Source organism: Calothrix sp. CBUCES-K 9914, from assembly GCF_059640475.1.
In genome coordinates, this window is sequence record NZ_JBXXZH010000019.1 from 1 (window position 1) to 57,671 (window position 57,671).

Genomic DNA, 57,671 nt, shown 5'->3' on the forward strand with positions numbered 1-57,671 from the left:
TAAATTGTTTTCATTTTCTTTTGACCCGGAAACTGTACAGCAAGCTTGGAAAGCATTAAGCGCACGCATCATGTTGGTTAACCCCGACGAATTTGCCGACATCGCGACAAATGTACAAAACTATCCTCAAGTGGCGCCTGATTTCCGTATCATGACGCAGTTTAGCCAATTGCTGCTAGCAGAACTGCCATTTGAGAAAAATATAAAAGAGTGTACTTTTGCTAGTGATAAGGAAGATTTGCAAGTTATAAACGCAAACGCATCTGAACATCATATACCAGTTTCCTCCACCTCATATCGTTCTGATGTAGAGCTTCTCCAGGCTTTTGCCCATGAAGTCCGTACTCCTTTGGCAACTATTCGTACAACAACACGTTTATTGCTTAAGCATAAAGACTTACCAGCAAACGTCATCAAGCGACTACAGATGATTGATCACGAGTGTACAGAACAAATCGACAGGATGGAACTACTGTTTAGAGCTGCGGAACTGGAAACTTCAAATTCAGCAAATGGTACGCATCTAACACCGATGTGTTTAGAACAAGTATTGCAGCAAAGTATTCCTCGTTGGCAACAAGCAGCAAGTCGTCGTAATTTGACGTTGAATGTGGTACTACCGCAAAAGTTACCAACAGTTGTAAGCAATCCAAATATGTTAGACCGGGTTCTTACTAATTTAATTGAGAACTTTGCTCGAAATTTACCATCTGGCAGCCAGTTGCAGGTGCAAGTCATTACTGCTGGCAATCAGCTTAAGTTACAGCTATTACCTTTATTACAAGGTAATGATGCAAATCTTCACAATTCAGATTGTACACCACCAATTCGTAAAGCTATCGGTCAATTGCTAATGTTTCAACCAGAAACTGGAACAATTAGTTTAAATTTAGCAGCTACGAAGCATTTATTCCAAGCGATAGGCGGTAAGTTAATTGTGCGTCAGCGTCCGAAACATGGTGAAGTAATGACTATTTTCTTACCTTTGGAAGCTGTTGATGATTCAAAAGGTATGTGTTTGGGACATTTGCATGGGGAAACAGTTGTATAGTTCTATAACCAGTTGCCAATTAGGACAAACGGAGCCCAGTAAAAAGGATGTTGGAAACTTTTATTTTTTAGAAATATAAGTTGGGTGTTGCGTAATGCTTGAGCTTTAGTTATACCAGGAGTGCTTAGTTGTTTATAAAATTCAACCATAAACAAAGCAGTTGACTCGTCTTGCACAGCCCATAAAGTCGCAACTGTACTACTGGCGCCACTTCTTACAGCCACTCCTGCTAAACCTAATATCGCGCGGTTGTCACCTTTGGCAGTTTGACAAGCACTCAAAACAATTAAATCAACAGGCGTTGACTCTGAAGAAGAACGCGCGGACAATAGTTCATCTAACTCTTTAACTTTAATTTTTCCATTCCACGTCACAATATATGTATCATCTGATTTACTACTAAATTGACCGTGTGTGGCAAAATGTAACACCGAAAAAGGCGTAGATTTGATTAAACTTTTTAAATTCGAGTCAGTAAATTTTTCATTTAGAAGTAATTTAGTTGACAGTTGAGAAGAAATTTCTGTAACTTCCAATTTTACTCCTGGTAACGCTTTAAATCCTTGACTCGCTTTGCTTAGTCCCGCTGCTATCACTTTTAGGTGCCTGCTTTTCACTGGTTGCGAGCGCATAATTTGTAAGCCAGGAGATAGTGCAACATTATACTTTTCTATTAAATAATTTTTCCCGTCATGCAAAGCAGACATTGGTATATTACGAAACGAACCGTCAAGTACAAAAACTAAAGTTTTAATATTGCGACGCGCTAATTGTGGTTCTATGGGACGAATTAGCCAATTGTATATTTGTTGCGAAACCTGTAATCGTGAAGTTTTAGAAAATGCTGGGTTGAGCGATTGCCGCATCAACTTGATGGTATTTTCGATTTGGGTCTGCTTCTCTGTTACACGGTAACTAGAAAGTGCCTCACCACCCGACATTGATAAAATGACTTCAAGGCGGTCTTCTAGTATAATTGGATATATTACTGCCGCATCCGAGTCGATTTTATCGATTAGTTGGGGTTTTGCGTCAATACAAGCTTCGCGAAAAAAATTATCAAGCTCGGCAAGTTGCAGCGCTTCAATTAAAGAGCGTGCTTTCTTCAGGTTCGCTGGACTTGGGTTTGATGAAAGTAGCAGTGATACTAATTCACGATAAACAGGTTCAACGCTTTCTTGAAACGAAAACTGGATATCAGTATTAATTGCTACTAAATCGCTTCGTAATGACTTTAGAATTTCAACGGCAGAACTATATGCAGCAATCGCACTTTCAATATTACCTTTGCTTTTATTTAGGCGCCCAACTTGCCAAGCAGCTTGATAAGTAATATCAGAAGCATTAATCGCTTGGGAGATGGAAAGAGCTTCATTACTTAGCTTTAAAGCAGGTTCTAATTGCTGCGAAGACTCGTATAATTTTGCTAACTCGTTTAAAGCGTAAGATAAGCCACGTGAATCATTTAAACTCTTAGCTTGATTAATCGCGCTGGCTAAAATTTGCGCTGCGTATTTGTAGTGTGTTTCTTCACGTTTGTCTTTTTGCGATAATTGCTTAAGACTTGTAGCAAAATTAACTGCTGCATAAATTGACGTTCGACTAGCTGGAAGTTGCAACAAAAGCGGTTTTATTTGTGGGACGAGTGCCTGAGCTTGCTCGATTTGTGATGCTTCAACAAATATACTGAGTTTGTTAAGCAGTGCTTCGACTTGAAGTTTTGGATTTGTTGCTGTCGCTGCGGCTTTAGAATAATAGTCTAGAGCAGCTTGTGTTTTTAACAAACTACGTTGAGTATTTCCCAAACTGAATAGAATTTCACTTGTATCAGCAACCGAACCTAAGTTTTGGCTGATATTCAAACTTTCCTGTAAAACTTCTTCAGATTTTTGTAAATCACCAACAACTTGCAGAGCTACTCCCAAACTTCGTAAAGCTTTGAGTTTGAGAGATTTTTCTTGCTGTAACGCCAATTTATCCTTAACTTCTGCTAACACACTTTTAGCCCGACGATACAACCCCAGTGCTTGTAGAGCTTGAGCTTGGTTAATTTTACTACCAATTTGACCTACTGTATCATTAGCTGCTGTATACGCGCGCTCCGCTTCTTGCCAACTCTTTAAAGCAGCTTCAGGTTGACCGATGGCAATTTTGAGGCTACCTTGAGTATTTAATACAACAGCAAGTGTTAAAGGATTTATTGTTTTTGAATGTCGATACTGTAATACTTTAAGACTAGTATCAATCGCAGTTTCGGCTTTTTGCCACTCTCCCAGATTTTGGTATGCAAGTGACAAATAGCTCAAGCTCCACGCAAGATTTCGTGTATCTCCGAGACGCTCAAAGTTAGCTGCGGCAATTTGCCACAATGAAGCAGCTTCGGCAAATTGTCCTGCTTCAAACCGACTTCGACCCTGGTCAAGAAAATCTAATTTTGAGTTTTGTTCAGTTGCTTGAGCAGAAAGATACGATACAGTATGATATCTATTTGCCCCAACAGGAGTTATATTTACTACTAGCAAAAAAGTTATAAACCCTATACAAAGCTGGAACCCACGAACTAAAATAAGGTTAGTTAATTTTAATTTTTTAAATTTTATTTTTATATTACTAAGCGCACTAGTATAAAATTTATCTTTATTTTTTATATAGCATTCCGTGCAAAAATTGTAAAAATTATTATGCATTTTTCTTTGTGTTCTTTGTGTCCTTTGTGGTTCGTTAAATAAACATGATTTTTTATAGATTAATAAGGATGAATGCTATATTAATTGGTGCAATTGTTTACTTTTCCGGACTAGGCACCGTTGTGTTAAATCAAAAATAAATTTTCTATGTAATGAATGATAGTAAAATATCTATCAAGAAATTGGAACTTTAATAATAAACTCCGTTCCTTGACCTAAATCCGAGATGCAAGTAATAGTTCCATTGTGTTTTTCAATAATTTGACGACTAATCGATAATCCTAAACCCGTTCCTTTACCAATAGCCTTTGTAGTAAAAAACTGGTCAAAAACCTTAGCTTTAATTTCTGCATCCATTCCTAAACCGTTATCTTTAATTAAAACACTTACAAAATTCTCATTTGCAAGAGAAGTGACAATATTTATAGCCAAGATAGCATGATTTTTATCATGTTTACCTACAAATGATACAGACTCTTCTAAAGCGTCTATAGCATTAGAAATAATATTCATAAAAACTTGGTTAAGCTGTCCGGGATAGCAGTTAACAAGGGGCAAATTCCCATATTGCCGTATAACTTCTATTTCTCGATGCTTCTTACTTGCCTTTAAACGAGGTTTAAGAATCATCAAAGTACTGTCAATACCTTCATGAATATTAAATTCGACTTTACTTGATGTATCTGAACGAGAAAAATTTCTAAGACTAGTGCTAATATTAGATATACGGTCAATGCCAACTTCCATCGAAGAAATAACATCAGGTATTTCTTTAATTAACTCATCTAAGCAAATTTGCTTTGCGTCTTGAGTTATTTCTAAATTTGGTTCAGAATAATTACGCTGGAAAATTTGCAAGTGATTGATAATTTTATAAGTGTAATCTGCCAAATGACTTAAATTACCTGTAATAAATCCGACAGGATTATTTATTTCATGTGCAACGCTAGCAACTAATTGACCAAGTGTTGACATTTTTTCGCTTTGTACTAACTGAAGTTGTGACTGCTGTAATTCATGCAGTGCTTGCGATAATTCAGTAGTACGCGCGGCAACACGCTTTTCTAAATCTTGTTTTTGTTCTTCAAGCTGTTTATTTAAAAAACGCAGTTGAAGATGTACATTAATGCGTGCTAAAACTTCTTCAGTATGAAACGGTTTTGTAACATAATCAACCCCACCAATAGAAAGACCTTTAACTTTATCGATAGTATCTGATAAAGCAGTCATAAATATAATGGGAATTTCACAAGTTGCCAAATTAGATTTGAGGAGTTGACAAGTATCAAATCCATCAATTCCAGGCATCATAACATCAAGCAATATCAAGTCAGGATGAGCATATTCTGCTTGTTCTATAGCGCTTTCACCATCGTTCGCTACTAAAATCTCCCATCCAGAATTTGCGATTGCTTCACACAACATTTTCAAGTTATTTTGATTATCGTCTACTATTAATATAGTCGCTTTTATAAAAGGAGTTTTAATCATAGTTTTTGTTGGCTAATGATATTTTGAATAAAAAGCTTAATTTTTTTTGGTTGAAATTTATTAGCTAGCTCACGGACTTTAAAGACAAAGGCACTAAAATCCTTGTCTGTAGTTTCTAGTATATCTAATATTTTATGAATGTCTTTAATATTGCCTCGCATAGCTAAATCAAGGATACTCTCTATATCGTTTGAAGGTGGAAGCACTAACTCATGGTTTATTGCTACAGTATATTTGCTCCGTTCGTCAGTTGCATTTATATAAATCCATTCAATTTTTAAATACTTTTCTAATATATTGATTAACAAATCAAGCTGTATAGGTTTCGGAATAAAATCATCTCCACCTGCTGCCAAGCTGTTATTCTTATCGGTTTCAAATGCACTTGCGGAAGAAACTATAATGACAGTATTGTATAAATACTGATGTTTTTTTATTGTTCGCATCAATTCAAAGCCATCCATTACTGGCATAGCTAAGTCAGTAATAATTAAATCAGGACGTATTTGTTCAGCTTGTAATAACGCTTCTTGACCGTTACTTGCTTCAAAACAGCTAAAACCTATAGGCGCCAATAAGTTAACAATAACCGAGCGGTTTTCCCATTGATCATCAACAACAAGTATTTTATACTTATTACCTCGAAAACCAATTATGTTTTTAACTGGATGTATAATCGAATGAACAAATTTTTGTGAAACAACTAAATCAACATCAAACCAAAATCTACTACCGACACCTAAATTGCTCTCAACGTAAATTTTACTACCCATCAACTCAACAATTTTAGAACTAATAGCCAACCCTAACCCAGTTCCCTCAGCTTGCTTTTTCTTTTCCCCAACTTGCTCAAATGGCAAAAAAATCCTTTGTATTTGTTGAGCAGTCATTCCAACCCCTGTATCAATAACTTTAAATCTAATCTGGCTAGAATTAGTGTTCGTTTTTAAAACTTGGACAGAGAATGAAACCTGTCCACTCTCAGTAAATTTAATTCCATTTTCTATTAAATTGATTAAGACCTGTCGCAAGCGCTTTTCATCAGAATAAACAGCTAAAGGTAGCTGTGCATCAAGATTAGCAAAAAAAATAATACCTTTTTGCTCACCTCGAATTCGGCACATTTCAACAATACCTGTTAAAAATGAACAAAAGTGAAAATTAGTGTTGTGCAACTCTAATTTACGTGCTTCTATTTTTGATAAGTCTAAAATGTCATTAATTAGAGTTAATAGATGCGAACCGCATTCTTGGATAATATTGACTCCATCAAGTTCAGGCTTTGTCATGGTTTGCGAACGTTGGAGGATTTGAGCGTATCCTAAGATACCATTAAGAGGGGTGCGTAACTCATGACTCATCGAAGCAAGAAATTCACTTTTAGCTTGGTTGGCAATATCAGCAGTCTCTTTTGACAAAGCAAGTTCACGGGTACGTAAATAAACTTTTTGTTCCAAAGTACGGGAATACTCTTGCAGCTGGACATTAGCTTGTTCAAGTTGGAACTGTTTATGATATATAATTGTGATAAGTGTAGATAAAAATAAGGCTAAAATTGGTGAAATCGAAGGAATCCACAGACCTGTTGTAAAAGCAGCAAAGTTGATAGTAAGTATTGCGCCTGCACAAAAAACAACTCCACCTATCAATAATATAGAAAAGGATTTCTTTTGCGATGCTTTGACCCTCAGTAGTTGCCAGCTAACTGCACTACCAAAAAAAGACCAGCCTAAAATCCAAAGCGATGCACCTGGTAAATATAATCCTCGTAGTAAAGGTGTTCCGTTAAGCGCTGCACTCAAAATTTGACTTGTTAGGTTGGCATGAATAATCACTCCAGGCATCCATTGGTTACTATATTGTGGAGTACTGTAGAAACCTACACTATGAAAATCATTGCTGCTAGGTGCAATTGAACCAATCAGAACTACGCGCGAGTTTATTTTTTCCTTGGGTACTGAGCCGTTGAGTATATGTTTTAGTGTTACTGTTTCAAAATCATCTTGATGACCACGAAAATCAAGAAGAATTTGATATCCTCCTAAGTCGGCGCCGTAATAATTAAATTCTTGATTCTGACGAAGTGGTTTAAATACAGCCTTACCCAAACCAAGTATCGTTTGACTTTCATCGAGGGGTTTTAAGTTGATACCCCTTTGTTCTAAATACATTCGGCTTAATCGTACAGATAAACCTTCGTAGATAGTTCCGCTTTTATCAGCAGCCGTTAACAAACCTCGTCGTACTTTACCATCACTATCCAAAATAATATCCGCAAGTGCCACACGGTCGAGCTTGGCTAAAGTTGAAGGAGAAGCTACCCTTTCTCCCGCAATTTTCTTTACTCCGATTAAATTAGGTGTACTTTCCATTACCTCAACTAATTGTTGATGACCTGGGTCTACTGGTAAATCTCGGTAAATATCCATACCAATAACGCTAGGGGAAAATTGCCTAATTTTCTTAATTGCGTTCGCTATAACACCATCAGGAATCAATGCTTGACCTGTGTTGGTAATGTCTTCCTCATCATAAGTAACAACTAATATACGATTTTCTGATGGTTTTTGCGGACGCATTGCAAAAAATTGCTCTAGGGTCGCCCATTCCAATAGTTGAAACCATCCCAACATTGAAGCCGCAATAATACAGATTGCGACACTAGGAGATGTTATTAATACTACACGCCATCGCCAAAGTTGTTTTTTAAATTTAAACCACATCCGCAGAAATAAAAAATTGGTAACTTTAATTCTTAACTAAATATAGAGCTATTTGATTTTTAAAACACACGTAGTAGGTAGGGCATAGCCCCACTTACAAACATTAGCAATTAACAACTCAGTTAACTAGTGGTTCTGAAGCAATTGCATTCAAACCGACCGAAGAAAGAAGGTCTTGCCAAGATGCAGCTAAAACTTTGTTTTTCGGTTGTAACCTTCGTAGTTGGGCAAGTTCGCTAAGTGTATCATACCAAATCCCGGTTTCAGCTAGTTTAGAAATAGAGTCTAATGTTACAGTTTGATTGTTTTGATTGTTAATATTAGTTTTACGCTCAACCCGACGAATCCATCCACTTACAAAAGGGCTATCTGGTTCTAAGTATGCAGTGCAAATCATTACCAAAGACCATTTATAGTTCTTACCTGCTTTGATACCAGGCGCCGTTAGTGGTAGCTTCACGCTCATCACACCTTGTTGTTTAGGCAAATCAATATTGGTTTGATAAACGTCATTATTATCTTCATCTTGAATGCTAAACAGTGCTTGCCTAGCAATCGTTTGCGGGACATAAACAAATATTGTTGGATGTTCCGTCAAAGTGTAGCCGATGTTAGTTGTCGGTAAGACGGGTGTTACGGATTGCCCAATACCAGAACGTGCTCTACTGCAAGCGGCAACTCCATTAGTGTCGCGCGATGCTCCTCCAGAAGAACCCTTCGGTGCCGGGTCACCTGGAGGTCTAAAAGTGATTTTTCCTGCCATACTTGGCATTGACAGCAGAGGTATGACTATCAATGTTAGCATTGTGGCTACCGACACCCGTAAATTCGTTAATAGCATATTACTTTTTGGCATAAAAAACTTACTATTGAGCATTTATGCTTTCAGGAAGAGATGTTAATTTCTAGAATATCAGTAGACGTTGGGATATCACTAGTCTATGGGTAGCACTTGTTTGATGACATCCGTGCAATTGCTGTACTCATTGCACTATAAGCCTTTAAAGATGTTACAACAACTGTTACAAATGTACAAATTTCACCTCAAAATTAAATTAGCTTCATAAAATGATATAATAATTAGCAGTATCTTTATAATAGTTTGTCATATTTTATTAATTACTTTAGTTTTTAACGCTTTGATTCTCCAGAGATTCTCACAAACTCAGCAATTCCGGCAATAGTCGCAGACACTGCAATTAAAATTACACTCAGAGCGTTAATATCAGGCTTGACACCAGTACGAATGCGGCTAAATATCTCCATCGGTAATGTACTGGCGCCACTACCAGCAGTAAAAGAAGCAATTAGAAAATCATCCAAGCTCAGTACAAAAGCTAGCAAACAACCAGCTAAAATCGCAGGTGTCAACTGTGGTAACAAAACTTTGGTAAATGCGATAAATGGAGTGGCGCCTAAATCTTGCGCTGCTTCTTCTAAATAAGGGTTGAGATTATTAAGTCGTGAAGATACTACCAAAGCCACATAGGCAAGGCAAAAAACCACATGCGCCGCGATAATTGTTAAGATACTTAAATTCACAGCAAACGCAGCTAAGAAAACAAGGGTAGCGACAGCAATCGCAATATCAGGAATAATCAGCGGTAAATAAGCAACACCTTGGTACAAACTTTTACCAGGGAATTTATATCGAGCCAAACCCACGGCCATCAACGTTCCCAACACTGCCGATATAGCCGTTGCACTTATTGCAACAATCAAACTATTTTTTAACGCCGACAAAATGCGCTCATCACTAAATAATTTTTCGTACCAACTTAAAGTAAATCCCTCCCAGGAAGCACTGTAAAGTGATTGATTAAAGCTATAAAAACCAAGCACCACAATTGGCAAGTACATAAAAACGAACATTAGCAATGAGAAAACCGCTTGCCATGATACGACACGCGGCTTCCTAGAGGTTAAAGGTGTACTCACTTTATTTAATCAAATTTAATTCTATGTAATTTCGTTGATATCACAAACAAAAAAATATGTCAAGTGCAACGGATGTAACGGATAAATCACCTTACACGTTACTACTATTTATATCCCCCAGTAATTAATCCAAACCAGTTAATAACCCTCTGTGCCCTAACAGTCTCCGTGGTAAATATAATTACAGCAAAACACATAAACAGCACTCGACGTTGCATATCACGTTTTGGAACATGGTTATATAGAAGAGGCGCCGTATCTGAGCAGAAAATAGTAATCAGGTTTTACTGGTGGTTATTTAATTTTACTGGGGCTGTTTTTACTGGGGCTATTATTTATATCCACCAGTAATTCAATCGGATGCAACGGATAAGTTCAAAAAAATACATATGTATTAGCAACGGATCACTGATCCGTTGCAAGCTAACCCCCCAAGATTAATGACACAGAGTATTAACGAGTTATGTAACTATTCAAAGGTTTTACTTGAGCGCGCGATAAACAAGCTTCTAAGTGTTCGCAATTTTCGCATTCAATTTCTTTACCAGGGTTTCGGCAACCGCAGGGAGGGTTGATGTAGCAGCTAGAAGGTTTACCCTGAGTACACTTATCAGCAGTCATTCGTAAACAAACTAGAAAATCGTTAATAAACATAAGCCCCCACTAATTGCAATTTTGAATTTGAGCGAAGCGATTGACGCACTTAACAATCTTATCGCATCATCTACTATCAGCCTAAAGTTATAGTTATTACTTGCATTATACTTCAGACTTTAGTCGATGCTAAAAGTCTTACCGATGAAAGATTTAATTGTAAATTTCTTTGTCTAGATTGTATGAGTATCGTCTAGAAACTTTGTTAAACTAATTTATGAGTACTAATTCCCAAGAACCTATCAATCAACCTGTTAGCCCAACTTACGAAGATAGACAGAATAAAAACCAGCCAAATGTAAAAGAGCAAAATTTGACGGCAAACCCCGGAGATAGAATTGCCGACGAGCCTCAGTCCATTGAAGAAAAATCAAAGCAAGTAGCTGTTGATTCTCCAGACATCACAGGAGACCATATTACTGTACCAACATATTTTGTTGCTGAAGATGAAAATGGTGAAGAAAAAGCACTTCACCACGTTAAAGACGCAGAAGAAATATCTGACTTAATTCGCAAAGCGCGCGTTGATGAGAACGGTGAGAGAGTCTGGTAAAGGCGCCGAACAAAAGCTAGCAAAAGTGGAAAGTTAATACTGAAAAAGGGGAAAGAGTTAACCCTGTTTCCCTTTCCTTTTTATTATTTTATTCCTAAGGAATGATGTCAAACTTTCAATAAAATGCTCCACTTAAAGAAGCTAGTATAAACATTCATATAAATATTATAACTGTAAGGTTAATTATAATGGTTAATATACTCATTAGTAAAGAATTAAGCTATCGTAGCACACAAGAACTTAAAGATGAACTTTTAGAGTTGGTTAGAAACAAAGATACAGAACCATTAAAAACTAAAGTTCAATTTTTCCACAACGAACTGCTGCCATATTTTGAGGAGTTGAGCAAACGTAATCCATATCCAGTTGTTGAAGATCAAATACCAATAGTGCTTGGTGTTTGGACTCCTGTTTGGTCAACAATACCATTCCATGATGTATTACCTGGGCGAATACATTCCACGTCATATCAAATTTTTCACGCAGATGGTTTGTATGCTAACATCGCGCGTTATGCACCAGGGCATCAATCATCATTCTTAAAGCAAGTTTCTGCAAAGCTCCCAGCGTATGACTTCATGGTCATGCAGAAGTATGAAGCTCAAAACAACCAATGGTATATTCAAAATGTCGGAATATTCCAAGCATTCAGAAACAGAGATATTTCTCTAACTATTAATGACGCGGATGAGTGGTTTAGTACCGTAGTGAACACAAAAGTTAAAGATAAGTTATTGAATGGGGGAGTGCCCCAAACCCTTATACTAGAAAACTTAGATAAGAATACAGTTAAGAAATTCGAGAAAACTTATCTCGCAACTCCAGTTTTAGAACACTTGTATGTAGACCGCGATTTACGACTTGTGAAAACACAACGCGAACAAAATCAAAGACCAAGTTATACTATTGCCATTCGTAGAGGATAGATTGACTTTTAAAAAATTTCCCAAAATCTCTTGTGAAGTGGGCATCCTTGCCCGCCCCAGGTTGATTTATTTTATTTTGGCAACAAATCTTCTAGTGCGGCGCCAACTACACGATGGTCTTGGTCTTGACGTAGTAAACGTAGTGCCTGTTTTGCTTGATAATCTTTAAATCGCTTCAATGCATATGCAGCACGTTGACGCATTCGCCAAGAAGAATTGTCAACAACTCCAAGTAATTGAGATAATGCTGATAGGTAGACGCTGGAATTAGCCAAAGTCCCTAGCGCATCAACCGCTGATTCCTGTACAGTTGTATCTTCGTCCTTAAGCGCCTGAATGCATACATCTAGTAATTCGTTTTGACATTCTAAGTCCACCAAAGCAGCAAGTATAGTCCGGCGCAATAGCCAATGGTCATCTTGATAAAATGCGGTTACCAAGTGACTGACTGCGACTTTACCAAATAACGACAACGAATTAGCAGCTTCCGCGCGTACATTCGGAGTATCATCAAATTTGATTATTTCCAATAAAATGGCGAATGACTCAGCTGTGCGTTGCTTACCTAGTGCCATCGCAACAAACGAGCGCACCAAAAATTCTAAGTCATGAAGCTGCGCGCGTAATAGTGGGACTGCAATTAGTGGTTCGTAGTCCTTAAGTGCAGCTACCGCTTTCAAGCGATATTGATAATCTGGGTTTCTCAAATTTGCTTCGATTTGGTCGAGTTCCATGAAAATACCCGGTCAGAAATAATTTTAATTTTATTTTATGGCTTCGTTTGTATATTAAGTTATACATATTGATAATTCATTCATAACTTTAACATTTATCCAATGACCCAATTAAGCGAAAAAGTTAAAGAACTCATCGCGAAAGCGCGAATTGTTAGCTTTGCCCAATGGGAACAAACGCACCCAAGCGAAGCTATACAAATATTCCAAGCAGCAGATGATGCTGGTAAGTATCTGACAGATGAAGATTTACAACAAATTCAGTTGCTTGCACCTGCAAAGGGTGAGTTTATCCCGGTTGTGAAATACTTTCGTGACCATGTGACTGAAATTATAGAGGAAGCGCGCGAACAAGTTTTAGCGACTTTTCCTGATATTACCAGTCCTGGGGGTGGTCTTTATCCGCCCGAACGTGCGGCTGCCTGCTGGCGTGATTTTTGGCACTTCGAGCGCTGTATTACTTACGGTATTACTGGACAGCATACAGAATACACTTCTTCTCTTGGGTTGGATTATATGAAATTGCTGTATCAAGAATTGAAAGTACCCTTGGATGCAATGCTTGTTGGACTAGAAGGACTTAAAGCTGCTTCTTTGAGACGTTGTGAACAAAGTCAACAATCAGTTCTGGCACCATATTTTGACCATTTAATTCAAAAAATGGCAGCTTTTAACAGTTAGGTGCAATTACAATGAGTAGGTAAATGAGTGAATATAGTATTGATGAACTGTTGATTTTTGCTGCCATTCGAGGCGATATATTTTCGCTTGAAAACTTAATTGCTCAAGGTGCCAATGTCAACACCCTAAGTCGGGGTGATACCACCGCGTTAATGATGGCTGTTGCTGAGGGTTATCTTGATGTCGTTAATTATATACTTGAATGCGGTGCCGATATTAATGCGAGAAATGAGTCGAATTATACAGCATTGATGTACGCAGCAGAATCAAATTATCCCAATGTAATCGGCTTACTGCTAGAAAAGGGCGCCGATATTAGTGGTGAGAATAACTACCGAGAAAATGTGCTGATGTCAGTAGCACGTAAGGGTTATACGCAGTATATCAAAACTTTGGTAGAACGGGGTATAGATATTAATGCAGGTAATTATATTGGCGACACAGCTTTACACATTGCAGCAGATAATGGTTATACCGAAACTGTTCAAGCATTAATTCAAGCAGGCGCCGCTTTGAATATTGCGAATATTGTCGGGTGGACACCATTGATGTTAGCAGCCGCACGCGGTCACGGTTCAACAGTAGCACTTTTTCTAGAGAATAATGTTGAAGTCAATGCACGAAACCGTTGGGGAACTACTGCCTTAACGGAAGCTAAAAAAATAGTCGGTTCCGCTCCAACTGTGGAACTACTCAAACGCGCGGGAGCAGTAGAGTAAAAGAATAGTCTCTACATTCCTCACTCCGCTCCTCCGCTCCTCGTAAGTAAGGTGCGTGACGCTACAAAATTGTTGGCTTCGTTTTAAGATTGTTGGTAGCGTCACGCACCCTACATTTATGTCTAACTCGGAATTTCAACAATTTTTTGATGATTGTGTCGGTAATTGGGCTACAGAACGTACTTATCATTATCTAACACAACAAGAAGTCGAGCGTTCGCGTACAGAGTTTGTCGTCGAACCGATAAACGAAACGCTTAAACTCAAAGTACTTGCTGATAACGCTTTCAGCGTACCACCTAATGTTCATAGTCTACCTGGGTATCATCTCAAGTTTGAAACTGTTTCTGAAAAAGGTGAAAAAGTTTCGCAGCAGTTAAACATGCTCTTTGTTACCCAAGGGGATGAGTCTACTTTTCTCCAAGGAAAATATTTAAGAGACCGCGCGTATGAAGAAGAGAGACCAATAATAGCCGATTTTCGTTTCGACCTTGCCAAGCGTGAGTTATTAATGACTACCAACTATACCCGTGTAGTCGCGGTTGACTCTATTACCATGATTAACCCTAGCTTACGCATTCGTCGTATTCTCACATATCGGCGCCCTGAGCCAGAAAAACCTCTATCTGAAGTAGTACTAGTCGGGTTTGGAGTCGAACAAAAAGCCTGAAATCTTAGGGAGGCAGCATTAATTGCTTCCCTACTCCTCAAGATATAATTTAAATTAACAATTTTTAACAAAAATCGCCCCAAAGGCATACGAAGATTAGAACAGAGAATGATGTAAAAAATTACATAACTCAGCAATCATTGCAGCCAAAGCATTCTGACTATTGTTTAGCGTGTTGCCTTTGGTAAAATATGATGAAGTTTTGTAAATTTTTTATCATAATTGCTCAAATTTGATTGTTAACTGGAGAGTTGAATCGATGGCATTTAGACCAGCATCACGATTAAGCCCTCGGCGCAGTAGCGTTACCGAATACATCGTTCCAGCAAGTAAAATGACACCGCAAATTCAGCGGGTAAACCGTACTAGCGGCAAAATAGTCAGCATTACAGAGATCTAAAAATAGAAACCGGGTTTTTGTTATTACCCGGTTCTAATTCAACAAATAAACATCATTTAACATGGAAAGTTTTAATTATTAATGATAAAGTGTAGGGAGTTATACCTTTATTTAAAAAAACGATTACCTGAAGGTAGATTACATGTAATACAGTTCAAACGATTTATTCCTCGGAGGCAATGAAATATGTACGGTATAGCAACTACTAGCACGATAGGCTCCAATGACTCTAACAGTCGTTTTGTGCTGGTCGAGGTTACAGGTGCTGCTCACAAACAAGTACATGTTAGCAATTACACAGTCAAAATACCGTTCAGCCGATTATCACAAACTATACAGCGCATTGCCAGAACAGGAGGGAAAGTTGTCAATGTCACGATGCCTGTACTAAACATAAGTGATAATCAAAATCATCAAATTGACAATGCTGTTGAAATTACGGCGCCTGAGATAGAGACCAAGATGGATACCAAAGTTTTGTCTGAAACATCAGACAGAACTGACAAGGTTGGAAAAACAGCAGCGACAAAGGCGAAGAATTCCAAAAGTTCAAAAAAGCCTCGTGGTTAACTTTTTTTCGTGTTTGAATCGTGCTTGCGATGACTTTAATTTTTAGTTATAGAGATTAAGTTGTACAAAGGGCATGGTTCAAGCAACTCAAGCTTTTAAATATTTTAATTTGCTTTTAAAACTTGTTTTGTGATGAATATTACCGAATTCTTTGAACTTTCGTTAGGACGATGGCGGTCGCAACGTAGCGGTCATCATCTTGCTTTCGCCCACTTCGAGGAAGTGCTTTCGACAATTGACATAATACCATTAGCAACCGATGACCCAGCAGTTGTAGAGGTTTGCAACATATACGACGTTGATATCAATGCTATAACTCATCCGTTTCGGATGACATGGGAAGGTGAGTCTGACTGGGACGAAAAAACACTATCTGGTACTACAGTTCTAGTTCCCGTTCCAGACGCAAACCCAGCTACAGGTAAACTTCTGCGCGACCAAGGTTATGCTGAAACGGTAAGTGCAGCAGGACGTTATCAATTTGGAAGCGACGGAGTTTTTACACTCAATACCGAATATGACCGTGCCGCAGCGGAAGAACGAATTTGGTTTGCAAATCCGAACGTTCGGTTTCGTGTTGCCATGATCAAAACAAGTGACGGTAATGGTATTACTACAGCTTCCTTTGCATCGGAAATTCGCTCTCTCTCTAACAAATAATTTTGGATTTCGGATTTTGGATTTTGGATTCAATACAAAATCGAATAATTCAGGCTACAACATTATAGGAAGCATATATTTTTGCTTTTTTTTTAGACAGATGATATGACTATATCACTCACCACTCAGAGTGCAAATACCAGTGATTTGTTAACTCTTGCGCGGTGGATGGCGGGGGATTTTAGTAATCAAAAGCAAGCGTTTGCGAATTCTAAACAGTATGCCCACATCCACGTTTTCTTTCGTCCGTTGCCGTTTGATTTTTTTTCCGGCATCGGATTTTATTCAGAACAGGTTTACGATTATGACTTATGGACACCTTATCGGCAAGGAATTCATCGGCTTGTAGATAAGGGAGACCATGTTTATATCGAAAACTATGGGCTTTCTGACCCAGTTCAGTATGCAGGCGCCGCGCGGGTTCTTGACATTTTGCACACTATCAGCATAAATAGCATAACTCGGCGCCATTGTTGTTCAATGGTGTTTCAACGTGAGGGTGACGTATTTTTAGGAAACGTCGAACCGGGCAAAAAATGTCTAATTCCGCGTAACGGTCGTCAAACTTATCTCGTTAGTGAAGTGACACTAACCGAGAATACTTGGGATAGCCTTGATAAAGGCATGGATGTAGAAACTCATGAACAAATATGGGGTTCAACAGCTGGTCCCCTACGTTTTGAGAAGAAACAAAGCTTTGCACACGAAGTTCCTGCGGTGAGCGAATTATGTTAATGCAATTAGAGTCAGAGAGTACAAAAATGTTGCCGCCACAGGCTGAAAAGAAGATGCGCTGCTGGATACGCAGTCGTCATCTCATTTGTTCTGGTCACTTTTTCATTTTTGAAACAGTTGAATACACAACAATAGAACGCTTCGCTGAATGCGTAGCATCACTAGGAGGCACTTTAATTTCGGTCGAATCCATCAACAAAATTTGGATGGGCGCCCATCGTCAAGTGATTCTTTATCAAGCCAAAGCGAGTTTACATACACCTCATCATACCTTGAAACAATACTGGATTAAATACGGTGGTTTCTATACCCGCTTTGATGAGCGATGTTAATCTCATGTGAAGATTAGTACTCGATAAAAACTGCTTTCATAGACTGACAATTTTATAGCTAATAGCTGGTGGCTAGTTTTTTGCTTGTGGTTGACTATTAGTCATTGGTTATTAGCACGCATTAGATAAAAGTAATCAAATTAATATATATTCATCGCTTCACAGTCAAATAAAAATATTTGTTATAAATTTTAACTATTAAGAATACAAAAACTTGGTATTTATAATTGTAGTAAGGACTGAAGTCCTTAATTTATTAATTTAAGCACACGCATTGCTGATTACAAACGCCTAAATTTAATGGCACAGAGCATTAGTAACAAAAGCATTTAGTATTAGGAGATTTTGAAGTGACAAGTAGCTTTGTAAATTCTACCCTCAGCCGCACATCGAAATTTAGTGTAGGAGTAGGTTCCAACCTAACTCCAGTTGAACTCTGGAAAGGCGCCGAATTATCAGATATTGAAGTTGTAATACGAGCAGTATATCGACAAGTGTTTGGAAATGCTCATATTATGGAAAGCGAAAGGTTAACAGTCGCCGAGTCGCAACTACGCAACGGTGATATTACAGTACGTGAATTTGTGCGTTGCTGTGCCAAGTCAGAATTTTACCGCTCCAGATTTTTCAACGACTGCTATCGCTACCGCGCGATAGAGTTAAATTTTAAGCATTTACTCGGACGGGCGCCTGATGATTACAGTGAAATGACGTACCATAGCAAAATCTTGGATGAGTATGGATTTGAAACAGATGTCGATACATATTTAGACAGTGACGAATATCTTGATACATTCGGTGAGAATGTCGTACCTTACCACCGAGGTTTTCAAACTCAGCCAGGAAAAAAAATGTTAGGATTTACTAACATGTTCCAGCTAATGCGAAGTGAATCTAGCAGCGATAAAGATTTGACTGAAGGAAATAAAGCTAAGTTAGTGCGACCTTTAATTACTAATACACCATCAGGAACACAGAAATATACAGATGTCAATGCTTTGTTGACAGAACTTTTCAAACCGAAACCCTTAGAAAAAGCCGTTGAACCAGTTAGTCCATACGTACAGTATGATTTAGCACAATCTGTAAGTCAGCAAATAAACGAACAAGAAAAGTTAATCGCAGCATTACAAAAGCAGCTTGCCGAACTGCGTCCTTTTGCCAGTATTGGCGCCGCACAAATATCTAGTTGGCAGGCAAGTGGTGCCGCACCATCTATCGACGTGTATTCATCGCTACAGCAAAAATCCGATTCTCAAACCGCACAAATAGCTTCACTCCAAGAGCAAATAGCCGACGCACGGAGATTAGCGACTATTGGTGAAGCCCGTTTAAACAAATGGCGCAGTAAAGTATTTTATTAAATAGTGTAAAGTGCTGAGTGCTGAGTTAAAACTTTACACTCAGAACTCAGCACTCAGCACTTTTAACTTTTATATTGGTTTTTCCAGTAGAAGTAATGAGATAAAGAAATCAGCCATAAAGATAGCGACCCAAGAACTAACAACTGCTGCGGTTGCTGCTTCTCCAACTTGTTTAACTCCTCCTCTCGTAACCAGTCCCCAACTACAACTATTAACAGCAATCATCGTCCCAAAAATAAGTGCCTTGAGTAAAACAATTAATAAATCGGATGTTGATAAAAGCGTCCTAATTGATTCTAAAAAAACTTCTGGAGTAATTTGATAAAACTGTGCAGCAACAAAAATACCACCAAGAACTCCCACTACTAAACCAAAAATAGTAGCAATGGGCACCATTAAGGAACAGGCTATTACTCTTGGAACAACTAAATAATTAATTGGGTCAGTTTTGAGCATATAAAGAGCATCAATTTGCTCTGTAACTTTCATAGCACCTATTTCTGCGGCGAAAGCGGAACCAACTTGTCCGGCAATAATGCTTGATGTTAAAATTGGCGCCAATTCTCGACAAAAAGCTAAAGCAAAAGCACCCCCAACGCTTTCTACAGCACCATATTTAACTAACTCTCTGGCAGTTTGAATAGTAAAAATCATACCAGCAAAAAAGTTAACAAGTAAGACTGGATTCATAGAACCAGGCCCGACTTTGACCATGTGTTCCATAACCTTGCTGTAGCAAGTTTTTCCTTGAATAAAGCGTAGCCAAACTTGACCGAAAAGTAGTACAGTTGAAATAAAATGTACAATGCCATTTAGGGAATTAACGCTTTGCTTTTGTTGCAATTTTATAGTCATTATTACAAAGTATTTTTGCAACTATGTTAGCGTTTATTTTGTAAATTGTTGTGAAAACATAATTATAATATGTAGAGATACATACGGGTATCGTATCTCTACATTTTTCGCGTTGAAAGTCAAGAATACAGGATTATCTTAACAATTCTTAACAATCAGCTTTTGCACGAATTAACCAATCTGTATCATTAGCTGCAATTTCTTTACCACTTGTATCACCTAATTTTTCTAATGCCATCAAAACAGCATATTTTAAATCCCATATAGGAGATTTCAAGCAGGCAACTAATTCACTAACAGCGCGTTTATCAGAGAGTTCACCAAGTGCGATAGCGCAAGCAGCACGAGATTTTTGGAATTGAGGTTCACGGTTGTGGAGGTTTTCGATAAGTAAGTCATAAGCAGGTGCATATTTTAACCACCCTAAAGCTTTGATCACGTGATAGTGGGCGCCGTAATCGTTGTATGCTCTATCAGTGTATGTAGACATTAAAGCAGCAGGCGCCTCGGTTGGGTAAGTAGAGACTAGGGTTTTTGTAGCCAAGTAGCAACGACCAAAGTCAGTTTCGTAAAGTTCACCGATAACAAAATTTATTACGGGTATGACATCATATTCGTGTACTAAATCCAAATCGTTAGGGTTATCACGTATTACTTGTTCTAAATATGGTTGTATTTCAGCAAAGCTAATATCTCCACTTGGTACACCTGCATTAGCAAGTAAACGAATCGCGCGTAACCGAAAAACGAGAGAAACGGGACAGCGAGCAATATCAGGGATAGCTTTGTAATAGCGTGAGTCAATTAAATCTTGAATACAACCCCGTCGCGCGTTGACGTTAGAACTTTGTAATAATGCGGTGACTTTGGATATTTCGGAATAATCACCAGTAAAACGACAAATAGTAGCAATAGCAGCGCTACGAGTAGGTTCATCGGAAGCTAAGGTAAATTTTTTGACACGTTCTAAGGCAGGTTTATAGTTAGCGTTAGCCAAAGTATGGATGATAACGCGATATATTTGTCCTTCTTTATCGAGTAATTGTGCTACTTGCTCGAGAGTATCAGAGTCAGAGGCACCGATTTCACCAATTGCCCATACAGCATTCTCAACGGTATAAATATCATCATCTTTGAGACACTCACGAATAACAGGTAACGCTTCATGAGCTTGTAAACGTCCTAAACTTTCCACAGCTTTGCGTCGGACAATGCGCTCATCGAGTTCTTCGGGGTTGCTCGTTTCTATCGCGCGTACTAGAGCAGCAACCGACTGTTCAGTTGGGAAATTAATTAAGTGAGAAACCGCAATATATTTATCTGAAGGGTCTTCAAGCTGCTTAAGTGGAGTATCTATGATAGATATAGCTTGTTCTTCCGTGAGTCCAAAGATATTAAAAAAGCGCTTATCCATTGATATACACGTGTTTTAAAAAGTATGTAGTGTAACCTTCATTATCCTACCTTGTAAACCGTTCACAAAAGCTTAACCAATTTTACTTGTCGTAATGCTAAGATTAGTTACGCTATTATTGACATGCGGCCAAAAATCCAGATGTCGCGGGTAACAAATAATTTTTATGCACACACCAGAAACGAGTAAAGAAACAAAACTTTACGAAACTGATTTTTACGGATGGACTATTGAACAAGCATCTTTACTCCGCAATAGGGAATGGAGTCAAATAGACCTATACAACTTAATTGAGGAGATTGAATCATTTGGTAAACAGCAACGACAAGAACTCCGAAATCGTTTAAGCATATTAATAGGACATTTACTAAAATGGCAATACCAACCACAAAACCGAAGTCGTAGCTGGTTAGCAACAATAAGGGTGCAGCGTCGCGATATATCACGTTTGCTTAAAGACAACCCAAGTTTAAAATCATATATAGATGGCGCCATCTTAGAAGCTTATGAAAATGCCAAAGACTTGGCTATGGGGGAAACAAACTTACCGAAAGAAACATTTCCGTCAAATAATCCGTACACAATGACATCAATTCTTGAAGACAGCTTTTACCCTGGTGAACCAAGTGATTTAGAGTAGTCTAATAAATAAATTAAACCTGTACATATTTTATGCTATCTTACCAAATCATATCTCCAAATGAAGCCTATAGTAAATTCTTAAAATTATTAGAGAAGATTGTAGAAAGTCGTTAGGTATATATAGTTAACCGTGATCATGGTGAAAATGTAGCCTTAATTGCTGAATCAGATTTAACAAGTTTGCTTGAAACAGTGTATCTTTTACGTTCACCAAAAAACGCGATTCGGCTAATAGAAGCTATTGAGGAATCAAAAACAGGTAAGATAAAACCTCAAAGTATCGAAGACCTTAAACAGGAGCTAGGAATTGAGCAAGATAATGAAATTATAAATAAAGTAATATAACTTTACAATTCATTAGTACATAATAATTGATGAAATTATATTATTGGCACCATTGCATAGTATAGCGTTCTTCTGCGAATATCAATAAGGATTAAACAGCGAAATATATAGATAAGTCTTTAGGAACGAGATATGAGCGACCAACAACCAACACCAACTGCTGAAGAACTGGCTGAAGTTATCGCTGAGTATGAGGAATATCGCGAGCGCTTGGTCAGTGAAACAATGGAAACTGCACAAAGAGCTAAGTTGATGAAAAAAACAGTCATGGCACAACTTGAGCCAGAACTTGCCAGAATAGACGCGACTCTCGAAGCACTACGCTCACAGCAAGCTGCTCTGACAGCAAGTAATTAATACAAATAACTCCTCTCTGTACCTAGTGTGTCTCTGTGGTAAAAATTTTATACCACAGAGGTGCCCTAAATTAAAAATTTTCTATAAAAAACAATTATGATTAACTCGCATCCAGCATCAAACCAAAACGTTCTTGACCAAACAGAGACAGACGCGCTGCTCGAAGTTGTTAGCAAGCAACTTGATAATGAGACATTTGATATAAATAACAGACAAACTCTACAACAGATGGTTGAGAGCTTGGGGGATAAGCGAGGTTTAATAAGACTAAGTTTTGCAGAAGCATTAGGTGATATAGGTAAGCCAGCGACACCATTTTTGCTTGATGCTCTGAAAAATCATCCTAACGTAGTTGTACGTCGAGCCAGTGCTAAAACATTAACATTAATAGCAGACCCTACTGCCGTGCCAACATTAGTTAATTCATTGCTAAACGATGAAGATACTGTAGTTAGAGGTTCAGTTGTAGGCGCCTTAGCTCGAACAGGTTCTTCATCAGTACCAGCATTGTTACAAATTATAGCTTCATCAGAATATCCAGAAACATCAAAGGGTTTAGCGACATGGGCTTTAGCATTTGTTGGCGCCGGAGCAAAAGAGTATGTATATAAAGAGATACAATCGAATTCGCCAGAAGTGCGTGCTGCTGTAATTGGTTCAATAGCTGCTATGAGTCAAGAAAACAGTGAAGAAAACGCGCTTGATATTTTGATGCAGGCAACAGATGATGAAGTGTCATTTGTGCGCTGCGAAGCTACAACTGCATTAAGTAACTTAAAGTATAAACCTGCCGTTCCTAAGTTAATTGAGTTGCTACAAAGCCATGAAGACTGGGAAACTCGTAAAGCTGCTGCACTAGCGTTGATGAAGATAGGTGATGACCGCGCGATACAACCATTACAAACAGCTTTAACTAACGAAAAACAGGCGCCAGTATTAGCCGTGATAAAATTAGCAATCTCTAAATTAGAAAAACTCTTAGAACAGGATGAGGATTACTAGTACATAATTTAGTATGTGTGAAAGCTCGTAGTAAGTATTTTAGTACTTATGTACATAAATTAGTGTAGGATAAAGCGAGATAGAAACATGACTATAACTAGAGCATTATGGACACTTGATGATTACCACCAAATGATTACTGCTGGAATATTAACTGGGCGCCGTGTTGAATTGTTAAAAGGGGAAATAGTAGAAATGCCTCCAGAGCGGGAACCACATGCAGTATATAGCAGTTCTGCTGTTGAATACTTACGTCTAAAACTGGGTACACTCGCTACAATTCGAGAAAGACACCCAATAACATTACCCAACAATTCTGAGCCAGAACCAGATATAGCAATTGTTGTTTCCCCCATAGGACAATACCTTGCACATCATCCATACCCAGAAGATATTTATTGGGTAGTGGAATATTCAAATACAACTTTAGAGAAAGATTTGGGCGCCAAAAAGGAAGCCTACGCAGAAGCTGGTATTCTAGAGTATTGGGTTGTTGATTTACAAAATTCACAACTTATCGTTTTTCGCAACCGCAGTTCAAATCAATACCTTTCAGAAGTAAAGCTAAGTGCTGGTTTGATTACACCTGTTGCTTTTCCAAACATACAGATAGAAGTCAAAAAAATGTTCAGTATATAGCTATTGTGATTCAACGTTGCCAATTAAGCAAGGCAGTTCTAACGTCGTCACTCATTCTAAGATTATCAAGAGCCGCTTCGCGAATACTAATTCTACGCTCTTGTGCCATCTGTCTTAAAATCTCAATCGGAGTAGCTAAGTTTCTAGCTATTTCTTTCAATACTAACCAATGCTCATTTTGAACAAGCGCCATTCTCCTAAGCGTTTTTTGCGGTGTTTTTCTATTCCCTCCAACGCAAATGCGTACTCTGCGAATATCGCATGTTGATAGCTCATCTAGTACATAAGCGCTAACTTCTTCACTTGCACCAATTCGAGCAAGGATACATTCGCTGTATTTGTGCTGCCTAAATTTATCTAAAAGAGTATCTATAGTTTGCTTCGGCGCCTGCGGATTATAAATGATAGCTTCATTCACATCAATATCCGGGTCGTTTGCCAATTTTAATATAAGCTCCATAGAGATATGAGGGTTTTTAGCAACACAATTACGAACATAATTACTTTTATCTTCTGCCAATCTCTCTAGTAAGTGAAGTGGTGCATTAAAATTAAGCGCAACACCGTATCGGTGATGATTACATTTATCAGTTGCTAACTGCTCTAAAACAGTTAAAGGTGTGTTCGGATGTTTGGCGATACAGAAACGAAGCGATAAGTCTTGATGTTTGATCAGCTGTTGCAAAACAAAGTCTGGCGCCAACCCATTGTGTGTCTCAGCTTCTTGAGTCGTCGAAGCGCAATAACACTGCTCTAAAATATAATCACGCAAACTATAAAGTATATTTAGAGGCATTTCCCGGAAAAAGCTGGGGTTCTCCAGTAACAACAGCGACAATATCGGATTTTTGAGAAATTGCTCAGGGAATCTTTTGCCCAGCTTGAATAATACTTCTGTAGGTGTGTTAGGGTTCGCGGTAACATTTTTAAGTAGAGCTTTATCCCTACGTCTTGCCATCGTTCTCAGTAATTCAGGTGGTGATGCCGGATTATCGGCGATTACGCGCGCCAAGTCAATATTACATTGAGATAATTCTTGGAGACGTTCAAAAGAAACGTTATCACTCGTTACTTCCTTTACAAGGGCATCAAAATCTGGCAATTTTACTTTCATACTATCTTAAAGGGCAGGTATTCTCAAATTTTTTATTAGTTCAATAGTATTGTAAAATTCAATTATATCTTAAATATATGACTTTATAGTTTGACGTTGATATAAGTATAAATTGGCAACGTATACAACGGATAGACATAGACAGTGCTGCGGTCATAAGATTTATACTGATTATAATCAACACCATCAAAATGCCACCAATGCCATTCAAACTGGGAATATTTACCTTGGCGCCCAGGAAAATGGAAATGGGTATAACTGCGTATTTCTTCTAAACCGCCTTTGGGACTTTGCCTGTTATCTTGTGGAAAAGGCGTAGCTTTAAAGACTTCGGGTAAGTCGGCGCCTAATTTATGGTTAAGAACAGCATCAGCATAAACTTGCATCCCTTCCTTGTGGAGTGCTTTAATAGCATCGAGATACTGTTGACGAGTTCCATACTTAGTGCGGATAGACCCTTTTTGATCAAATTCTCCTAAATCGTACAAATCATAAATACCATAGCTGAATCTTCTTTTTTGGGATAATAAATAATACAAGTTTTAAACTAAAGTTATGGCAAACAGTAGAATCTCCGCACTTGTAAACTTTAATATTATCAAGTTTTTAATTTGCGTGTTTTTTAGTATACCCCAAAACTACTACTGATTTAAGTTAACAAGTAGTACTGTTGATGATTGTTGCTCAAACGGCGCGATTTGGTACTACTGGTTACAGTCAACAGGTAGTACCGTTAATGATTATTGTTCAAATGGCGCAATTTGGTACTACTAGTTACAGTCAACAGGTAGTACCGTTAATGGTTATTGCTAAAATAGCAGCAAGCGTCATATCCTCCTCAAAACAAAATACCTAAAAACTGTTCCGATGCTTGTTTTAACTTAGTTTTGGCGCTTGTGGCAATGATTAATAGTTAAAATATATACCTATAGTAAAAATAAAAAGGCGATATTTTCTAATTACAAATACTGAATATCCTTTATTTACTTGAGAAATGATACAACTGTTGAATTAAAGTTACGGCAAACAGCAAAATCTCCACGATTAAAAACTTTAATAATGCAGTAGTAGACTTTTAAGGTGCGTGACGCTACTAGATGCTAGCTTCGTTTCAAAATTGTTAATAGCGTCACGCACCCTACATCCGTTACATCCGTTACATCCGTTACATCCGTTACATCCGTTACATCCGTTACATCCGTTACATCCGTTGCAAAGTTGATTTTTGCTGCAATGTCTCTAATACCTTTTGTGTTATCACCTCGCTGACAAATTTATTACCCTCTAAATTTAAGTGGATGTGGTCATGGTATAAACTCGCAAAGTCCTGGCGCCCATTAAATAAAGGAAGAAAATCTATATAATTAATCTGTCTTTCCTTCGTAAACTCCTCAAGTCTTGCGCGCGCTTTAATTTCATAGTCACGAGAACCTGGTTCCCCTAGTTCTCGCTTTAAAGGTGTCATAGCTAAGACTAATTTACTATTGCACTGACTAGCAATATCTTGAATTTTTGCTATTGCTTCTAAATTAATACCGACTCTATCACCCCCTTCCTGGCGAACTTTTTCAAGTTCAGGTATGGGTTCAGATTTTTGAATGTAACGCTGGTACACTTCGACTAACGCAAGTGGTGGTTTTGTGTCAGGATAATTCTTTTCGCGTCCTACTGGTAATGATGTGGGAGCAGTGGCAAATAAATCATCTGTATTAATTAAGAGTACAATCACTTGGGTGCCGAAGGTTCCATATTTCTGTAAATAGGCAAGTTCGTTACGTGGTCCCCAAGAGTTTGCCGACGCATTCAATACTTCTATCGAGTCACTATTTCCTAGTGACTGCATCATTAAGCTACTAATTAAACTCGATATAGTATTTCCTTGGTCAGTCCACCATCCACCGTTAGCTATCGAGTCTCCCAACAGAAATACTCGTAGGGTAGAAGCTTGTGGTGTTTTCTGTATCGGCGCCCCACGCATCGAGTACTCGTTGATCTCTATATAATTACCGTTACGTCGAGTCCGCTGGTTAGGTGCGAGTAAATAACCAATGGAATTATCACCAATATAAAGTAATGGATTACCAAATCCAAGTATAAGCCGTAATCCAACTTCAAACGCTATAAATAATCCAAATACAGCCAAAACCGTCACCAGCATAATTTTCACCTGCCTAGCCCCTTCAATCATTAAGTAATTATAAAAATATTCCAGTTAGATGTTATATATTATACAAATTATTAGCAAAATCTGAACAAAAGTGCGACAGTTAAAACACGGATTATCTCACACCTTGCACCAGCGTATTTACACTGATATTTATAATTTTTAAAAAACATATAAAATTATCAACAATACGAAAAATAAGCTTTTTTAGCCTGCGAAGGCAGGCTTTGCTCGTATAGCCCCACCCTTCTAGGGTGTGGGAACGTGGAAACGTGGGTGTGTGGGAACGTGGAAACGTGGATACAAAATACAGATTATATGAATTTGAACATCGGTAATTATAGTGATGTGAAATGTTGTAACTCAAAGTCAAAATCCATATAAAGGAATGCATCAGATTACGAGTTATTGGACTACAATCGAATCGGGCAAACCGCCTTAATCAGTCTGTATAGGATAATAACACTATGTCCGACTTAAACCGTGGCATCATGAAATTCGATGGCGCCGACTCTCCAAAGCTTGTAACAATTTCAACTGTGATACTGTTAGGCTCCATTTTTGCCCTGATTCTCTGGGCACTGCAATCAGCTTATGCTGTAAGTTAAATGTTGATCAAAGTCTAGTATAATTTTGCTTTTATAAACCATTAGAGTGGAGATGCGATAAATCGCATCTCTACAATTATATTTTGTAGCAATATACACATATGTCATAATATCTCACAAAAACGATTAAAAAATATCCATGAGCATATATACTTATGCAAGCTAAAAATCAAAAAATATATTACTTTTAGGATTTTAGCTTTTACATTGAAGACAGGTCTAAAATCCACTCTTTAGGATGCTTGAACTCTGGGGTTTACTGGTTATATTTGTTATCTGCCCACTCTTGGGCGCCATTCCGTTAATTGCTTGGATAACCCAGTTGTTATCAAAGAAGCAATTAGCACATCTAGGTACTGGTAACATTGGTGTCTCAGCTGCGTTTTACCACGGGGGAACCTTAGTGGGAATGTTAGCAGTATTGTCAGAAGCATTTAAAGGAATAGCAGCCGTTTTACTCGCGCGCGCTGTATTCCCAGATGGTTCGGCATGGGAATTATTAGCTTTAATTACATTAGTATTAGGTAGATACTGGATTGGTAAAGGCGCCGGAACAACAAATGTTGTCTGGGGTTTTATAGTTCACGACCCTCTCGCAGCACTTTTTGTGATGTTGCTTGCTGGTGTGAGTTTCTCAATTATTCGTTCACGAAAAGCTGCTCAATACGGGATTTTATTTCTATTCCCGATTATTGTTACCGTTCTTCATCCAGAAGATGGATTTAGATTGGTAGCAGCTGTTGGACTCGCAGGTTTGTTAGGATGGATTTACAAGCAAATTCCCGATGATATGGAATTACCTGTAGCCCAAGCAAGTCCCGACTCGCAAGCGATAATGAATTACGCGCGTGGTCTGGATGACTCAATTCTAACTTTGGACAACGAACTAGACGCTGCTTATGTTGGTAACAAAGCTGCGAGACTTGCAGAAATTAAACGTTGGGGTTATCCAGTTCCAAAAGGATGGGTATTACTTCCTTACAAAGACCCAAAGTCAATAATTAATTTCCTCCAACCCTCAGAATTATCACCCTTAGTTGTTCGTTCTTCGGCAGTTGGTGAAGATACAGAAAACGCTTCTGCTGCTGGACAGTACGAAAGCATCTTAAATGTAACGACTAAACAAGAATTACAAACTGCTATCGGGCGCACAATCGCATCGTACAATAGCCCTGGAGCAGCTCAGTATCGGCAAGACCGAAATCTTCAAGAAGCTACAATGGCAGTTTTAGTACAGCAGCAAATTCGTAGCGTTTATTCGGGTGTGGCATTTAGTCGTGACCCAGTTACCCAAGAAGTTGATGCCATTGTCATTGAAGCATTACCGGGAAGTCCCACCCAAGTAGTATCTGGTCGCGTCACTCCTGAACAGTACCGCGCGTTTGTCGTTGAAAGTGACAACGTTTCATTTATCCACCTTGAAGGACAAGGAAAAGTACCAGCAATCATTATCAAGCAAGTAGCATATCTAGTTCGTCATATCGAAGAACGCTATCACGGTATTCCTCAAGATATCGAATGGAGTTACGATGGTCAAACGTTATGGGTACTCCAAGCACGTCCTATCACTACATTACTCCCAATTTGGACTCGCAAAATTGCCGCTGAAGTTATACCTGGGTTAATTCGTCCTTTAACTTGGTCTATTAACCGTCCTTTAACTTGTGGTGTTTGGGGAGGAATATTTGCTTCTGTTTTAGGAGAACGTTCGATAGGTTTAGATTTTAACGATACTGCTACGCTTCACTTTTCCCACGCTTACTTTAACGCTACGCTACTTGGGCAAATTTTCCTGCGTATGGGTTTACCACCTGAAAGCTTGGAATTTTTAACGCGCGGCGCCAAAATGTCATCACCACCAATTCAGACAACGTTACGAAATTTACCTGGGTTATTACGGTTATTAGGACGAGAACTATCGTTAAAAAAAGAGTTTCAGCGTGAGAATAAGCGTCGCTTTGCAATAGGGTTGTCACAATTATCACAGGAAATGATTGATGATTTAGACCCAGCCAAATTAATATTGCGTATTGACTATATATTAGAGCTATTACAACGTGCAACTTATTACAGTATTATGGCGCCGTTGAGCGCAGCACTACGACAAGCAATATTTAAAGCTAAAGACACAGATATTGATAATAGTGTTACTCCTGAAGTTGGGGCAGTACGTGCTTTACAAAAGTTAGCACAACAAGCAAAACAAGTACTGTCTGCTCCTCCAACAGAAGCAGTTGAAAGTCGCGCGGGTGTACCAGAATTTGATCCAGATAACGTATTTGAGGACTTAGCAGTTTCAACGGAAGGACAAAAAGTTCTAACAGAGTTTGAGAATTTATTAAAAAAGTACGGTTACTTAAGCGAAGTTGGTACAGATATTGCTATTCCCACTTGGAGAGAAGAACCCGAAAAGATCAAAAGATTATTTGTACAGTTTATGCTTTCAGAAAATGTGAGTGTAAACAAACGCAAAAAACGCCCTCTGTTCGTACAAAGTCGCGTAGACTTGAAAGGAAAAGTCACCGAAGTATACTCACGTCTACTTGCTTATTTACGTTGGAGCTTTATCGCTTTAGAAAACAAGTTTATACACGCGGGTATTCTACAACAAAAAGGTGATATCTTCTATTTGGAATTTAACGAGGTGCGCGAACTTGTAGAAGCGACTGACCATGAAAAAGTCAGTCGCTTGCAGGTGTTAATTTACCGTAGACGTTCTCAACTCGAACGCGACGGACTACTCAACCCACCTTTACTTGTTTACGGTAGTACTCCAACAATTATCCCCACTTTAATGCCCGCTCTTGCACCCGACCGAGTTATGCACGGTATCCCCGCAAGTTCTGGACAAGCTGAAGGACGAGTTAAAGTATTGCGTAATCTCCAAGAAGTTCCGGAAATCGATAATGACACAATATTAGTCGTACCTTATACAGATTCTGGATGGGCGCCTATTTTAATACGAGCCAAAGGAATCATCGCAGATGCTGGTGGCAGACTTTCTCACGGCGCCATTATTGCCCGCGAGTACAAAATTCCCGCAGTAATGGACGTAAAAAATGCTACATGGGTCTTACAAGATGGTCAACGAGTGCGAATCGATGGTTCAAGGGGTATTGTGGAAATAGATAATGATTTAAGACCAAGATGATAATCTCAGGTATGATAAAACTTAATATCAGCTACGCTGTTGTTGTTGTTATGATTAAGGGTTTAATAAGAGATAAGGAGCATTCAATATTGGGCGAAAAGTAATTCCAAACTCGTTTTCTTGCTTGCAAGGAATTGTAGAGAGGAATAGGGGATGTCTGGTAGTACATCCAAGGCAAATAACACCTTTGTTCTATCGTGTCGATGATAAAAAAGGTGTTGCTCAAACCCAGGTGTAGTAGTCTGTCTATATTTGACTATGTAAACTGGAACTATAGAAAGTAGTTGTGCGTTCACGATAATATCTATATTTGTCGTTAGTCCTTAGATTTGTCTTTATCCTGATTCCAACGCCCAGCTTTTTTTGCTGCTTCGCTAAGAAGATATTCAATTTGGGAGTTGACACTTCTCAAGTCATCTGCTGACCATTTTTCCAAAACTTCATAAAGTCTGGAATCTAAACGCAACAGAAATCGTTTTTTCTCGCTCATTGTTTTTAAATTTAGCAATATATATTTACCACAGAGACGCAGAGTACACAGAGAGATAAGAGAGACACTACTGACGGTGCCTACCCTAGAATTAGTGAAATGCTCGTAGTAAGGACGGAGAGTCGTTAATTTTGCTGCGTTATATCTTAATCATTCTTTCTTTGTGTGCTTTGCGCCCTTTGCGGTTCGATTTTTTAAACCTCCAGAATTAAGGACTGAAGTCCTTACAACGAACGTGAAAAATAATCATATAAACTACTAATTATAAAGAGTGCCTGTGTTAATAACTGGTTGCGCGGTTTGCTCGGAAGTTAGTACAACCAACAAATTATTAATCATAGACGCTTTGCGTTCATCATCCAAATCAATCATTTGGTCAGTACTCAAACGGTTTAGAGCTTCCGAAACCATACCCACGGCGCCTTCAACAATTTGGCGCCGTGCATCAATTAATGCTTTAGCTTGTTGGCGCCGTAACATCATCTGGGCAATTTCAGGAGCATATGCCAAGTGCGAAATTCGTGCTTCTATCACCTCTACTCCCGTTACTTCTAACCGCGCTTGTAATTCACGTTTGAGTGCATGGGCTATTTCATCGGGTATTCCTCGCAGTGAAGGAGTATCGTTTGGCGTATCATATGGATACCGAATAGCCAAAGCCCGAATTGCTGTTTCACTTTGAATAGCGACAAACTCTTGATAATCATCGACAGAAAATTTAGACTTCGCCGTATCTACAACTCGCCAAACAACAACAGCAGCTATTTCAATTGGACTTCCTTCAGCATCGTTAACCTTAATTATCTTGCTATTAAAATTACGAACTCGTAACGAAATCTGGTACTTGTTCGCAAAAGGATTTGTCCACCAAAAACCTGGTTCGCGAACCGTACCGACGTATTTACCAAAAAACAAAAGTACTAATGCATTATTGGGTTCGACGCTAAAAAACCCAGATATCGATGGAATCACAACAACTAATAATATAGCTGCCAACCAAGCAATTGCCTCAGCTACCGCATCATCACCAATAAAATCAGCTACTTTTAAACCTCTTTGTAGAAAACTTTCCAATCCGTGGACGCTGTTCCACAAATACCAGGCGCCTAATAAAGAAACGGCACCGACTATAGCTAGCATTACGAAGCCATTTAGCTTGAATGCTGTAGATTCCTTAATGTTCTGTTCCATAACCATAATACCATCTTGTTATCATTATGATATCACTATAACATCAAAAAAAATGTCTTGTGGGAATGGGGTGTTGTCAGATGGGCGTTTTGTGGGATGGGCGTCCTCGCCCGTCCTAATTAGGCGCCATCCAGCCTATAACTGTACTGAAAGTAATTATGGCAAGCAAAATCGTGATGAAGACTGCAAAAAATGTCTCGTTATTATCGATGAAAGTAATACCTGGCATAGATGATAGTTCCTTGGTGATTAAACCCTCCAGTTATAAAATTAACAATTTACATATATAAATATTTCTTAATTTATCTTTATAATGTAAGCGAATGTAACCAAAAATGATAGATGCATAGATGAATTAAAATTATCAGCATAGGTTAAATAATATGCATTGAAAAGCTAAGGGTACTTTTCGCGTGATATATAAGTTTTTACTTATATATCCAATCTAATATTTATTTAATAATTGCTGGTTCAAAATGACCAAAATGACAAGAAACACTGTAAGCTAAATGAAACAACGTTAATTAATGTTTCTAAGTAACACGGAAAGTTAACGTGATTGAAATAACTGTATGCAAATAAGTGCTTCTCAACTGATTGCGTGCTGTTATTGGTTGAGCGAATGGCAACGATAAAAAAAATAATTGGTATTGATTTATTCGCGCAAGAAACACTCAGTTTCGATTGCTAGCTTTGCCCTACCAAAATTTAGATATTTACCCACAGGAGATGTTATGTCGGAGTTTTTCAAGCAAGTTTCTCGTAGAAAATTCATCGTTACAGCAGGTGTTTCTGCGAGTGCAATATTACTCAAAGGTTGTTTGGGAAATCCGCCAGAAACTAGTGGTGGCAGTGCTTCTACCAGTTCATCGTCTGGTACTGGTGCCACCGCAGTGCCAGTTGCCAATATTAGTCCTGAGCAGAAACCAGAAACAACGAAAGCCAAGCTTGGTTATATTCCAATCGTGGAATCGGCGCCGTTTATTATCGCGAAAGAAAAAGGATTTTTTGCGAAGTATGGAATGACCGATGTTGAACTAGCTAAACAAGCTTCTTGGGGTTCCGCGCGCGATAACGTAGAAATTGGTTCTGCTGGTGGTGGTATCGATGGTGGACAATGGCAAATGCCAATGCCTCATTTGATTAGTGAAGGTTTAATTACCAAAGGTAATCAAAAAATCCCTATGTATGTACTGTGTCAGTTAATTACACAAGGGAATGGGGTTGCGATAGCTAGCAAGCACGCGGGTAAAGGTTTTGGAGTAAAACTAGATGGTGCCAAAGGTTTAATTAGTCAGTTAAAGTCATCGACTCCCTTCACAGCTGCATTTACCTTCCCACATGTCAACCAAGATTTATGGATTCGTTACTGGATGGCAGCAGGTGGTATTGATCCAGATTCGGATGTCAAACTGTTGACAGTACCTGCGGCACAAACTGTAGCGAACATGAAGACTGGAACAATGGATGCGTTCAGCACAGGTGACCCTTGGCCTTATCGCATCGTTAAAGATAAAATTGGTTTCTTAGCTGTATTAACAGCAGAGCTTTGGAAAAATCATCCTGAAGAATATTTTGCAATGCGAGGAGACTGGGTTGACAAAAATCCAAAAGCTACCAAAGCATTGTTAAAGGGAATTATGGAAGCACAGCAGTGGTTAGATAATTTTGACAATCGTAAAGAAGCAGCAGAAATATTAGCTGGACGTAATTATTTCAACCTTTCTGCTGAGATTCTTGCAGATCCTTTCCAAGGTAAGTATGATATGGGAGATGGACGCAAAGTTGATGATAAGAAGTTAGCAGCATATTATTGGAAGGATGAAAAAGGAAGCGTTTCATATCCTTATAAGAGTCACGATTTATGGTTTATAACTGAAAACGTGCGCTGGGGTTTCTTACCACAAGACTACCTCGCTAACGGCGCCGCTAAAGCTAAGGAGTTGATTGATCGAGTTAACAAAGAAAATATTTGGAAAGAAGCTGCGAAAGAAATGAATATAGCAGCAGCAGATATTCCAACCGACACATCGCGCGGAGTAGAAGAGTTTTTCGATGGTGTGAAATTTGACCCAGCAAAACCCGAAGAGTACCTCAAGAGCCTTAAACTCAAAAAGGTTGCGTAAGAGTACAGTTTACGTTTGTTTATTTTAAATCCCCAATTTCTATTAGTTAATGGAAGACAGATTAAAGCCAAGAATAAAAGTTCTTCCATTAACAATTCATAACCCCCAAGGAGATAATTCAATGACTACTGCACAAAGACGACCGGTTGCAATGGACGGTAACGGTTTTGCCGCGCGTATACAAAAGCAAATTCCAGAATTAGTTCCCCCAGCGATTGCTATCGGAGTATTTTTAGCTGTATGGCAGCTATTTTCTTGGATACCCGGAGCAACATTACCTGGACCAATACAAGTAATTCAAGACACTTGGATTTTAATTTTGTACCCTTTTTATGATAAGGGTGGTATCGATAAAGGTTTATTCTGGCAGATTTTAGGTAGCTTGCAACGGGTAGCAATCAGCTACACTTTAGCAGCAATTGTTGGTATTGGCTTAGGGATTTTGATTGGTGTAAACAAAACCATCAATAAAGCATTAGACCCCTTATTCCAATTATTAAGAACCGTACCTCCTCTTGCTTGGGTTCCAATTTCCTTAGCAGCACTCCGTCAAAACGAACCTGCTGCACTGTTCGTAATCTTCATCACTTCAATTTGGCCTATCTTAATTAACACTGCGGTAGGTGTAAAAGAAATTCCTAGCGATTATAACAACGTTGCCAAAGTTCTACAACTCAACAAAAAAGAATATTTCTTCAACATTTTAATTCCTGCTGCACTACCTTACATCTTCACTGGTTTAAGAATTGCGATTGGTTTGGCTTGGTTAGCAATTATTGCGGCAGAAATCGTAATGTCAGGTATCGTCGGAATTGGATTCTTCATCTGGAACGCTTACCAAAACAACAACGTTAGTGAAGTTATTTTGGCGCTAGTTTACATCGGTCTTGTCGGTTTGTTGCTCGACAAATTTATGATATGGCTTCAAGGAAGAATTCTTCCTCCTGAAAGATAATTTAGTTATGAGTGCTGAGTGCTGAGTTGTTAGTTAAAATTCCTCACTCCTCACTCCTCACTCCTAATCCCCACTCAGCACTCAGCACTCAGCACTTTCAACTTTTATAAAACTTTACCCCCGAAATTACAGCTATGTCTCTTTTTGTAGGTGTTGATCAAATCGATAAGGTCTTTGAATTAACTGGTGGTGGCAAGTACGTTGCATTAAAAGGTATTGACCTTCAAATTAAAAAAGGTGAGTTTGTATCTTTAATTGGTCACTCTGGTTGCGGTAAGTCAACTTTATTAAATATGATTGCTGGTTTGGATTTGCCAACCGAGGGTCTTGTAACTTTGGAAGGACAAAGAATTACCAAACCAGGTCCCGACCGGATGGTAGTTTTCCAAAACTATTCTTTATTACCTTGGCGCTCGGTACGCGAAAATATTGCCTTGGCTGTTGATGCAGTTATGCCGGGTATACCTGCTGGTGAGCGTCGAGCAATTGTTGAAAAACATATAGATATGGTGGGTTTACGTCCTCATGCGGACAAATCACCTACAATGCTTTCAGGTGGTCAGAAACAGCGTGTTGCTATTGCCCGCGCGCTTGCCATTAGACCCAAATTATTATTACTCGATGAACCTTTCGGCGCCTTGGATGCCTTGACACGAGGTAACTTACAAGAGCAGTTAATGCAGATATGTGAAGAAAACGAAGTAACTGCTGTAATGGTAACGCACGACGTTGACGAAGCAGTATTACTATCTGACCGTATCGTGATGCTTACCAACGGTCCAGAATCAAAAATTGGTGATATCCTCGAAGTTGATATTCCCCGTCCTCGCAAACGTATGGAAGTAGTTGAACACCCAAGCTATTACAGCTTGCGAAGTGAAATGATTTACTTCCTCAACCAGCAAAAACGTATCAAAAAACTACGCGCGCGCAAAACAGCAGCAATATCACGCCACGGTTTAGAAAAAGTTAACTTAGAAATTGGTTTTGTACCATTAACTGCCTGCGCTCCTCTTGCTGTTGCTAAAGAAAAAGGCTTCTTCGCAAAACACGGTTTAGATGATGTTCACCTCGTGCGCGAAACTAGCTGGCGCGGTATTGTAGATGGTATTGCTGCTGGGTATCTTGATGCTGCCCAAATGCCTTCTGGCTTACCCATGTGGATGACTTTAGGTGGACACCGCAACAAACCTATACCTGTAGTTACCGCTTTAACAATGACTCGTAATGGTAATGCCATTACTCTCAACAAGAGCTTTTTGAAGCAAGGTGTTCAAGGGTTATCTGATTTTAAAGATTATTTGTTGCGAACTCGTAACAAACGTCATACAATGGGCGTAGTACACCCTGCTTCCATGCATAACTTATTACTACGGTACTGGTTAGCAGCAGGTGGTATAGACCCAGATAAAGACGTACATATTCAAACAATTCCGCCTGCTCAGATGGTTGTCGATTTACAAAACGGTAGTATCGACGGTTACTGCGTAGGGGAACCTTGGAATATCCGTGCTGCCGAAGAAGGTACAGGTTTTACTATCGCAACCGACCTTGAAGTATGGCTAGGACACCCTGGAAAAGTTTTAGGTGTACGTGAAGACTGGGCAGAAAGATATCCTAATACTCATATAGCTTTAACAAAAGCATTACTCGAAGCTTGCTACTACTGTTCGTTACCCGAAAACAGCGAAGAAGTTCGTCGTATCGTGGCTCGACCAGAATATGTAAGCACTGATATCGATTATATTCAACTCGGTGATTATGCCGATACATGCGACATAGATCATCAGGTTGAGTACGCTCACCACCAGTTTTACGCAGAATCAGCAGTTAATCGTCCAAGTCGAACCGAGCAAATCTGGATTATGACACAACTCGCGCGTTGGGGTGACGTACCCTTCCCACGTAACTGGGTAGAAGTTGTCGAACGGATATGTCGCGTTCGTGTCTTCAGTACTGCCGCACGTGAACTTGGGCTAGATATCAGCTACACTCGCCAACCTATCAAATTATTTGATGGCACACCGTTTGACGCCGACAACCCTATCGACTATCTCAATAAGCTCAAGATAAAACAAGATTTCTCCATCGCCGAAGTCATTCTCGACTCACCAACACGTCAAGCAGCGTAAGTAGGGTGCGTGACGCCATAACAATTAAAATGCGAAGCAACAATCTAGTCGCGTCACGCACCTTACCAGTTAAAAATTACTCAACTTCCTTCCCCCAATATTAAACTTATGCAAAACCGCACTTTTAAAGTTAACGAATCCGTGAGAGATAGACTAGGACAACCTCTTGTAAGCGGCGCCTCAGTTGCCAGCGGTAAAAAGCCATATGTAGAAATTAAAGATGTTAGTAAAGTTTACCCAACTAAGAAAGGACCCTTCACAGTTCTCGATGGTGTAAATTTAAACGTATATCAAGGGGAATTTATTTGTGTAATTGGTCACTCCGGTTGTGGAAAATCTACGCTGCTTAACATGGTGTCGGGTTTTAACCACCCTACAAGCGGTGAGGTGTTACTCGAAGGCAAACCTATTACTAAACCAGGCCCCGACCGGATGGTAGTGTTCCAAAACTATGCACTGCTACCTTGGAGAACCGCTTTTGAAAATATCTACTTAGCTGTTAACGCTGTTTATCCTGAAAAACCCGAAGCAGAAAAAAGAGCTATCGTGCGCGACAACTTAGCAATGGTTGGACTTGCGGACGCTATGGAAAAGAAACCGATGCAAATGTCGGGTGGTATGCGTCAACGGGTTTCTATTGCACGCGCGCTTTCTATCCGTCCGAAAGTTTTAATTCTGGATGAACCCTTCGGTGCCTTAGACGCGATCACAAAAGAAGAATTACAGGAAGAGTTGCTCAAAATTTGGAGCGACAACCGTGCTACCGTACTGATGATTACTCACGATATCGACGAAGCACTATTCCTTGCTGATAAGCTCGTTATGATGACCAACGGTCCACACGCGAAAATTGGCGAAGTCATGGAAATTCCTTTCGACCGTCCCAGAGACCGCGCGCGGATCATGGACGACCCACGCTACTACAAATTACGTAACTATGCTCTAGACTTCCTCTTCAACCGTTTTGCACACGACGACGTTGGTTAAAACCTATTTCTATAGCATCAAGCTATTATCAAGCACTAATTAGATATACATCAAGGTAGAATTGCAAAATTTTACCTTTTTTTATTGTGTAAGCTCTAATATCTACGTTTGTGAAATCTTCACCTTTAATCTCCAACTCAGGTAGGGTAAAATGTAGCAATTACGTTTAATCTATATCGAGTCTCTCTGATAAAAGCTTTGACTCAAGTACTGACTCAATCTAATATCTATGAGGGATGTAACATTCATTAGTATATAGGAATTATTTATGCAGGCGCCCGACATGCCCAGTGAAGCTAATCATAACTTTATCGATGCCGCACAGCTAGGCTCAATTCAAAATAGTAGTAAATCTGGATTTCAAAATCAAAACGTCAACGAAGTTAATAGCTTAGACAAAGTTAGAGACATTTTATTCGGTAATCAGATGCGGGAAGTTGAAAAGAAACTTGCCCGTTTGGAAGAAAGTTTGTTAAAAGAGTGTGTCAATCTACGTGAAGATACGAGAAAACGCTTAGACAGCATCGAAAATTATATCAAGCAAGAAATAGAATCCTTATCACAACGTATTGTTAACGAGCAAGGTACACGTGATGAAGGTTTAAGGGTAATTATAGAAGATAGCAAGAAGGTTACTAGCGCTTTAGAAAGAAAAATAACCCAACTCGACGATAACATTAACACTAATCAACGTGAGTTGCGCGAGCAAATACTCAATCAATCAAAAGATTTGCAAAACGATATTTTACACAAGTACGAAGAAATACTATCAGCTTTACAGCGTGAGTCAGCAGATTTGCGTAATTCCAAAACAGACCGCTCGACTTTAGCCAACTTGTTGAGCGAAATCGCAATTCGATTAAATTCACAGTAAAATTAGTTATATGAGAAAACAGTAACAAAAAAGTGTGCATGTATCTCCTTATACAAGAATGGTGTGAAAGAATAAGTTTGGTGTCCAAAAAGTGTGAATGATTATTTTGCACACCATCTTTTTGAAAAATTGGGGAAGTTGATAAATGAGTGAGAATTCTACAAATGGATCGAGTAAGTACCCGCATTACGACGAGGAATATCAAAAAAACACTTCTGAACCAGAAGAATTAGAGGAGCTACGTAGTTTACTGTTAGGAATTGAGACTTATAAGCTTAATCATATATACGAGCATATCGACGAAATCGAAGTTAAAGCTGAAACTATAAGTAAAATATTACCGCAAGCTGTAATACTGCGAACGGTGCAAGATAGGCAGCTAAGTGAAGCAATTGTTCCGACTATTGAGCAAGCGATAGAATCTTCAATAAAAAAAGACTTAAATATCCTTTCAGATACGATTTTTCCAATTATTGGGCCTGCAATTCGACGTTCGATTGCATTTGCTCTCAACGAAATGGTTCAGTCAATGAATCAAACGCTTGAACATAGTTTATCACCTCAGAGTTTTAAATGGCGCCTAGAAGCTCGGCAAACAGGTAAATCGTTTGCTGAGGTTGTAATGCTGCGAACTTTGATTTACCGTGTAGAGCAAGTATTTTTAATTCATAAAAAAACAGGATTATTACTTCAACACATTGTAGCACCCCAAACAGCGTCACAAGACCCAGATTTGATATCCGCAATGCTGACGGCAATACAAGATTTTATAAAAGATTCTTTCAACGTTCAAAAAGATGAAATGCTGCAAACTCTCCAATTTGGAGAACTAACAATTTGGATCGAAGAAGGACCTTTTTCTGTATTAGCTGGAATTATTCGCGGTTCGGCGCCTCACGAGTTAAGATTAATTTTTCAGGACGCGATAGAAAAAATTCATTTGCGACTTGACCATGAACTTCAAACGTTTGACGGAGAAACAGAACCATTTACGCAAGCTATACCTTACCTTGAAAATTGTTTGGAAGCTCGTTACAAAGTTCCTGCATCTAAAAATTATACTTATGTATACGCTTTAGTTGGCTTAATAATTTTAGCTATAGGTGTTTGGGGGTTTTTGACGATTCGCGAACAATATATATGGAATGCAGCAATCGAAAATCTAGAATCACAGCCTGGAATTACAGTTATAAAAACATCCAAGCGAAACGGTAAGTTTATAATAAATGGGATGCGTGACCCAGATGCTGTTGACCCCAACAAGATTTTGTCTCGCTATATTAAACCTGAAACTGTAATTGGTAAGTGGGAACCTTATTTGTCCTTGTCACCTGAGTTTGTTGTACTCCGCGCGCAAAAATTACTCAAACCGCCAAAAAGCGTATCCCTCAGTTTTAACGAAGGTACTTTAACAACAACAGGTTCGGCGCCGAGGCAATGGATATTAAACACACAAAAATCTTGGCGTTTTATTCCCGGAGTCACGCAATATCAGGAAAATAATCTTGTTGATTTGAATATTAGTCAGCTTAAAACTTATCAAAAACAGATCGAACAAAGAGTATTATTATTCAAAAATGGTTCTACAGAATTAGTTGCTTCTGACACTACTGAGTTACAAAAACTTGCTACCGAAGTTCAGAGATTGCTCGAAACAGCAAAATACCTTAGTAAAGATGTCAAAATACAAATTATCGGACACACTAGTCCAACAGGAGGTAAAGAAGAAAATCTACAACTTAGTCAACAGCGCGCGTCGAAGATTCGAGTTGATTTAATATCCCAAGGAATAAATCAAGCATACTTAAGTGATATTGGTGTCGGTTCAACAAAACCTGCAACAAATCAAAAAGACATGTCAGGCGCCCGCAGAGTTAGCCTAAAAGTTTTCATAGATTAATCGAGTAAATCAATAGTAATCTAAAGAACGCAGCGATAATATGCTTCAAAAAAAAATTTGTATGGTCGGGTCATTTGCAACAGGGAAAACAAGTTTAGTAGCGCAATTTGTTCACAGCATCTTTTCGGAAAAATATCAAACAACAGTCGGTGTAAAAATTGATAAAAAAACTATTAATTATAACGATAAAGAGTTAAATTTTATTTTATGGGATTTATATGGGGAAGACGAATTTCAAAAAGTACGTATGTCATATCTACGTGGTTCTTCAGCTTACTTATTAGTAGTCGATGGAACTCGACGCAGTACTTTGGAAAAAGCATTTGGTTTACAACTCAAAGTCGAAGAAACTATCGGTAAAGTTCCATTTGTTCTTGTTGTTAATAAATCAGACTTAAGTGATGAGTGGGAAATAGAGATAGATGAAATTGATGACTTAATACAAAAAGGATGGAGTGTAATCAAAACCAGCGCAAAAACAGGAAAAGGAGTAGAAGAAGTTTTTCAAACGGTTGCTAAGAGTATGTTGGAGGGATAAATGTTCAATGTCCCCACTCCCGTAATTGCTTATTTAATTAGTCTTCTGCTTGAAAATCGTTCACTTGCCTTCCTTCTAGTTAAAAAAGATGGTGGTTTGTCAGCGTGGGGGGGTAAACTAGCAGCTTACGGAGTCAGTAACTTACAAAAAGGGAAAAATGCTGGGCAGCAAATTTTCTTTTTAGAAGGTCTTTTACCACTGGATGATGTTCCCTTATTTCTACCTCGTATAAAAACAGAAGAAGGTATTTGTGCAGATGTTCATATGTTTCCTTCTGAAGAAGGTGACTGGGTATTACTATTAGATGCCACACTCGATGAAATGCAATTATCAATTATTCAGCAACATGCAAATGATTCAGTACTTTTACAGGAGAAAATTTCTAAAGTCCTGAATCAATAGTTTATCAGTAAATTACTATTAAAAACAGATGTGATTATCATGAGTAACTCCATCACCGCAGATTTATTTGCTGTGCTTGATATTCTAATTTTAGAGCGTTTAGAACCTGGTTTTTTTAGAATAACAGGAACAGTGCCTACTTGGTTAAAATTATTTTGTTGTCAACATCTTCAATCAGGAATGCAATTATTGATACCTGAAGAAGAATTTCCATTTTTAGAGAACTTTTTAATTGATGCTGAAGAGTTTTGGATTCAAGGAGATGCTGGGCAACTTAAGTCGGGTGCATGGGCAGAACGCGATATAAGAGGTAACGAGCGCTATTTTGAAGCTTCTGCAATTTGTCTGAATGATCAAAAAATTTTATTAATTGAATTGCAAGATGGAGATTACCAAGAAAAATTATCGATTATACAAAAAGCGCGCGAAAATAAATTAAGTTTTCATCAATTAGTTAAAGAGAATCAGAAAAAAGAAATATTAATTCATTGTATTATTCATGATATTGCCGGACAACTAAGCGGTATTAATTGTTGTTTAGCTTTGTTAGAGTTTGAAAACTTAACTGCTAAAGGTAAAGAGCGTTTAGAAATAGGTCGCAGACAATCAATAAAACAAGAAATGTTAATTAGAGAAGTTTTAGACGCATTTTCTGCTGATGTGCAGTCGCTTGAGTCATTTTACGTTGATATCGATAATGCCCCTAACATTTTAAGTGTTGCTCAAGAAGTTATACAAATTTTGACTCCTACTTTTACCTCTAGTAAAGTCAAATTAAAGTTAGGCACCAAATATTGATACGACAGCAGACTGGAGAGTGGTAGGAGATAAGTCACGTTTAGAAAGAGTAATATCAAATTTGGCAGAAAATGCATTTCGTCATAGTCTAAGTGAATCCACGGTACTAATAAACTTAAAACAAGATGGCAAGTTTATTTTTGTGGCTATTGACGATGAGGGGAGTGGTGTCAGAGCAAATGAAGTTGCAAACTTATTTCAAAAATTTTCTCAGGGAAGCAAACCTGGACGTATCGGACTAGGACTATATTTTTGTAGAATTACCGTTGAACGTTGGGGTGGTGAAATAGGTTATTCCCCCCGTCCAGAGAATGGTTCACGTTTTTGGTTTCGCTTACCAAAACCAACGTAGGGTGCGTGACGTTACAACAATTTTTAAACGAAGCAAGCATCTGGTAGCCTTCATGCACCTTATGAATTTGATATTTCTGGTGCGTAACGCTACAAAATTATCCGCTTCGTTGATATATTGTTATAGCGTTACGCACCCTACCCAAGGAAACTTAATACATCACGTATTACACTGTAACCTGCTAAATCCCAAAGTAAGTAAGCAAGGAATCCAATCGCAGCCAAACGACCGTTCCAAAGTTCGGCTTGAGGATTCCAACCAAACATGAAAGCATTACGGTCTACTTCATTATAAGCTTTGGCAACTTTTGGTAAATCGCTAGAAGGACGAGTTTGCATAATTTTATCTCTTGTTGTTAGTTATCTTTTCAATGTAGGTTTTCATTTAGATTCCCGACTTCTTAAAGAAGTCGGGAATCTAAGAATCTAAAGATAGTTATTAATAACCAATGAAGTGCAATACGTCACGTAATACGCTATAACCAGCTAAATCCCAAAGCAAATAAGCTAAAAATCCAATCATTGCCAAGCGACCATTCCACAACTCGGCTTGAGGATTGAAACCGAAAAGAAAAGCGTTACGGTCTACACCATTATATTCTTTAGCTACTGGTGGTAAATCACTTGAAGGACGAGTTTCACGAGTTTCCATTGTTTTTCCCCTGTTATTGCTTGTGTTCTGTGTATTTATCGATTAAAAACTATTAATTAGTAACCAATCAAGTGTAATACGTCGCGTAAAACACTATAACCAGCTAAATCCCAAAGTAAATAAGCAAGGAATCCAATCATTGCCAAGCGACCATTCCACAACTCAGCTTGAGGAGTATTACCGAACAGAAAAGCGTTACGGTCTACACCATTATATTCTTTAGCTACTGGTGGTAAATCACTGGATGGACGAGTTTCACGAGTTTCCATTTTTTCCCCTAAATATAACTTGCTACCCCAACCTCTTAGCTTAAATTTATTAATTTAATAAACTGAATTTAATCTAATTAGTTGGCTTGTTTGTTTCTATCTTGTTTTAACTTTAACTGCTAAAAATTTATTTGCTTTCTGTCTGTAGGCACAACATCCCTGCACTTGTGGACTATCATTTTCAATAGTATTTACGTGAAAATATCCACCCGCAGGAAGTTAAAAAAACGAAAATGTAACAAAATGTAACCAATGTAACGTTTTGTTGAGACAAACCTGAAATATTGGCTTGAGTTGTAAGTGTTTAGGGCGCCCTAGAATACAAGCAAAGCAATTTTGAGTAAGACAGTACTTAGGATAAATATATTTCTATCTAACGCTGGAGTCGGGTTCCAACTAGCGAGAGATGCCCAAAACAGGCTGTATAGCGGATTCTATTACTTAAGAGTTGGGTGAACACATAGATACAATAACTTTACTTTATGTAAATTAGGTCGCACCGATTTAAAGATTAGAGGAAAAAATACAATGTTTGATTATTTAGATATAAGGCTGGAACTGTCTAAGCCGTTATTATGGTTTATGCAGACGGCAGTAGATACCCGACAAATCTCACCAGCACAAGCATCGGTGGTTACAGCAGGGCCTCATTTCTTTGTAGCTCTAATCGCTGGTGTGATTCTTGCTTTCGCAATTCAGTTTGTTTTAACAAACCTGTCGGTTGCTGCTGGAATTTCCTATCTTGGACGCTCAAATGATTCTGACTCCCATTCAGAACACACAGAAGCAGATAGTTTTGGCGGCACAATTCGTAAAATCGGTACTGCTGTCGGTATTTGGACTTTAGTTACCGTTACTGTTGCCCTAGCAATTGCCTCGTTCCTAGCTGTTAAACTCAGTTTGCTGATTCTCAGTCCTGGGTTGGGTGCAATATTGGGACTAGTTATATGGGGCGCCTACTTCTTATTATTAGTGTGGGTAAGTTCTACAACGGTAGGTTCTTTAATCGGTAATGTTGTTAATACTGCAACATCTGGACTGCAAGCGATTATGGGAACTGCAACCGCTGCATTTGGAGCTAAAGTTGTAAATAATCAAGTAGTCGCAACAGCAGAAGCTGCTGCCGCCGCAGTACGTAGAGAGTTAGGCAGCGCAGTTGACCCTGCAAGCATTCGAGATAATATAGAAGATTATCTGGAAATGCTGCGTCCACCCGAGTTGGATTTGAGTAAGATTCGAGGCGAGTTTGAAAAGTTACTCAATGACCCACAGCTAAAAGCCATTGCGGGTAGTGCTGACCTTCGTAATATTGACCGCGATAAGTTTATTAGTTTGGTTAGTGACCGCACTGATATATCCAAGCGTGATGCAAATCGTATAGCAGACACATTATATGGAGTTTGGCAGCAAGTCGTTAATCAACACCCCCAGCAAACAGACCGTTTGGGTGAGTTAGTTGAATATCTCAAAACGCTAAAACCCGGACAAACAAAAACAGACGAACTTAATGCGAAATTAGAGGCTTTAATCGCAGAAACACGTTCGGCAAAACAAGCTGATGAAAAAGCTGCTAAAGAGGCAACCCCTCGTCCAATACAAAGAACGTTACAACAAGGATTATCGACCTTATCAGGAATTGTACTAGGACGTACAGATTTATCTGAATTTGATGTCGAAAAAATCATCGGCGCCTTGGGTCAAGCCAAAGATAAAGTCACTGAACAAGCAGAGAAGCTAGGAATTCCGACACCATCTCAACCTTATAGCCCAATCCGCGCGGATGTTGAAAACTATTTACTTAACACCTATGCATGGCAGCTAAGTAAAGAGAAAATTGCACAAGAATTCCGCGATGTTATTTACGACCATGCTGCTGACCCTGGTCAAGTTCGACGAGAGTTAGAAAGTTTTGGAAGAAACGACTTTATTAATACTCTTCAACAGCGTGGACTATTAACACAAACTGAAATTCACCGTATTGCCGACCAACTTGAAGTAATTCGTCAAGAAGTTTTACTTCAAGTAATAGCAGATGAAGAACGGGAAATAGTTCAAGATTTGCAGCGTCGAGTAGAAAGTTATTTGCTAGTTACTCCCAAAGCAGACCTAACACCCGAAGGTATCCAGCAACGCTTCAAACCATTACTCGAAGATAAAGACGCAGACTACGAAACGTTATCACGACGCTTGTTAGTACTTGACCGTCAAATAATGAGCAATACTTTGCTCGAACGTAATGATATTCAACCTAGAGAAGCTGACTATGTTATTGACCTGCTAGAAAAACAGCGCGACCAAGTTTTAATTGAGTCGAAAGGACTAGCAGAGCAAGCTAAATATCAAGCTGAAACTTTGTGGTTGAACTTAGAATCGTACTTGCGAAATACGGGTAAATCAGAACTCAACCCTGATGCAATCCGCGCGGACATTAAAAAGCTACTTGATGATCCCCAAGCAGGAATTGCTGCGGTTCGGGCACGTTTATCTCGATTTGACCGCGATACTTTGGTGCAACTTCTCGCGCAGCGTCAAGATATGACGGAAGCTGAAGCGAATCAAATTGTTAATACAGTTTCAGAATCTTGGAATAGCGTTCGTCAGGCGCCTTCATATATAGTTGATAAAGCAAAAGAACAATACGACACAGTTACAACTACGCTTGCAGATTACCTGCGAAACACAGGTAAAGACGAGTTAAACCCTGAAGGTATTCAACGCGACTTAAACAAACTGTTCCAAGACCCACAGGAAGGTGTAGTAGCTTTACGTCGTCGTTTGTCAAAAGTTGACAGAGATACCCTCGTAAAACTACTGACACAACGACGTGATTTAAGCGAAGAGCAAGTTAACCAAGTCATTGATTCATTACAAACATCGATTCGTGACTTTATAGGCGCCCCACGTCGAATAGCGACTCGTACACAGCAACGAGTAGATACCTTCCAAGCGTACTTACAAGAGTACTTGCGCCAAACGGGTAAAGAAGAACTCAACCCAGAAGGTATTAAACGTGACTTAAACTTACTATTGCACGACCCACGGGTAGGAATAGACAGTTTATCCGACCGTCTCTCGCACTTTGATCGCGACACGATAGTAGCACTGCTAAAAATTCGCGAAGATATTACAGATGCTGAAGCTGAACAAATCGCCGACAATATAGTCTCAGTACGTGACCAGTTTGTTGAGCAAGTGCGTAATATTCAACGTCGAATTCAAGATGCCATCGATGGAGTTTTTGCTCAAATTCGTAACTACTTAAATTCCCTTGACCGTCCAGAATTAAACTACGATAGCATCAAGCGCGATGTTCGCAAGTTATTCGACGACCCACAAGCAGGGTTCGACGCTTTAAAAGACCGCTTGCAATCGTTCAACCGTGATACTTTGGTCGCAGTTCTTAGTTCCCGCGAGGACATCTCTCCTGATGATGTCAACCGAATTATCGATCAAGTTGAACGCGCGCGCAACAACGTATTACAGCGTGCAGAACGTATCCAACAGGAAGCGCAACGACGCATAGAAGACGTAAAACGTCAAGCACAAAAACAAGCCGAAGAAACTCGTAAAGCCGCAGAAAATGCCGCTTGGTGGTTGTTCGGGACAGCAGTCTTTTCAGCTATATCCGCAGCATTAGCAGGCGCCGTAGCTGCTAGAACAGGACTCATATAGCGTATAATTATTTCCGCTTAATCTTTAATAAAACCAGCCTCTCCAAATGCGAGAGGTTTTTTTGTAAAAAATTGTCTATGTAGAGACGCGATTAATCGCGTCTCTACAACCGCATGTTTGGAAACAATTCGCCATTACATTCGTTATTATTCTTTAGATATGTTAACAAGCGAATATTAAACCTACCTATGACAACTATTAGATTCTTGCGTAACATCCTAATGAATAAAGTACAATCACCTGTATCTAAAGCACTACGTAAAGCCTCAATATTCATAGCAGTATCACCGTTATTACTTGCACCACTCACTTTTCCACAGTCAACTTGGGCACAAACTACCAACTCCTCACAACTCAACTCATACATTGAACAATTAGCCAATCAAACTCAAAATCAACAAGCGCTAAAATCACTCGTGAGTATTGGTAAACCCGCAGTTCAACCATTAATTGAAGCATTACAGCATCAAAATCCCCAAGTACGCGCGCTTGCAGCTACTGCATTAGCTAAAATTGGTCAAGATGCGGCGCCTGCTTTACCAGCACTATCAAGAGCATTACAAGACAAAGACGAAAAAGTTCGTGCTGCCGCAGTGGAAGCATTTGGTAGTATTGGTAAACGAGCAATGATTCCTTACTTGGTAGCCAATTTAAAACACGAAAATCCTTCTGTACGTTATAATGCAGCACACGGCTTAACTCGTCTTGGCGATTATGCTGAAAGTGCTGTGCCAACTTTAACAGAAACATTAAAAGATACAGAAACTTGGGTGAGGTTAACAGCAGCAACCGCATTAGGTAAGATAGGAGTCCGCGCGTTACCATCACTACCAGCTTTAGTTACAACGATGTCCGACCAAGATATATCAGTCCGACATAGCGCAGCATATGCTTTAGGAGCTATCGGTACAAACGTGCAAGAAAAAGTCAAACAAGTATCCACCAAAGATTTAGATACAGTGATTGTACATTTGGAAAAAGGTTTAAAAGTTGTTGTAATACCAAAGTTAGAATTTCGACTTGAAGCAGTTTCTGGAGTTAAAACACCCCTTGAAGCATTGAAACAAGAAAGAAATAGACGTAAAATTAGTCAGCAATTAATTAAATCCAAAAATATCTCTTTTGGAAGGGTTCAAACAAATAAATTAATTGTTTATTAAGAGTAGGGTGCGTGACACCACTTACCATTGTAAAACGAAGCGCAAAGAAAGTGGTGTCAAGCACCGTACCGCATCGTACAAGCTAAAGATAAGGGAAAATAAAATGAATAAAACCTTAGTATCAATTGTAATATTTGGCTTTCTGCTATTATTTATTTTTTCGCCTTTCGCTGCATTTTCAGGATTATTACTTGTATTATTTGTTTCAGCAATATCCGCGCTATTTATAAATATTTTTCAGGTACTTGTTGGAAATAAAGATTGACGTAACCTGCAAAGTTGGTGCGTGACGCTAGAAGTCTTATCGCTACGTTGAAGCTTTTTCTGGGCGTCACGCACCCTACGATTAATATTTTGTGCTTACTTCATTAGGGTCACGATAAACGCGCGGTTGATTATCACGTCGCAGGAAACCAGCCAAACCAAGTAATCCTAACCAACCAAGCCATCCCCAGTTAGTACGAGGTCTTTGTTGCACTCCAGTTGTAGTTTGGTTATTAGTAGTATCAGTTGTTGTACCAGTTCCAGTAGTATTAGTTGTGCCTGTAGTAGTTCCATCGGTACTCGTACCAGTTGTACCAGTTGTCGCACCGCCAGTATTGATACCAGTTGTATCGGTTGTACCTGTACCACCAGTTGTAGTGCCGCCAGTAGTCGTACCAGTTGTATCGGTTGTACCTGTACCACCAGTTGTAGTACCGCCAGTTCCGGTAGTTGCATCGGTTCCAGCATTACGACCGCCTGCTGTGCCTGTACCAGTTGTGGCGCCAGTTCCGGTAGTTGCACCGGTTCCAGTATTACGACCACCTACAGAACCACTACCAGTGCTTGAACCAGCACCAGTAGTTGCATCAGTTCCAGAGTTACGACCACCTGCTGTACCTGTACCAGTGGTTGTACCAGTTCCAAAAGTTGAATCTGTACCAGTCGTACTATTTATACCAGTACCTGAAGTCGAGTTTGTACCAGTCGTGCCATTTATACCAGTACCTGAAGTCGAGTTTGTACCAGTCGTGCCAGTTGTACCATTTATACCAGTACCTGAAGTCGAGTTTGTACCAGTTGTACCAGTCGTACCATTTATACCAGTACCTGAAGTCGAGTTTGTACCAGTCGTGCCAGTCGTACCATTTGTACTAGTACCTGAAGTCGAGCTTGTACCACTACTACCAGAAGTACCGGCGCCTGAACCAGAACCACCTGTTTGCGCCGAAGCTGGTAAATATGTAGGTAAAGTAGCTAAACCAAAAACACACACACTAGTCAATAATAGTTTAGAGATTTTAGAAGGCTTCATTGTTTTAGTTGCTCCGATTTTTGTTTCGATGGTTTGATTTTGGCGATGCAAAACTTAAATACAATCTAATCCAGTTGCACTTGTTACAGTCAAATTTTTTGAATTTGAAATTAGTTTGAAGTCAAAAACTAATTTATAAATTACTTAACTACAATAAATGTTTTGGATTTTTCCCACTTCCACCATAGACATAAACCGACTGCACCAAAAGGAATATATAACCGAAAATTTAAAAACCATAATCAACCCAACAATATTCAAATTCAATGTTTGTCAATTATAGGCGCCTGCAACAACAATGTAGAGACGTTACATGTAACGTCTCTGCATTGGTTTATTTGGTTTATATTGGTGTTTTGATTAAATTGAATAATAGAGTGGAAAAGATTTTGCGTCTTTTGGTTTAACGTAAACTTTTTGCTGTGGTTCGATGTGCAGTTGCTCAAAGCGTTCGCGCGATAAATGCGCTGTCATTACTTGCCCATCCTCCAAGGTTAACTCCGCTTGTATCTCCCAACCTAAGTTGATTAACCTACTGATTCTCGCTGGAACTGTTGTACCGTTGGGAACTGTTTCTATTATTATATCTTGGGGTCGCAAGAACATTTCTGGGTGTGCTGAATCAAATCCATTACTTTGAAATAGTCCAGAGGTACTTGGTAGTACGTTAACAGGCCCAATAAAGCTCATTACAAATGCGGATGCTGGGTGGTCATAAATTTCGGAGGGAGTACCAATTTGCTCGACACAACCTTTATTCATTACGACTACTTTATCAGAAACTTCCATTGCTTCTTCTTGGTCGTGGGTTACAAATACTGTTGTTACATGCACTTCATCGTGCAAACGACGTAACCACGCGCGCAGGTCTTTACGAACTTTAGCATCAAGGGCGCCGAATGGTTCGTCCAAAAGTAATACCTCTGGTTCAACAGCTAATGCTCGTGCTAATGCGACACGCTGTCTTTGTCCCCCTGAAAGCTGTGATGGGTATCTGTCACCAAGTCCGCTGAGTTGCACTAATTCTAATAGTTCTGAGACTCGATTTTTGACTTTCTTTTTTGGCGTTTTGCGAATCTCCAGCCCAAAAGCAATATTTTGACGTACTGTTAAATGCTTGAATAAAGCATAGTGCTGAAACACAAATCCGATGTTTCGTTCTTGAACGCTTTGATAAGTAGCGTCTTTGCCTGTTAGTAGTATTTTACCAGTGTCAGGCAGTTCCAACCCTGAAATCAACCGCAGCAAAGTAGATTTTCCCGAACCCGATGGTCCTAGTAACGCTACTAGCGAACCGCTTTCTATTTCTAAACTAACGTTATCAACTGCCTTGAAACTACCAAACTGTTTAGATACACTATCAACTACTATGCCCACGGTTAAGCACCTCTATTTGGAATCTACGGTTAATGGATGGGGATAACGTGTGACAAATATACCATATGTAGTTAATTTTGAGAACCATTGGATATATCCAATGGTTCTGGTTTTACGCTTTTCCCTCATCTTGTTTTAGCGGTATGGAAACGATGAAAGTTGTGCCAACACCTTCTTTGCTAGCGAAGGTTATGTCTCCGCCGTGGAGTTCGACGTATTGTTTAACTATTGACAGTCCTAAGCCGTTGCCAGGGATATTACCAACGTTGCGACATCTGTAAAATGAATTAAATAGTTCTTGCTGGTCTGTATATGGAATTCCAATACCTTTATCTTGAATACGAAAAATTGCTTCTTCTTGGAGACAAAATAAGTCAAATTTAACGGTGCCACCATCTGGAGAATATTTGATAGCGTTGGTTAGTAAGTTAGTTAGAATATGACGTAGTAACTTCTCGTCAAGAAGGGGTAGCTGGGTAGTTACTTTTTCTGTTAAGGCAAGATTATTTTTATCAAGACTTTTACCAGAATTGTTTTCCAAGCATTGTGTACTTGATATTACTGGTGTATCATACCGCACGCATCTTCCTTGAATGGTAAAAATTATTTGATTTGAGTTTCGGGTGCAGAGTTGAATTTCTTCGGTTAATTCGGTGCAAAATTTCTCTAAGTTTAAAGGCGCCGGATTAAAATGTACTTTACCTACCTCACCTTGACCAACGAGTAAAACATCACTTAGTAACTCAGTCATTTGCGTGGCAGCTTTTTTGATATGATTGAGATACTCGGTTTTTTTACTTTCGTTGAATTGGTTGTTATGAAGCGTAAGTAACTCAGTAGAGGTAATTATCGCACTTAAAGGGTTGCGAAATTCATGACTGACCTTTGAAACAAACTGAGATTTCTGTTCGCGTAATACTTTCTCACGATGCAAAGCTTCTTGCATCAACATTTCACTTTGATGTCGAGAGAGGGCAATTTCAATAGTTGTAATTAATTGAGCTTCATCAAATGGTTTTAGTATATACCCAAACGGTTTAGTATATTTAGCTTTGGCAAGCGTATTTTCATCCGAATAGGCTGTTAAATAAATAACAGGAATATGAAAACGAGTATAAATTTCCTCTGCTGCTTCGATACCGTTCATATCGCCTTTGAGCATTACATCCATTAAAATCAAATCTGGCTGCAACATTTCTGCTTTTTCAATAGCTTGTTCTCCATACGCAACAATTGCAGGTACATTATAACCAGAGCGTTCGAGTGAATTTTTGATGTCGCAAGCAATGATACGCTCGTCCTCCACAACCAGGATGTTGTTCATTTTTAATTCCTCCTTATTGTTCGACGAATGTGATTGTAAATGAGGTTCCGAATTTGTTGTTAAAAACAATTGAACCTTCTAATTGCTCAACTAAACTCCAAACTAATTGTAACCCTAAAGATTGACTTCTACGTGTGTCGATATCGTCGGGAACCCCAACTCCATCGTCACTGACGCTAAAAGAGTATTTACTATTTCCTAAATCTAAAAAGTCTATATATACAACACCAAAATCCTGATTTACAAATGCATGTTTGATTGCATTTGAAACGAGTTCATTAATAATTAAACCACAGGGAATTGCTGTATCTATTCTAAGTTGCACCTGATGGATTTGTAAATGAATTTTGATATCTTTGTTAACTGGATAACCGGAAGATAAATTATTACTTAAGTTGCGGATGTATTCGGAAAAGTTAATTTTCCCTAAGTCGCTCGATTGGTATAAGCTTTCGTGAATCATTGCCATCGCGCGTACACGATTTTGACTATCACGTAAAATATCTAATGCTTCTTCATCTTTAATATATCTTGCCTGTAATCTCAGTAAGCTGGATATTACTTGCAAATTATTTTTTACACGATGATGAATTTCTTTCAGCAATACTTCTTTTTCTTTCAAAGATGCTTTGAGACGAGTTTCTGTATATTTGCTGATGGTAATATCTGTATTGGAACCTGCAATGAAACACGCTTTCTCGTTAATGTCGCACATCATTGTACCGCGCGCCAAGAACCAAATATAATGACCGTCTCGGTGTCGCATTCGGTGTTCAATCTCGTATTTTGGAATCAAGCCTTCAATATAAGCATTTATCTCGACCTTTAGCGCATCTATGTCAGAAGGATGAACTAAACTTAACCAATTTTCAAAACAACTTAATATTTCGTTATCAGCATAACCCAGCATTGCTTTTAAGTTACGGTCGATATAAATTTCGTTATTGTCAATATTCCATTCCCATATCCCAACTTTTCCTGCATAAATTGCTCGGATATATCGCTCTTCTGTTTTCTTGAGTTCATGTGTCCTATATTCAACTCTTTGTTCGAGTTCGTATGCAGATTGTTGTAAAGCAACTTGTGCTTGCTTACGTTGTGTAATGTCACGAATGATAACAATTATTTGCTCTTGAATTGAAGGTAGCAAACGTGCTTCATAACTTTTCTCTTCATCACGCATTGGCAAACAGTACTCGATAGCGACAAGGGAATTTGTCAGATGAAGTTCGGTAATTGCTGTTTGAAACTTGTTGCAAACCTCAAATGGCATTAAGTCTTGAACTCTTTTACCCAAGAATTCCTCTGGTGGTAAATATAGTGCTGATGCGTCTTGAACATGGTAACTAAGTATCGTTCCATCAGCAGTAAGACGAAAGTAAATATCGGGAAATGCCTGAAATATCTCTTGTAACTCGCATGTAGTTTGTAGTAGGTGCGCTTCGGTTTTAACTTTTTGAGAAATTTTCTGCTGTAGTTCCTGGTTTGTCATTGCTAATTCTTGCGCGCGGAGTGCAAATTTAGACTCTAATGTCAACTTTTCCTGACTGCGTTGCATTTGCTGTTCTAATTTTTGCTTGGTGTCATGAAGTTGAATTTGTAATTGTGCTGCTATTGCCTCCGGTGTTATAACCCCTATAAAATAACCATCGTCATCAATTATCGGTAAAGATTTATATTGCTGAAAAAGTGATAAAAGAGTACTAATATCAACATTTTTGTTAACTGTTACTGGCGCCTGCATCAATTGCCCGACTGTAATAGTACTATAATCGACTTGTTTAATAAGTAATTTTACTAAATCAACGATAGTAAGTATACCTTGTAAACGCAAATTTTCAACAATATAAATACAATCGATGTGTCTGGAATTGCGGTTTGAACAAGAGATAGGCGCCGCAAGACATTTTAATTCCTCGTTTATATCAATAAAATTAATAACATCTGTTAGTGGCGTATCGGGGGCAAATGTTGGAATTGAGCGAACAAGGGTTTCAACTGGTAGCATAGCGACGCTTTCTCATGATTGCAAAACTAGAATGATTATTAATATGTTAATTCTTATACATCTTAAAATTATTTAGCAAATCTGTTTTTTAGATAAAACTATCTTAATGATTAAGACTATATCAGAAACAAAAATCTGTATTTCCACTTGGAACACAGCTGCGTGACTGGATTAAAGCCATAAAATAGTTAAGTCGGGAACATAGGTGAATAAATGAAAACGATGTCCAATGAGAAACAGATTCCACAAATTGCTGCAATAGTAGAAGAAGATGCGGTTTGTGTGTGGGAGTCGGTTGAAACTAGTCACCTAGACCGTATCAGTCGCACGTTTTTACCTGGAACACATCCAAGTTGTATCGTTTATCCTAATACAGAAACTCAATTAGCTGAACTAGTCGCTTTGGGATTTCGTAACAAATGGCGAATTCTAAGTTGCGGAAATGCAAGCAAGCTGAGTTGGGGCAATTTGGTAAGTAATATAGATATAGTCATCAGCACCGAGCGTATGAATCAAGTTATCGAACATGCGGTTGGTGACTTGACGGTAACAGTCTATTCTGGAACGAAATTTGCCACTTTGCAGGAAGCGCTAGGAAGTACAAAGCAATTTCTTGCTCTCGACCCAAATCCATTATCTACGATTGGTGGCATTATTGCTACAGGTGATACTGGTTCACTGCGACAGCGTTATGGCAGCGTTCGCGACCAACTGCTTGGTATTACGTTTGTTTTAGCTTCGGGACAAATAGCCAAAGCTGGGGGAAGAGTGGTAAAAAATGTTGCTGGGTACGACTTGATGAAGTTATTTACTGGTTCCTATGGCAGTTTAGGAATTATTACCCAAGCGACATTTAGGTTATATCCAATGCAGTCAGCGTCCTCTACTGTTGTATTAACGGGAGAAAGTAACGCATTACAGCAAGCAGCAGACATTTTACGTAGTTCTGCGTTAACTCCAACACAAGCAGATTTATTATCAGGTCAAGTAGTATCAAGTTTAGAATTGGGAAAAGGACTTGGTATGATTGTTCGCTTTCAAAGTATTGCCGAAAGTGTGAAGGAACAAACAAGTAGACTTTTAGAGGTTGGACAGGAGTTAGGGTTACAAGGGAGTTTATACGAGCAAGACACAAGCTTATGGGAGAAATTACAACAACAAATATATTTTCCCAGTGATACGCATCTAATTAGAAGCAAAATCGGAATATTACCAACTTACTCAGTTGAAGCGTTGAGTTTAGGGGGTATGGGAATAGTGCATATCAGTAGCGGTTTAGGAATGTTGCACTTTAATAATTTAGAAAAAGTATTAGAAACGCGCGCGTTATGTGAGAAACACGCTGGTTATCTAACGATATTGGAGGCACCTGCGGATATCAAGGAGAAAACAGATGTATGGGGTTACACTGGAAATGGCATAGATTTAATGCGAAAGATAAAACAGCAGTTTGACCCAGAGAATATTTTAAACCCTGGAAAATTTATAGCCTAGCGTTGTGTTGGGAGGACTGGCAACGGATGTAACGGATAATTGTAGGGTGCGTGACGCTATTAACAATCTTGAAACAAAGCTAGCATCTAGTAGCGTCACGCACCTTACCAATTACTCATTCCGCAGCAGACCTAAGAATTAGTAATTCTACAAACAATTCTTTTATCCGTTACATCCGTTGTATCCGTTGCAAACTTTCTCATCTCATAGTACAAGGCGCCTGTAATCTAGATTAATAAAAACAAAAATAAAAACAAACCTTATCCCTCCTCTTGACTCCCATGCAAACTTCAGAAAATCCAACTAACGAAACTGCTAACATCAAAAATCTTAAGGGTTTTGACGTAAACCATCCACCCGACCCTAAACTTATAGACAGTTGTGTTCACTGTGGGTTTTGTTTATCAACATGTCCAAGCTATCGAGTCCTGGGTAAGGAAATGGACTCTCCGCGCGGACGTATCTATTTAATGGACGCAATAAACGAAGGAGAAA

General features: G+C 38.8%; 52 protein-coding genes and 2 pseudogenes (1 of these 54 running past the window's edge). 33 read left to right on the top strand and 21 right to left on the bottom strand.

What is annotated here, in order from left to right:
• Positions 1-1,051, top strand: a 1,051-nt coding sequence (locus AC2JBO_RS06220) for a sensor histidine kinase (RefSeq protein WP_496952765.1), incomplete at its 5' end; no start/stop codon positions are given.
• Positions 1,052-1,053: 2 nt separating this feature from the next.
• Here the strand turns inward: AC2JBO_RS06220 and AC2JBO_RS06225 are convergent.
• The 6 genes from AC2JBO_RS06225 to AC2JBO_RS06250 form a co-directional block, all read right to left on the bottom strand.
• A complete protein-coding gene (locus tag AC2JBO_RS06225) occupies positions 1,054-3,573 on the bottom strand; it encodes a CHAT domain-containing protein (RefSeq protein ID WP_496952766.1) in 2,520 nt (839 codons plus the stop codon).
• Positions 3,574-3,912: 339 nt separating this feature from the next.
• Entirely contained in the window at positions 3,913-5,229 is a 1,317-nt protein-coding gene (locus AC2JBO_RS06230) for a sensor histidine kinase (protein ID WP_496952767.1), read from the bottom strand.
• Complete coding sequence (locus AC2JBO_RS06235) at positions 5,226-7,952, bottom strand: CHASE2 domain-containing protein (RefSeq protein ID WP_496952768.1); 2,727 nt, start codon at positions 7,950-7,952, stop codon at positions 5,226-5,228. The genes AC2JBO_RS06230 and AC2JBO_RS06235 overlap by 4 nt, the downstream gene beginning before the upstream one ends.
• Positions 7,953-8,070: 118 nt before the next feature.
• Positions 8,071-8,808 carry a DUF928 domain-containing protein gene (locus tag AC2JBO_RS06240; protein ID WP_496952769.1) on the bottom strand — a complete coding sequence of 246 codons (738 nt, stop codon included), beginning with the start codon at positions 8,806-8,808 and terminating at the stop codon, positions 8,071-8,073.
• 275 nt (positions 8,809-9,083) lie between these two features.
• Positions 9,084-9,812 carry an ABC transporter permease gene (locus AC2JBO_RS06245; RefSeq protein WP_496952770.1) on the bottom strand — a complete coding sequence of 243 codons (729 nt, stop codon included), beginning with the start codon at positions 9,810-9,812 and terminating at the stop codon, positions 9,084-9,086.
• Positions 9,813-10,343: 531 nt separating this feature from the next.
• The gene (locus AC2JBO_RS06250; RefSeq protein WP_496952771.1) at positions 10,344-10,544 is read right to left on the bottom strand and encodes a hypothetical protein; all 201 of its coding nucleotides are present in this window, start codon (positions 10,542-10,544) and stop codon (positions 10,344-10,346) included.
• Positions 10,545-10,761: 217 nt separating this feature from the next.
• Between AC2JBO_RS06250 and AC2JBO_RS06255 the strand changes: the two genes are divergently transcribed.
• A complete protein-coding gene (locus tag AC2JBO_RS06255) occupies positions 10,762-11,097 on the top strand; it encodes a hypothetical protein (protein WP_496952772.1) in 336 nt (111 codons plus the stop codon).
• Positions 11,098-11,285: 188 nt separating this feature from the next.
• Positions 11,286-12,023 (top strand): hypothetical protein, encoded by a 738-nt coding sequence (locus tag AC2JBO_RS06260; protein WP_496952773.1) that lies wholly within the window; start codon positions 11,286-11,288, stop codon positions 12,021-12,023.
• Between the two features lie 71 nt (positions 12,024-12,094).
• On the opposite strand, the gene AC2JBO_RS06265 is transcribed toward AC2JBO_RS06260, so the two are convergent.
• Positions 12,095-12,757 carry a HEAT repeat domain-containing protein gene (locus AC2JBO_RS06265; RefSeq protein ID WP_496952774.1) on the bottom strand — a complete coding sequence of 221 codons (663 nt, stop codon included), beginning with the start codon at positions 12,755-12,757 and terminating at the stop codon, positions 12,095-12,097.
• Between the two features lie 102 nt (positions 12,758-12,859).
• On the opposite strand from AC2JBO_RS06265, the gene AC2JBO_RS06270 reads away from it, so the two are divergent.
• The 9 genes from AC2JBO_RS06270 (at position 12,860) to AC2JBO_RS06310 (ending at position 18,888) form a co-directional block, all read left to right on the top strand.
• Positions 12,860-13,438 carry a phycobilisome protein gene (locus AC2JBO_RS06270; RefSeq protein ID WP_496952775.1) on the top strand — a complete coding sequence of 193 codons (579 nt, stop codon included), beginning with the start codon at positions 12,860-12,862 and terminating at the stop codon, positions 13,436-13,438.
• Between the two features lie 23 nt (positions 13,439-13,461).
• Positions 13,462-14,157 carry an ankyrin repeat domain-containing protein gene (locus AC2JBO_RS06275; RefSeq protein WP_496952776.1) on the top strand — a complete coding sequence of 232 codons (696 nt, stop codon included), beginning with the start codon at positions 13,462-13,464 and terminating at the stop codon, positions 14,155-14,157.
• 118 nt (positions 14,158-14,275) lie between these two features.
• The gene (locus AC2JBO_RS06280; protein ID WP_496952777.1) at positions 14,276-14,827 is read left to right on the top strand and encodes a phycobiliprotein lyase; all 552 of its coding nucleotides are present in this window, start codon (positions 14,276-14,278) and stop codon (positions 14,825-14,827) included.
• Between the two features lie 259 nt (positions 14,828-15,086).
• Positions 15,087-15,227 (top strand): rod-capping linker protein CpcD domain-containing protein, encoded by a 141-nt coding sequence (locus AC2JBO_RS06285; RefSeq protein ID WP_496952778.1) that lies wholly within the window; start codon positions 15,087-15,089, stop codon positions 15,225-15,227.
• 186 nt (positions 15,228-15,413) lie between these two features.
• Positions 15,414-15,797 (top strand): phycobilisome linker polypeptide, encoded by a 384-nt coding sequence (locus tag AC2JBO_RS06290; RefSeq protein ID WP_496952779.1) that lies wholly within the window; start codon positions 15,414-15,416, stop codon positions 15,795-15,797.
• Between the two features lie 132 nt (positions 15,798-15,929).
• Positions 15,930-16,457: a phycobiliprotein lyase gene (locus tag AC2JBO_RS06295; protein WP_496952780.1), complete on the top strand. Its 528-nt coding sequence runs from the start codon at positions 15,930-15,932 to the stop codon at positions 16,455-16,457.
• Between the two features lie 105 nt (positions 16,458-16,562).
• Positions 16,563-17,192, top strand: coding sequence for a chromophore lyase CpcT/CpeT (locus tag AC2JBO_RS06300; protein ID WP_496952781.1), 630 nt, complete (start codon positions 16,563-16,565; stop codon positions 17,190-17,192).
• Positions 17,186-17,524 carry a CpeR family transcriptional regulator gene (locus AC2JBO_RS06305; protein ID WP_496952782.1) on the top strand — a complete coding sequence of 113 codons (339 nt, stop codon included), beginning with the start codon at positions 17,186-17,188 and terminating at the stop codon, positions 17,522-17,524. Before AC2JBO_RS06300 ends, AC2JBO_RS06305 begins: the two co-directional genes overlap by 7 nt.
• A 350-nt stretch (positions 17,525-17,874) precedes the next feature.
• Positions 17,875-18,888: a phycobilisome rod-core linker polypeptide gene (locus AC2JBO_RS06310; RefSeq protein ID WP_496952783.1), complete on the top strand. Its 1,014-nt coding sequence runs from the start codon at positions 17,875-17,877 to the stop codon at positions 18,886-18,888.
• Between the two features lie 69 nt (positions 18,889-18,957).
• Here the strand turns inward: AC2JBO_RS06310 and AC2JBO_RS06315 are convergent, their stop codons facing one another.
• Together AC2JBO_RS06315 and cpeY are read right to left on the bottom strand one after the other, a co-directional pair.
• Positions 18,958-19,743 (bottom strand): MlaE family lipid ABC transporter permease subunit, encoded by a 786-nt coding sequence (locus AC2JBO_RS06315; protein ID WP_496952784.1) that lies wholly within the window; start codon positions 19,741-19,743, stop codon positions 18,958-18,960.
• A gap of 148 nt (positions 19,744-19,891) precedes the next feature.
• Positions 19,892-21,157, bottom strand: coding sequence for a C-phycoerythrin alpha-cysteine-82 phycoerythrobilin lyase CpeY (cpeY, locus tag AC2JBO_RS06320; protein ID WP_496952785.1), 1,266 nt, complete (start codon positions 21,155-21,157; stop codon positions 19,892-19,894).
• A 166-nt stretch (positions 21,158-21,323) separates the two neighbouring features.
• Here cpeY and AC2JBO_RS06325 point away from each other — a divergent pair, with 166 nt between their 5' ends.
• From AC2JBO_RS06325 to AC2JBO_RS06345, 5 genes are all read left to right on the top strand, one after another.
• Positions 21,324-21,797 (top strand): DUF29 domain-containing protein, encoded by a 474-nt coding sequence (locus AC2JBO_RS06325; RefSeq protein WP_496952786.1) that lies wholly within the window; start codon positions 21,324-21,326, stop codon positions 21,795-21,797.
• A 182-nt stretch (positions 21,798-21,979) separates the two neighbouring features.
• Positions 21,980-22,144 (top strand): hypothetical protein, encoded by a 165-nt coding sequence (locus tag AC2JBO_RS06330; RefSeq protein WP_496952787.1) that lies wholly within the window; start codon positions 21,980-21,982, stop codon positions 22,142-22,144.
• 132 nt (positions 22,145-22,276) lie between these two features.
• Positions 22,277-22,501, top strand: a complete 225-nt coding sequence (locus tag AC2JBO_RS06335) for a DUF8630 family protein (protein WP_496952788.1) — start codon at positions 22,277-22,279, stop codon at positions 22,499-22,501.
• 96 nt (positions 22,502-22,597) lie between these two features.
• Positions 22,598-23,503 (top strand): HEAT repeat domain-containing protein, encoded by a 906-nt coding sequence (locus AC2JBO_RS06340; protein ID WP_496952789.1) that lies wholly within the window; start codon positions 22,598-22,600, stop codon positions 23,501-23,503.
• Between the two features lie 87 nt (positions 23,504-23,590).
• Positions 23,591-24,142, top strand: a complete 552-nt coding sequence (locus AC2JBO_RS06345) for a Uma2 family endonuclease (RefSeq protein WP_496952790.1) — start codon at positions 23,591-23,593, stop codon at positions 24,140-24,142.
• A 10-nt stretch (positions 24,143-24,152) separates the two neighbouring features.
• On the opposite strand, the gene AC2JBO_RS06350 is transcribed toward AC2JBO_RS06345, so the two are convergent.
• Both AC2JBO_RS06350 and AC2JBO_RS06355 read right to left on the bottom strand, forming a co-directional pair.
• Positions 24,153-25,256 carry a hypothetical protein gene (locus AC2JBO_RS06350; RefSeq protein ID WP_496952791.1) on the bottom strand — a complete coding sequence of 368 codons (1,104 nt, stop codon included), beginning with the start codon at positions 25,254-25,256 and terminating at the stop codon, positions 24,153-24,155.
• 134 nt (positions 25,257-25,390) lie between these two features.
• Positions 25,391-25,759: pseudogene (locus AC2JBO_RS06355) on the bottom strand (glycoside hydrolase family 70 protein); the annotation flags it as partial.
• A gap of 170 nt (positions 25,760-25,929) precedes the next feature.
• Between AC2JBO_RS06355 and AC2JBO_RS06360 the strand changes: the two are divergent.
• The gene (locus tag AC2JBO_RS06360) at positions 25,930-26,112 is read left to right on the top strand and encodes a hypothetical protein (protein ID WP_496952792.1); all 183 of its coding nucleotides are present in this window, start codon (positions 25,930-25,932) and stop codon (positions 26,110-26,112) included.
• Between the two features lie 345 nt (positions 26,113-26,457).
• Here the strand turns inward: AC2JBO_RS06360 and AC2JBO_RS06365 are convergent, their stop codons facing one another.
• Positions 26,458-27,423 carry an SGNH/GDSL hydrolase family protein gene (locus tag AC2JBO_RS06365; RefSeq protein ID WP_496952793.1) on the bottom strand — a complete coding sequence of 322 codons (966 nt, stop codon included), beginning with the start codon at positions 27,421-27,423 and terminating at the stop codon, positions 26,458-26,460.
• 464 nt (positions 27,424-27,887) lie between these two features.
• Between AC2JBO_RS06365 and AC2JBO_RS06370 the strand changes: the two genes are divergently transcribed.
• On the top strand, positions 27,888-28,028 hold the full coding sequence (locus AC2JBO_RS06370; RefSeq protein ID WP_496952794.1) for a hypothetical protein: 141 nt from the start codon (positions 27,888-27,890) through the stop codon (positions 28,026-28,028).
• Between the two features lie 238 nt (positions 28,029-28,266).
• Positions 28,267-31,179, top strand: a complete 2,913-nt coding sequence (locus tag AC2JBO_RS06375; RefSeq protein WP_496952795.1) for a glycerol-3-phosphate acyltransferase — start codon at positions 28,267-28,269, stop codon at positions 31,177-31,179.
• Between the two features lie 316 nt (positions 31,180-31,495).
• Here the strand turns inward: AC2JBO_RS06375 and AC2JBO_RS06380 are convergent, their stop codons facing one another.
• Positions 31,496-31,669, bottom strand: a complete 174-nt coding sequence (locus AC2JBO_RS06380; RefSeq protein WP_496952796.1) for a type II toxin-antitoxin system antitoxin — start codon at positions 31,667-31,669, stop codon at positions 31,496-31,498.
• Positions 31,670-31,927: 258 nt separating this feature from the next.
• The gene (locus tag AC2JBO_RS06385; protein WP_496952797.1) at positions 31,928-32,860 is read right to left on the bottom strand and encodes an SPFH domain-containing protein; all 933 of its coding nucleotides are present in this window, start codon (positions 32,858-32,860) and stop codon (positions 31,928-31,930) included.
• A 734-nt stretch (positions 32,861-33,594) separates the two neighbouring features.
• Between AC2JBO_RS06385 and AC2JBO_RS06390 the strand changes: the two genes are divergently transcribed.
• From AC2JBO_RS06390 to AC2JBO_RS06430, 9 genes and pseudogenes are all read left to right on the top strand, one after another.
• Positions 33,595-34,986 carry a CmpA/NrtA family ABC transporter substrate-binding protein gene (locus AC2JBO_RS06390; RefSeq protein ID WP_496952822.1) on the top strand — a complete coding sequence of 464 codons (1,392 nt, stop codon included), beginning with the start codon at positions 33,595-33,597 and terminating at the stop codon, positions 34,984-34,986.
• A 121-nt stretch (positions 34,987-35,107) separates the two neighbouring features.
• Complete coding sequence (ntrB, locus tag AC2JBO_RS06395; RefSeq protein WP_496952798.1) at positions 35,108-35,941, top strand: nitrate ABC transporter permease; 834 nt, start codon at positions 35,108-35,110, stop codon at positions 35,939-35,941.
• A 134-nt stretch (positions 35,942-36,075) separates the two neighbouring features.
• Complete coding sequence (locus AC2JBO_RS06400; protein WP_496952799.1) at positions 36,076-38,073, top strand: ABC transporter ATP-binding/substrate-binding protein; 1,998 nt, start codon at positions 36,076-36,078, stop codon at positions 38,071-38,073.
• Positions 38,074-38,181: 108 nt separating this feature from the next.
• Positions 38,182-39,060 carry a nitrate ABC transporter ATP-binding protein gene (locus tag AC2JBO_RS06405; RefSeq protein ID WP_496952800.1) on the top strand — a complete coding sequence of 293 codons (879 nt, stop codon included), beginning with the start codon at positions 38,182-38,184 and terminating at the stop codon, positions 39,058-39,060.
• Positions 39,061-39,328: 268 nt separating this feature from the next.
• Positions 39,329-39,934, top strand: coding sequence for a hypothetical protein (locus AC2JBO_RS06410; RefSeq protein WP_496952801.1), 606 nt, complete (start codon positions 39,329-39,331; stop codon positions 39,932-39,934).
• Between the two features lie 145 nt (positions 39,935-40,079).
• A complete protein-coding gene (locus AC2JBO_RS06415; protein ID WP_496952802.1) occupies positions 40,080-41,834 on the top strand; it encodes an OmpA family protein in 1,755 nt (584 codons plus the stop codon).
• 40 nt (positions 41,835-41,874) lie between these two features.
• On the top strand, positions 41,875-42,372 hold the full coding sequence (locus AC2JBO_RS06420; protein WP_496952803.1) for a Rab family GTPase: 498 nt from the start codon (positions 41,875-41,877) through the stop codon (positions 42,370-42,372).
• Positions 42,373-42,774 (top strand): hypothetical protein, encoded by a 402-nt coding sequence (locus AC2JBO_RS06425; protein ID WP_496952804.1) that lies wholly within the window; start codon positions 42,373-42,375, stop codon positions 42,772-42,774.
• 39 nt (positions 42,775-42,813) lie between these two features.
• Positions 42,814-43,924, top strand: a pseudogene (locus tag AC2JBO_RS06430) (sensor histidine kinase).
• Positions 43,925-44,061: 137 nt separating this feature from the next.
• On the opposite strand, the gene AC2JBO_RS06435 reads toward AC2JBO_RS06430, so the two are convergent.
• From AC2JBO_RS06435 to AC2JBO_RS06445, 3 genes are all read right to left on the bottom strand, one after another.
• Positions 44,062-44,262, bottom strand: a complete 201-nt coding sequence (locus tag AC2JBO_RS06435) for a high light inducible protein (protein ID WP_496952805.1) — start codon at positions 44,260-44,262, stop codon at positions 44,062-44,064.
• A 100-nt stretch (positions 44,263-44,362) separates the two neighbouring features.
• Positions 44,363-44,575, bottom strand: a complete 213-nt coding sequence (locus tag AC2JBO_RS06440) for a high light inducible protein (RefSeq protein WP_496952806.1) — start codon at positions 44,573-44,575, stop codon at positions 44,363-44,365.
• A gap of 56 nt (positions 44,576-44,631) precedes the next feature.
• Entirely contained in the window at positions 44,632-44,844 is a 213-nt protein-coding gene (locus AC2JBO_RS06445) for a high light inducible protein (RefSeq protein WP_496952807.1), read from the bottom strand.
• A 528-nt stretch (positions 44,845-45,372) separates the two neighbouring features.
• Here AC2JBO_RS06445 and AC2JBO_RS06450 point away from each other — a divergent pair.
• On the top strand, positions 45,373-48,516 hold the full coding sequence (locus AC2JBO_RS06450) for an MFS transporter (RefSeq protein WP_496952808.1): 3,144 nt from the start codon (positions 45,373-45,375) through the stop codon (positions 48,514-48,516).
• Between the two features lie 221 nt (positions 48,517-48,737).
• Positions 48,738-49,676, top strand: a complete 939-nt coding sequence (locus AC2JBO_RS06455) for a HEAT repeat domain-containing protein (protein WP_496952809.1) — start codon at positions 48,738-48,740, stop codon at positions 49,674-49,676.
• Between the two features lie 346 nt (positions 49,677-50,022).
• Here the strand turns inward: AC2JBO_RS06455 and AC2JBO_RS06460 are convergent, their stop codons facing one another.
• From AC2JBO_RS06460 to AC2JBO_RS06475, 4 genes are all read right to left on the bottom strand, one after another.
• On the bottom strand, positions 50,023-50,973 hold the full coding sequence (locus AC2JBO_RS06460; RefSeq protein ID WP_496952810.1) for a WGxxGxxG-CTERM domain-containing protein: 951 nt from the start codon (positions 50,971-50,973) through the stop codon (positions 50,023-50,025).
• 360 nt (positions 50,974-51,333) lie between these two features.
• Positions 51,334-52,350, bottom strand: coding sequence for a sulfate/molybdate ABC transporter ATP-binding protein (locus AC2JBO_RS06465; protein WP_496952811.1), 1,017 nt, complete (start codon positions 52,348-52,350; stop codon positions 51,334-51,336).
• Between the two features lie 112 nt (positions 52,351-52,462).
• Complete coding sequence (locus AC2JBO_RS06470; RefSeq protein WP_496952812.1) at positions 52,463-53,674, bottom strand: hybrid sensor histidine kinase/response regulator; 1,212 nt, start codon at positions 53,672-53,674, stop codon at positions 52,463-52,465.
• A gap of 13 nt (positions 53,675-53,687) precedes the next feature.
• Positions 53,688-55,682 carry a histidine kinase dimerization/phosphoacceptor domain -containing protein gene (locus AC2JBO_RS06475; RefSeq protein WP_496952813.1) on the bottom strand — a complete coding sequence of 665 codons (1,995 nt, stop codon included), beginning with the start codon at positions 55,680-55,682 and terminating at the stop codon, positions 53,688-53,690.
• Between the two features lie 213 nt (positions 55,683-55,895).
• Between AC2JBO_RS06475 and AC2JBO_RS06480 the strand changes: the two genes are divergently transcribed.
• Both AC2JBO_RS06480 and AC2JBO_RS06485 read left to right on the top strand, forming a co-directional pair.
• Positions 55,896-57,176 (top strand): FAD-binding oxidoreductase, encoded by a 1,281-nt coding sequence (locus AC2JBO_RS06480; RefSeq protein ID WP_496952814.1) that lies wholly within the window; start codon positions 55,896-55,898, stop codon positions 57,174-57,176.
• A 281-nt stretch (positions 57,177-57,457) separates the two neighbouring features.
• On the top strand, positions 57,458-57,671 hold the beginning of the coding sequence (locus AC2JBO_RS06485) for a (Fe-S)-binding protein (protein ID WP_496952815.1). Its footprint extends 1,139 nt past the window's final position; the window shows 214 of its 1,353 coding nt (coding positions 1-214); it begins with the start codon at positions 57,458-57,460; its stop codon lies off the right edge, out of view.

Coding starts and splice junctions, on each gene's coding strand:
- AC2JBO_RS06230 (WP_496952767.1), bottom strand. CDS start 5,229: ATGATTAAAACTCCTTTTATAAAAGCGACTATATTAATAGTAGACGAT.
- AC2JBO_RS06235 (WP_496952768.1), bottom strand. CDS start 7,952: ATGTGGTTTAAATTTAAAAAACAACTTTGGCGATGGCGTGTAGTATTA.
- AC2JBO_RS06240 (WP_496952769.1), bottom strand. CDS start 8,808: ATGCCAAAAAGTAATATGCTATTAACGAATTTACGGGTGTCGGTAGCC.
- AC2JBO_RS06245 (WP_496952770.1), bottom strand. CDS start 9,812: ATGTACTTGCCAATTGTGGTGCTTGGTTTTTATAGCTTTAATCAATCA.
- AC2JBO_RS06250 (WP_496952771.1), bottom strand. CDS start 10,544: ATGTTTATTAACGATTTTCTAGTTTGTTTACGAATGACTGCTGATAAG.
- AC2JBO_RS06255 (WP_496952772.1), top strand. CDS start 10,762: ATGAGTACTAATTCCCAAGAACCTATCAATCAACCTGTTAGCCCAACT.
- AC2JBO_RS06260 (WP_496952773.1), top strand. CDS start 11,286: ATGGTTAATATACTCATTAGTAAAGAATTAAGCTATCGTAGCACACAA.
- AC2JBO_RS06265 (WP_496952774.1), bottom strand. CDS start 12,757: ATGGAACTCGACCAAATCGAAGCAAATTTGAGAAACCCAGATTATCAA.
- AC2JBO_RS06270 (WP_496952775.1), top strand. CDS start 12,860: ATGACCCAATTAAGCGAAAAAGTTAAAGAACTCATCGCGAAAGCGCGA.
- AC2JBO_RS06275 (WP_496952776.1), top strand. CDS start 13,462: ATGAGTGAATATAGTATTGATGAACTGTTGATTTTTGCTGCCATTCGA.
- AC2JBO_RS06280 (WP_496952777.1), top strand. CDS start 14,276: ATGTCTAACTCGGAATTTCAACAATTTTTTGATGATTGTGTCGGTAAT.
- AC2JBO_RS06285 (WP_496952778.1), top strand. CDS start 15,087: ATGGCATTTAGACCAGCATCACGATTAAGCCCTCGGCGCAGTAGCGTT.
- AC2JBO_RS06290 (WP_496952779.1), top strand. CDS start 15,414: ATGTACGGTATAGCAACTACTAGCACGATAGGCTCCAATGACTCTAAC.
- AC2JBO_RS06295 (WP_496952780.1), top strand. CDS start 15,930: ATGAATATTACCGAATTCTTTGAACTTTCGTTAGGACGATGGCGGTCG.
- AC2JBO_RS06300 (WP_496952781.1), top strand. CDS start 16,563: ATGACTATATCACTCACCACTCAGAGTGCAAATACCAGTGATTTGTTA.
- AC2JBO_RS06305 (WP_496952782.1), top strand. CDS start 17,186: ATGTTAATGCAATTAGAGTCAGAGAGTACAAAAATGTTGCCGCCACAG.
- AC2JBO_RS06315 (WP_496952784.1), bottom strand. CDS start 19,743: ATGACTATAAAATTGCAACAAAAGCAAAGCGTTAATTCCCTAAATGGC.
- cpeY (WP_496952785.1), bottom strand. CDS start 21,157: ATGGATAAGCGCTTTTTTAATATCTTTGGACTCACGGAAGAACAAGCT.
- AC2JBO_RS06325 (WP_496952786.1), top strand. CDS start 21,324: ATGCACACACCAGAAACGAGTAAAGAAACAAAACTTTACGAAACTGAT.
- AC2JBO_RS06335 (WP_496952788.1), top strand. CDS start 22,277: ATGAGCGACCAACAACCAACACCAACTGCTGAAGAACTGGCTGAAGTT.
- AC2JBO_RS06340 (WP_496952789.1), top strand. CDS start 22,598: ATGATTAACTCGCATCCAGCATCAAACCAAAACGTTCTTGACCAAACA.
- AC2JBO_RS06345 (WP_496952790.1), top strand. CDS start 23,591: ATGACTATAACTAGAGCATTATGGACACTTGATGATTACCACCAAATG.
- AC2JBO_RS06350 (WP_496952791.1), bottom strand. CDS start 25,256: ATGAAAGTAAAATTGCCAGATTTTGATGCCCTTGTAAAGGAAGTAACG.
- AC2JBO_RS06360 (WP_496952792.1), top strand. CDS start 25,930: ATGATTGTTGCTCAAACGGCGCGATTTGGTACTACTGGTTACAGTCAA.
- AC2JBO_RS06370 (WP_496952794.1), top strand. CDS start 27,888: ATGTCCGACTTAAACCGTGGCATCATGAAATTCGATGGCGCCGACTCT.
- AC2JBO_RS06375 (WP_496952795.1), top strand. CDS start 28,267: ATGCTTGAACTCTGGGGTTTACTGGTTATATTTGTTATCTGCCCACTC.
- AC2JBO_RS06380 (WP_496952796.1), bottom strand. CDS start 31,669: ATGAGCGAGAAAAAACGATTTCTGTTGCGTTTAGATTCCAGACTTTAT.
- AC2JBO_RS06385 (WP_496952797.1), bottom strand. CDS start 32,860: ATGGAACAGAACATTAAGGAATCTACAGCATTCAAGCTAAATGGCTTC.
- AC2JBO_RS06390 (WP_496952822.1), top strand. CDS start 33,595: ATGTCGGAGTTTTTCAAGCAAGTTTCTCGTAGAAAATTCATCGTTACA.
- ntrB (WP_496952798.1), top strand. CDS start 35,108: ATGACTACTGCACAAAGACGACCGGTTGCAATGGACGGTAACGGTTTT.
- AC2JBO_RS06400 (WP_496952799.1), top strand. CDS start 36,076: ATGTCTCTTTTTGTAGGTGTTGATCAAATCGATAAGGTCTTTGAATTA.
- AC2JBO_RS06405 (WP_496952800.1), top strand. CDS start 38,182: ATGCAAAACCGCACTTTTAAAGTTAACGAATCCGTGAGAGATAGACTA.
- AC2JBO_RS06410 (WP_496952801.1), top strand. CDS start 39,329: ATGCAGGCGCCCGACATGCCCAGTGAAGCTAATCATAACTTTATCGAT.
- AC2JBO_RS06415 (WP_496952802.1), top strand. CDS start 40,080: ATGAGTGAGAATTCTACAAATGGATCGAGTAAGTACCCGCATTACGAC.
- AC2JBO_RS06420 (WP_496952803.1), top strand. CDS start 41,875: ATGCTTCAAAAAAAAATTTGTATGGTCGGGTCATTTGCAACAGGGAAA.
- AC2JBO_RS06425 (WP_496952804.1), top strand. CDS start 42,373: ATGTTCAATGTCCCCACTCCCGTAATTGCTTATTTAATTAGTCTTCTG.
- AC2JBO_RS06435 (WP_496952805.1), bottom strand. CDS start 44,262: ATGCAAACTCGTCCTTCTAGCGATTTACCAAAAGTTGCCAAAGCTTAT.
- AC2JBO_RS06440 (WP_496952806.1), bottom strand. CDS start 44,575: ATGGAAACTCGTGAAACTCGTCCTTCAAGTGATTTACCACCAGTAGCT.
- AC2JBO_RS06445 (WP_496952807.1), bottom strand. CDS start 44,844: ATGGAAACTCGTGAAACTCGTCCATCCAGTGATTTACCACCAGTAGCT.
- AC2JBO_RS06450 (WP_496952808.1), top strand. CDS start 45,373: ATGTTTGATTATTTAGATATAAGGCTGGAACTGTCTAAGCCGTTATTA.
- AC2JBO_RS06455 (WP_496952809.1), top strand. CDS start 48,738: ATGAATAAAGTACAATCACCTGTATCTAAAGCACTACGTAAAGCCTCA.
- AC2JBO_RS06460 (WP_496952810.1), bottom strand. CDS start 50,973: ATGAAGCCTTCTAAAATCTCTAAACTATTATTGACTAGTGTGTGTGTT.
- AC2JBO_RS06470 (WP_496952812.1), bottom strand. CDS start 53,674: ATGAACAACATCCTGGTTGTGGAGGACGAGCGTATCATTGCTTGCGAC.
- AC2JBO_RS06475 (WP_496952813.1), bottom strand. CDS start 55,682: ATGCTACCAGTTGAAACCCTTGTTCGCTCAATTCCAACATTTGCCCCC.
- AC2JBO_RS06480 (WP_496952814.1), top strand. CDS start 55,896: ATGAAAACGATGTCCAATGAGAAACAGATTCCACAAATTGCTGCAATA.